At 65.6% G+C, this 47,352-nt stretch carries 58 protein-coding genes; 37 read left to right on the forward strand and 21 right to left on the reverse strand.

The annotated features are described in order from the left end of the window. The first annotated feature begins 234 nt into the window (after nucleotides 1-234). From M6G65_RS33850 to M6G65_RS33105, 3 genes are all read left to right on the forward strand, one after another. The gene (locus M6G65_RS33850) at nucleotides 235-729 is read left to right on the forward strand and encodes a hypothetical protein (RefSeq protein ID WP_347710514.1); all 495 of its coding nucleotides are present in this window, start codon (nucleotides 235-237) and stop codon (nucleotides 727-729) included. A gap of 318 nt (nucleotides 730-1,047) precedes the next feature. Then, a complete protein-coding gene (locus M6G65_RS34180) occupies nucleotides 1,048-1,326 on the forward strand; it encodes a PilZ domain-containing protein (protein WP_373323950.1) in 279 nt (92 codons plus the stop codon). 831 nt (nucleotides 1,327-2,157) lie between these two features. Further along, the gene (locus M6G65_RS33105) at nucleotides 2,158-2,361 is read left to right on the forward strand and encodes a hypothetical protein (protein WP_238200106.1); all 204 of its coding nucleotides are present in this window, start codon (nucleotides 2,158-2,160) and stop codon (nucleotides 2,359-2,361) included. Between the two features lie 13 nt (nucleotides 2,362-2,374). On the opposite strand, the gene M6G65_RS33110 is transcribed toward M6G65_RS33105, so the two are convergent. The 3 genes from M6G65_RS33110 to M6G65_RS33120 form a co-directional block, all read right to left on the reverse strand. Continuing rightward, the gene (locus M6G65_RS33110; protein ID WP_238200104.1) at nucleotides 2,375-2,539 is read right to left on the reverse strand and encodes a hypothetical protein; all 165 of its coding nucleotides are present in this window, start codon (nucleotides 2,537-2,539) and stop codon (nucleotides 2,375-2,377) included. 353 nt (nucleotides 2,540-2,892) lie between these two features. Next, nucleotides 2,893-3,120 carry a hypothetical protein gene (locus M6G65_RS33115; protein ID WP_238200103.1) on the reverse strand — a complete coding sequence of 76 codons (228 nt, stop codon included), beginning with the start codon at nucleotides 3,118-3,120 and terminating at the stop codon, nucleotides 2,893-2,895. A gap of 352 nt (nucleotides 3,121-3,472) precedes the next feature. Continuing rightward, a complete protein-coding gene (locus M6G65_RS33120; RefSeq protein ID WP_238200101.1) occupies nucleotides 3,473-3,898 on the reverse strand; it encodes a hypothetical protein in 426 nt (141 codons plus the stop codon). 294 nt (nucleotides 3,899-4,192) lie between these two features. On the opposite strand from M6G65_RS33120, the gene M6G65_RS33125 reads away from it, so the two are divergent. Next, a complete protein-coding gene (locus tag M6G65_RS33125) occupies nucleotides 4,193-5,026 on the forward strand; it encodes an outer membrane protein (protein WP_250104345.1) in 834 nt (277 codons plus the stop codon). Between the two features lie 195 nt (nucleotides 5,027-5,221). Here M6G65_RS33125 and M6G65_RS33130 read toward each other — a convergent pair whose 3' ends face one another. Beyond that, on the reverse strand, nucleotides 5,222-5,878 hold the full coding sequence (locus tag M6G65_RS33130; RefSeq protein ID WP_250104353.1) for a LuxR C-terminal-related transcriptional regulator: 657 nt from the start codon (nucleotides 5,876-5,878) through the stop codon (nucleotides 5,222-5,224). Nucleotides 5,879-6,182: 304 nt separating this feature from the next. Here M6G65_RS33130 and M6G65_RS33135 point away from each other — a divergent pair, with 304 nt between their 5' ends. Beyond that, entirely contained in the window at nucleotides 6,183-6,734 is a 552-nt protein-coding gene (locus M6G65_RS33135; RefSeq protein WP_250104346.1) for a hypothetical protein, read from the forward strand. 128 nt (nucleotides 6,735-6,862) lie between these two features. On the opposite strand, the gene M6G65_RS33140 is transcribed toward M6G65_RS33135, so the two are convergent. Then, nucleotides 6,863-7,783, reverse strand: a complete 921-nt coding sequence (locus M6G65_RS33140) for a nucleotidyltransferase family protein (RefSeq protein WP_250104347.1) — start codon at nucleotides 7,781-7,783, stop codon at nucleotides 6,863-6,865. A 116-nt stretch (nucleotides 7,784-7,899) separates the two neighbouring features. After that, a complete protein-coding gene (locus M6G65_RS34185) occupies nucleotides 7,900-8,253 on the reverse strand; it encodes a PqqD family protein (RefSeq protein WP_373323935.1) in 354 nt (117 codons plus the stop codon). A 481-nt stretch (nucleotides 8,254-8,734) separates the two neighbouring features. Between M6G65_RS34185 and M6G65_RS33145 the strand changes: the two genes are divergently transcribed. Beyond that, nucleotides 8,735-9,886 (forward strand): PqqD family peptide modification chaperone, encoded by a 1,152-nt coding sequence (locus tag M6G65_RS33145; protein ID WP_238199978.1) that lies wholly within the window; start codon nucleotides 8,735-8,737, stop codon nucleotides 9,884-9,886. A 119-nt stretch (nucleotides 9,887-10,005) separates the two neighbouring features. Here M6G65_RS33145 and M6G65_RS33150 read toward each other — a convergent pair whose 3' ends face one another. From M6G65_RS33150 to M6G65_RS33170, 5 genes are all read right to left on the reverse strand, one after another. Then, nucleotides 10,006-13,539 carry a hypothetical protein gene (locus M6G65_RS33150; RefSeq protein ID WP_250104348.1) on the reverse strand — a complete coding sequence of 1,178 codons (3,534 nt, stop codon included), beginning with the start codon at nucleotides 13,537-13,539 and terminating at the stop codon, nucleotides 10,006-10,008. Nucleotides 13,540-13,542: 3 nt separating this feature from the next. Then, on the reverse strand, nucleotides 13,543-15,351 hold the full coding sequence (locus M6G65_RS33155; protein ID WP_250104349.1) for a hypothetical protein: 1,809 nt from the start codon (nucleotides 15,349-15,351) through the stop codon (nucleotides 13,543-13,545). A 47-nt stretch (nucleotides 15,352-15,398) separates the two neighbouring features. Beyond that, nucleotides 15,399-15,677 carry a hypothetical protein gene (locus M6G65_RS33160; RefSeq protein ID WP_238199975.1) on the reverse strand — a complete coding sequence of 93 codons (279 nt, stop codon included), beginning with the start codon at nucleotides 15,675-15,677 and terminating at the stop codon, nucleotides 15,399-15,401. After that, nucleotides 15,674-15,820, reverse strand: a complete 147-nt coding sequence (locus tag M6G65_RS33165) for a hypothetical protein (RefSeq protein ID WP_238199974.1) — start codon at nucleotides 15,818-15,820, stop codon at nucleotides 15,674-15,676. The genes M6G65_RS33160 and M6G65_RS33165 overlap by 4 nt, the downstream gene beginning before the upstream one ends. Nucleotides 15,821-16,014: 194 nt before the next feature. Next, a complete protein-coding gene (locus M6G65_RS33170) occupies nucleotides 16,015-16,626 on the reverse strand; it encodes a TraY domain-containing protein (RefSeq protein WP_238199973.1) in 612 nt (203 codons plus the stop codon). A gap of 156 nt (nucleotides 16,627-16,782) precedes the next feature. On the opposite strand from M6G65_RS33170, the gene M6G65_RS33175 reads away from it, so the two are divergent. The 9 genes from M6G65_RS33175 (at nucleotide 16,783) to M6G65_RS33215 (ending at nucleotide 24,143) form a co-directional block, all read left to right on the forward strand. Further along, the gene (locus M6G65_RS33175) at nucleotides 16,783-16,986 is read left to right on the forward strand and encodes a helix-turn-helix domain-containing protein (RefSeq protein ID WP_238199972.1); all 204 of its coding nucleotides are present in this window, start codon (nucleotides 16,783-16,785) and stop codon (nucleotides 16,984-16,986) included. A 286-nt stretch (nucleotides 16,987-17,272) separates the two neighbouring features. Continuing rightward, complete coding sequence (locus M6G65_RS33180; protein ID WP_238199971.1) at nucleotides 17,273-17,755, forward strand: hypothetical protein; 483 nt, start codon at nucleotides 17,273-17,275, stop codon at nucleotides 17,753-17,755. A 40-nt stretch (nucleotides 17,756-17,795) separates the two neighbouring features. Next, nucleotides 17,796-20,450 carry a PriCT-2 domain-containing protein gene (locus M6G65_RS33185; RefSeq protein ID WP_250104350.1) on the forward strand — a complete coding sequence of 885 codons (2,655 nt, stop codon included), beginning with the start codon at nucleotides 17,796-17,798 and terminating at the stop codon, nucleotides 20,448-20,450. Between the two features lie 202 nt (nucleotides 20,451-20,652). After that, complete coding sequence (locus M6G65_RS33190; protein ID WP_238199968.1) at nucleotides 20,653-20,934, forward strand: hypothetical protein; 282 nt, start codon at nucleotides 20,653-20,655, stop codon at nucleotides 20,932-20,934. Then, nucleotides 20,931-21,800: a phosphoadenosine phosphosulfate reductase domain-containing protein gene (locus M6G65_RS33195; RefSeq protein WP_238199966.1), complete on the forward strand. Its 870-nt coding sequence runs from the start codon at nucleotides 20,931-20,933 to the stop codon at nucleotides 21,798-21,800. Before M6G65_RS33190 ends, M6G65_RS33195 begins: the two co-directional genes overlap by 4 nt. After that, the gene (locus tag M6G65_RS33200; protein ID WP_250104351.1) at nucleotides 21,797-22,045 is read left to right on the forward strand and encodes a hypothetical protein; all 249 of its coding nucleotides are present in this window, start codon (nucleotides 21,797-21,799) and stop codon (nucleotides 22,043-22,045) included. Before M6G65_RS33195 ends, M6G65_RS33200 begins: the two co-directional genes overlap by 4 nt. Next, a complete protein-coding gene (locus tag M6G65_RS33205) occupies nucleotides 22,033-22,362 on the forward strand; it encodes a helix-turn-helix domain-containing protein (RefSeq protein ID WP_250104352.1) in 330 nt (109 codons plus the stop codon). Before M6G65_RS33200 ends, M6G65_RS33205 begins: the two co-directional genes overlap by 13 nt. 490 nt (nucleotides 22,363-22,852) lie before the next feature. After that, complete coding sequence (gene ctrA / locus M6G65_RS33210; protein WP_238199962.1) at nucleotides 22,853-23,554, forward strand: response regulator transcription factor CtrA; 702 nt, start codon at nucleotides 22,853-22,855, stop codon at nucleotides 23,552-23,554. 112 nt (nucleotides 23,555-23,666) lie between these two features. Beyond that, complete coding sequence (locus M6G65_RS33215; protein WP_238199983.1) at nucleotides 23,667-24,143, forward strand: Ros/MucR family transcriptional regulator; 477 nt, start codon at nucleotides 23,667-23,669, stop codon at nucleotides 24,141-24,143. Nucleotides 24,144-24,548: 405 nt separating this feature from the next. Here the strand turns inward: M6G65_RS33215 and M6G65_RS33220 are convergent, their stop codons facing one another. Further along, nucleotides 24,549-24,836, reverse strand: a complete 288-nt coding sequence (locus tag M6G65_RS33220) for a hypothetical protein (protein ID WP_238199961.1) — start codon at nucleotides 24,834-24,836, stop codon at nucleotides 24,549-24,551. A 443-nt stretch (nucleotides 24,837-25,279) separates the two neighbouring features. Here M6G65_RS33220 and M6G65_RS33225 point away from each other — a divergent pair, with 443 nt between their 5' ends. From M6G65_RS33225 to M6G65_RS33625, 4 genes are all read left to right on the forward strand, one after another. Continuing rightward, nucleotides 25,280-26,221, forward strand: a complete 942-nt coding sequence (locus tag M6G65_RS33225) for an IS630 family transposase (protein WP_250102897.1) — start codon at nucleotides 25,280-25,282, stop codon at nucleotides 26,219-26,221. Nucleotides 26,222-26,484: 263 nt separating this feature from the next. Further along, complete coding sequence (locus M6G65_RS33230; protein WP_238200165.1) at nucleotides 26,485-27,144, forward strand: ParA family protein; 660 nt, start codon at nucleotides 26,485-26,487, stop codon at nucleotides 27,142-27,144. A gap of 2 nt (nucleotides 27,145-27,146) precedes the next feature. Next, nucleotides 27,147-27,533, forward strand: coding sequence for a hypothetical protein (locus M6G65_RS33235; RefSeq protein ID WP_238200164.1), 387 nt, complete (start codon nucleotides 27,147-27,149; stop codon nucleotides 27,531-27,533). A gap of 263 nt (nucleotides 27,534-27,796) precedes the next feature. Further along, nucleotides 27,797-27,919 carry a hypothetical protein gene (locus tag M6G65_RS33625; RefSeq protein ID WP_283214921.1) on the forward strand — a complete coding sequence of 41 codons (123 nt, stop codon included), beginning with the start codon at nucleotides 27,797-27,799 and terminating at the stop codon, nucleotides 27,917-27,919. A 30-nt stretch (nucleotides 27,920-27,949) separates the two neighbouring features. On the opposite strand, the gene M6G65_RS33240 is transcribed toward M6G65_RS33625, so the two are convergent. Continuing rightward, nucleotides 27,950-28,138 (reverse strand): hypothetical protein, encoded by a 189-nt coding sequence (locus tag M6G65_RS33240; protein ID WP_238200163.1) that lies wholly within the window; start codon nucleotides 28,136-28,138, stop codon nucleotides 27,950-27,952. Nucleotides 28,139-28,227: 89 nt separating this feature from the next. Here M6G65_RS33240 and M6G65_RS33245 point away from each other — a divergent pair, with 89 nt between their 5' ends. Continuing rightward, nucleotides 28,228-28,596, forward strand: a complete 369-nt coding sequence (locus M6G65_RS33245) for a hypothetical protein (RefSeq protein WP_238200161.1) — start codon at nucleotides 28,228-28,230, stop codon at nucleotides 28,594-28,596. A 292-nt stretch (nucleotides 28,597-28,888) separates the two neighbouring features. Here the strand turns inward: M6G65_RS33245 and M6G65_RS33250 are convergent, their stop codons facing one another. Both M6G65_RS33250 and M6G65_RS33255 read right to left on the reverse strand, forming a co-directional pair. Next, complete coding sequence (locus M6G65_RS33250; protein ID WP_238200159.1) at nucleotides 28,889-29,560, reverse strand: recombinase family protein; 672 nt, start codon at nucleotides 29,558-29,560, stop codon at nucleotides 28,889-28,891. Next, nucleotides 29,557-29,769, reverse strand: coding sequence for a hypothetical protein (locus M6G65_RS33255; protein WP_238200157.1), 213 nt, complete (start codon nucleotides 29,767-29,769; stop codon nucleotides 29,557-29,559). The genes M6G65_RS33250 and M6G65_RS33255 overlap by 4 nt, the downstream gene beginning before the upstream one ends. A gap of 707 nt (nucleotides 29,770-30,476) precedes the next feature. Here M6G65_RS33255 and M6G65_RS33260 point away from each other — a divergent pair. Continuing rightward, the gene (locus M6G65_RS33260; RefSeq protein ID WP_238200155.1) at nucleotides 30,477-30,647 is read left to right on the forward strand and encodes a hypothetical protein; all 171 of its coding nucleotides are present in this window, start codon (nucleotides 30,477-30,479) and stop codon (nucleotides 30,645-30,647) included. A 414-nt stretch (nucleotides 30,648-31,061) separates the two neighbouring features. On the opposite strand, the gene M6G65_RS33265 is transcribed toward M6G65_RS33260, so the two are convergent. Together M6G65_RS33265 and M6G65_RS33270 are read right to left on the reverse strand one after the other, a co-directional pair. Next, nucleotides 31,062-31,241, reverse strand: coding sequence for a hypothetical protein (locus M6G65_RS33265; RefSeq protein ID WP_238200153.1), 180 nt, complete (start codon nucleotides 31,239-31,241; stop codon nucleotides 31,062-31,064). Between the two features lie 918 nt (nucleotides 31,242-32,159). Beyond that, the gene (locus M6G65_RS33270; protein ID WP_238200151.1) at nucleotides 32,160-32,408 is read right to left on the reverse strand and encodes a hypothetical protein; all 249 of its coding nucleotides are present in this window, start codon (nucleotides 32,406-32,408) and stop codon (nucleotides 32,160-32,162) included. A 92-nt stretch (nucleotides 32,409-32,500) separates the two neighbouring features. Here M6G65_RS33270 and M6G65_RS33275 point away from each other — a divergent pair, with 92 nt between their 5' ends. The 11 genes from M6G65_RS33275 to M6G65_RS33325 all read left to right on the forward strand — a co-directional run bounded on the left by M6G65_RS33275 (nucleotide 32,501) and on the right by M6G65_RS33325 (nucleotide 40,339). Beyond that, entirely contained in the window at nucleotides 32,501-32,671 is a 171-nt protein-coding gene (locus tag M6G65_RS33275; RefSeq protein ID WP_238200150.1) for a hypothetical protein, read from the forward strand. 494 nt (nucleotides 32,672-33,165) lie between these two features. Then, complete coding sequence (locus M6G65_RS33280; protein WP_238200149.1) at nucleotides 33,166-34,818, forward strand: porin; 1,653 nt, start codon at nucleotides 33,166-33,168, stop codon at nucleotides 34,816-34,818. 403 nt (nucleotides 34,819-35,221) lie between these two features. Next, nucleotides 35,222-35,383: a hypothetical protein gene (locus M6G65_RS33285; protein ID WP_250104337.1), complete on the forward strand. Its 162-nt coding sequence runs from the start codon at nucleotides 35,222-35,224 to the stop codon at nucleotides 35,381-35,383. A gap of 129 nt (nucleotides 35,384-35,512) precedes the next feature. Then, nucleotides 35,513-35,890, forward strand: a complete 378-nt coding sequence (locus M6G65_RS33290; protein ID WP_238200147.1) for a hypothetical protein — start codon at nucleotides 35,513-35,515, stop codon at nucleotides 35,888-35,890. A gap of 123 nt (nucleotides 35,891-36,013) precedes the next feature. Beyond that, a complete protein-coding gene (locus M6G65_RS34215; RefSeq protein ID WP_488600470.1) occupies nucleotides 36,014-36,148 on the forward strand; it encodes a hypothetical protein in 135 nt (44 codons plus the stop codon). A 1,242-nt stretch (nucleotides 36,149-37,390) separates the two neighbouring features. Continuing rightward, on the forward strand, nucleotides 37,391-37,594 hold the full coding sequence (locus tag M6G65_RS33300; protein ID WP_250104338.1) for a hypothetical protein: 204 nt from the start codon (nucleotides 37,391-37,393) through the stop codon (nucleotides 37,592-37,594). 4 nt (nucleotides 37,595-37,598) lie between these two features. After that, nucleotides 37,599-37,799, forward strand: coding sequence for a hypothetical protein (locus M6G65_RS33305; RefSeq protein WP_238200335.1), 201 nt, complete (start codon nucleotides 37,599-37,601; stop codon nucleotides 37,797-37,799). Nucleotides 37,800-38,093: 294 nt separating this feature from the next. Continuing rightward, nucleotides 38,094-38,279 carry a hypothetical protein gene (locus M6G65_RS33310; protein ID WP_250104339.1) on the forward strand — a complete coding sequence of 62 codons (186 nt, stop codon included), beginning with the start codon at nucleotides 38,094-38,096 and terminating at the stop codon, nucleotides 38,277-38,279. A gap of 9 nt (nucleotides 38,280-38,288) precedes the next feature. Continuing rightward, entirely contained in the window at nucleotides 38,289-38,492 is a 204-nt protein-coding gene (locus M6G65_RS33315; RefSeq protein ID WP_238200331.1) for a hypothetical protein, read from the forward strand. A gap of 324 nt (nucleotides 38,493-38,816) precedes the next feature. Then, on the forward strand, nucleotides 38,817-39,695 hold the full coding sequence (locus M6G65_RS33320) for an ATP-grasp fold amidoligase family protein (protein ID WP_238200329.1): 879 nt from the start codon (nucleotides 38,817-38,819) through the stop codon (nucleotides 39,693-39,695). Nucleotides 39,696-40,138: 443 nt separating this feature from the next. Further along, entirely contained in the window at nucleotides 40,139-40,339 is a 201-nt protein-coding gene (locus tag M6G65_RS33325) for a hypothetical protein (protein ID WP_250104340.1), read from the forward strand. Nucleotides 40,340-40,475: 136 nt separating this feature from the next. On the opposite strand, the gene M6G65_RS33330 is transcribed toward M6G65_RS33325, so the two are convergent. The 4 genes from M6G65_RS33330 to M6G65_RS33345 form a co-directional block, all read right to left on the reverse strand. Beyond that, a complete protein-coding gene (locus tag M6G65_RS33330) occupies nucleotides 40,476-41,183 on the reverse strand; it encodes a hypothetical protein (protein ID WP_250104341.1) in 708 nt (235 codons plus the stop codon). A gap of 178 nt (nucleotides 41,184-41,361) precedes the next feature. Continuing rightward, the gene (locus M6G65_RS33335) at nucleotides 41,362-42,048 is read right to left on the reverse strand and encodes a hypothetical protein (RefSeq protein ID WP_238200120.1); all 687 of its coding nucleotides are present in this window, start codon (nucleotides 42,046-42,048) and stop codon (nucleotides 41,362-41,364) included. 468 nt (nucleotides 42,049-42,516) lie between these two features. Beyond that, complete coding sequence (locus tag M6G65_RS33340) at nucleotides 42,517-43,605, reverse strand: helix-turn-helix transcriptional regulator (protein WP_238200119.1); 1,089 nt, start codon at nucleotides 43,603-43,605, stop codon at nucleotides 42,517-42,519. Between the two features lie 21 nt (nucleotides 43,606-43,626). Beyond that, nucleotides 43,627-43,860: a helix-turn-helix domain-containing protein gene (locus tag M6G65_RS33345; RefSeq protein WP_238200118.1), complete on the reverse strand. Its 234-nt coding sequence runs from the start codon at nucleotides 43,858-43,860 to the stop codon at nucleotides 43,627-43,629. A 117-nt stretch (nucleotides 43,861-43,977) separates the two neighbouring features. Between M6G65_RS33345 and M6G65_RS33350 the strand changes: the two genes are divergently transcribed. The 5 genes from M6G65_RS33350 (at nucleotide 43,978) to M6G65_RS33370 (ending at nucleotide 46,675) form a co-directional block, all read left to right on the forward strand. Next, the gene (locus tag M6G65_RS33350) at nucleotides 43,978-44,268 is read left to right on the forward strand and encodes a hypothetical protein (RefSeq protein ID WP_238200117.1); all 291 of its coding nucleotides are present in this window, start codon (nucleotides 43,978-43,980) and stop codon (nucleotides 44,266-44,268) included. 85 nt (nucleotides 44,269-44,353) lie between these two features. After that, nucleotides 44,354-44,638 (forward strand): hypothetical protein, encoded by a 285-nt coding sequence (locus M6G65_RS33355; protein WP_250104342.1) that lies wholly within the window; start codon nucleotides 44,354-44,356, stop codon nucleotides 44,636-44,638. A 58-nt stretch (nucleotides 44,639-44,696) separates the two neighbouring features. After that, nucleotides 44,697-45,731, forward strand: coding sequence for a hypothetical protein (locus tag M6G65_RS33360; RefSeq protein WP_250104343.1), 1,035 nt, complete (start codon nucleotides 44,697-44,699; stop codon nucleotides 45,729-45,731). A 90-nt stretch (nucleotides 45,732-45,821) separates the two neighbouring features. Continuing rightward, nucleotides 45,822-46,367: a hypothetical protein gene (locus M6G65_RS33365; protein WP_250104344.1), complete on the forward strand. Its 546-nt coding sequence runs from the start codon at nucleotides 45,822-45,824 to the stop codon at nucleotides 46,365-46,367. Continuing rightward, on the forward strand, nucleotides 46,367-46,675 hold the full coding sequence (locus tag M6G65_RS33370; protein ID WP_238200110.1) for a hypothetical protein: 309 nt from the start codon (nucleotides 46,367-46,369) through the stop codon (nucleotides 46,673-46,675). Before M6G65_RS33365 ends, M6G65_RS33370 begins: the two co-directional genes overlap by 1 nt. Nucleotides 46,676-47,352 lie beyond the last annotated feature (677 nt).

The raw sequence follows: 47,352 nt of genomic DNA on the forward strand, positions 1-47,352 counted from the left end.
CCATCCGTGACGGCGCTGCTCTGGCGCGCCTATGGGGAAGGGAAGGTGACGGAGGCCGAGGCCGAGGCCCTGTCCGGCCTGATCGAGGGCCGAACCCTGTCTGGAAGCAGACCCAGGGCCGGACAAAGCCCTAACCCAACAGGAACCAGCGACGGGGAGGGGACAGCCGAACCCCGGACATTGGTACAGGTCGCCAGGAGGACCGTCGGCTCGCGCCCGCGCACGGATGCCTCGATGGAGCGCCGTCGCCGCTGGGCCGCCTCGGGGCGGCTCCCACCGGGGCTCGCGGCCCGGTTTACGCTGGCCGAGCAGGCGGTCCTCAGCCTCGTGGCCGCCGAGACCGTGCGCCGGAAGGACTGCCGCCTGTCCGTGCCGAACCTCGCCGCGGTCGCGGGTGTGGCCGAGACCACGGTGCGCAACGCCATCCGTGAGGCCCGGAAGCTGGGGCTGGTGACGGTGGAGGAGCGCCAGATCACCGGCTTCCGCAACGACACCAACATCGTGCGCATCATCTCGCCCGAGTGGACGGCCTGGCTGCGGCTGGTGCGGACCCGGGACCCACTATCCAAACTTGGATCGCCCGCGCCTGCCGCCGCGGCTCAGGGGGAGGGTGCAAATCCGCGAACCGCACGCCTACTGAAGTTCTCATCCTGTCAGAATCGGGGGAAACGACACCGAAGAAAGGCTGCCGAGGGGCAGCGGGCGACCTCGACGAATCAGGTCTGGTGAGAATCCGCGCGGGTGGTAGAGGCGGCCGAGCTATGCGGTGACGGTCTGTGGGCGTTCGGCACGGCGAACGACGGTCCTACTTCCCTGTCTGCCTAGCGGAGCGCTTGCTCCGTCGCGCGATGCCAGACGTGGTGGCGGTGCCGCATTGCGGACCGGCTCGCGCCGTGCGTCCGGGCGATGCGGCCTGGGACTTAGCCAAAAGGCGGGGTGAGGCGCGTCGCTAAACCTATTAAGGCTGTAAGCATCTATTTTATTGGCCAAGAATTAAGCCTTCCTGGCCAATAGAAATTATTAAAAGGCCTGTACTAGGAAGTTACCGTGCTTGAACGCCGCGCCAAATACCGTGCGAAAACAGCCCTACCCGGAAGCGCTGCCTTCACCAGGGCGACCGGTGAGACGCCGTGCGTCGTGTTAAATTTGTCGAGCCGCGGTGCCTGCGTGGCATTCGCGCCTGATGCAGATGTTCCGCGGGTGTTTGAGCTGCGGATTGGCCCCGCTCCAGAGATGCAGACGGTCAGGGTGATTTGGCGGCGGACCAACACAGTGGGCGTGGCCTTCCTGGCGCCCAGGGCGGCGCCTGACGTGATCGCCGGGTAGCCGGGCATTCAAGGCCAAGTTCGAACTGAGCACCTCCGGCGGCGTTCGTTGTAATTGTCGGAGCGCCCATGCCCGAACCTGATCAGGACAGTCTGCGCCGTGACGCACGCTGGGCTGGTGTGGGCTTACTTCGCCTGCTCGTGCCCCTGAGCCTGAGCTCTGCGGTCTCGGCGTCTATGGTGATGCCGGTGGCGCTGAACAGGTCGGGGTGGTCGAGATCTGGCATAGCGGCGGGTGCTCCTATGCGATCCCGCCGATGTAGCTGAAATGGTTAACGCTGGCCAGCGATGTTAACGCAGCGTTAAGTACAGTCTGTGGACAGTGCGGTAAAACCCTAACGATGTATGAATGGCTCTGGTTTCCCGGATGGAGTTAGCCGATCATTAATCATCCAACACGGGGATCGACGATGAGCCAACGGCTTGAAGATATTAAGTTTATGGCCACGCTCTCCCTCGTGGTCTTCGTCGGGCAGGGCTTGATGCTGTTGCTGCACTAATCGCACTCAGCTTGGTTACAAAGTGATGGCCGTAGCCCTCGGAGGGCGCGACGTGATCGACACCTTTTTGGCTCTCCTGGTTGTCGCTGTCGTTCTCGCCGTTCACGGCGTGATCAAGCTGCTTCTGATGCCTTTTCGGCTCCTGCGTGGTCTGTTCCGATACAGGTCCAAGCCGGTCCCGCTGACGGCCCGCTAACCCGCCTCTAGCATGATGCTGCCGGGCCGCGTTGCGTATCGGCTCGGCTCACACGCTGGTGAGATCGGACCCTCCCCCGCCCTGTGATCAGATCGGGGCGGGGCCGAGGGACCGGTCTCCAGCAAGGAATACGGGCATGCTGGCCAGTCGGGAGCGTGTGCTGTCAGACGACGCGCTGGACCGGCTCGCGCGCGAACTGTTCGCCGAGGTACGGGCGCAGCCGTTCCAGAAGCCGTTGAGCAAGCCCTGCGGGGACGCGACCGGCGACCTTGGCGCCGACCTTCTGGATTGGCTCCTCGACGCCAGTGACGACGCTGGCGACGGCGACAGCGGGGATTGAGCCGAACGACGTTCTACGCCCGGCCGAAGTACCGCGTGGGAACGGGCTCTTCCCAGGTCAGCTGGATCCCGGTGGGTTGAGATTTAAGCGAGCGTCCCGCGAGCAGCGCGAGGCCGATCAATGCAGCCGATCCGGCGAAGGCCACGACCGCGCACCACCAGAACACGACATCGAGCATAGCTGGACCGGGGCTCCGATTGCCTGCCGATGCTTCGCGGTGCGTGGTAAATGGCCTGTTAATGCTGCGCTTCTGCGTGAGCCGGCTCTTCGCCTGCGCCTCGACCCCTAAGGCAACGGCCTGGGCCCGGTGGGCGACGGCATCACTCATACCTGTTAAAGCAGCGCTTCCCCCTGCTGATGTGCCCGAGGCGTTCGCGACACCACACGGCGCTGTTGCAGGTGGGCACGTGACGACAGGCGGTGTGCGGGCCAGTTCCCCATGCACCGTCCGTGAAGCCTAGGCCGGGCAGTTGCGTGAGGGTCGGCGCATGCGGGGGAGCTGGACACCGCGAGGCGCCGGCCCACGGCCTGTTATTGCACGCGGTGCGCAGCGCTATTGGCGCGGATCCAGCCAGGAGCCAGGATGTCGCCGTTCTCGGTGATGATCCAAGGCTTGGCATTTTCGACGTCGATCGCCTCAGCCGCAGCGGCCAGGGCAGCGCGAAGGGTGGGGAAGGCGCGACCCTGCGCAACATGCGCCGGGGCGTGGCCGGGCCAGACGGTCAGTTCAGCCGGCTTGTCGAGATCGCTGAGCGTCATGAAAGCGCTTCTGTTGGTGGGTGGGGGCGGCGCTATGCCGAAGGCCTGCTTTGGCCGGTAGGTAGCGGCACGCCCGGTTCGTGGTCGGGTCATGCATGGCCGCGTCTTGCTGGACGAGGGATGCGGCCTAGCCGGGTTCAGGCGGTCTTTGGGCCCGGCCGGGGCACGCGCACCTCAACCATCTGTCCGGTCAGGGGATTGAGGATCAGCATGGCTGCGTGTCTCCGGTGGATGTGCCGGTAGAACGTCCCGACATGGCGGCGGGATCGGGGCGTTCCGAGCAATTGCGTGGAAGTGGTGAACCATCCGTTCACCTTAGCGCCGCGCCGGTTAAACGGTCGGCAGCGCCGCCCTATGCGTAGGGCCCGCCGAATAGGTCACCTAGGGCCTTCCGCCGGAACAGCGTGCGCCACCGCCGCCGCTGATGCTCCGGCCGGTCGTGGATCATGTGGCATCGTTGGCAGAAGGCCGCGAGGTTGGCATCCGCGTTGTTCGAGGTGTCGTGGTCCCGATGGGCTGCGGCTAGAACGACTCGGGTCCGGCGTGCCCGCCTGAGAATATCGGCATCTGCCGCCAGCCGGATCCGGCGGCCCCAGCCATCGCGCCACCGGCCGGCGTCCGCGTCCCACCAGCGGCCGTCGCCGAGGTGGTAGACCATCCGCCCGTGCGGCCGTCCGCAGCCCTCACAGCAGCCCTTGGCCCGACCGAACCGGATCACGGCTGAGAGCTGCGCCCAATCGATCGGGTAGAAGAAGCGGTGCTCGGGCCGGATCGGCATGGTGGAACTGAGAACTCGGGACGACCCAGTCTGCAGCGGGCCAGCCAATCCGTTCTGTAGCATCCTGGCCACACCCGGGAGCCAACGTGGCGGCACGCTGAAACCAAACTGCGTCTGAAATGTTGTGCCGCTCGGTCGTGTACATCGCAATGTATTTCGACAATCTAACGCGTGTTCATAGACCGTTTACTATCCTCTACCACGTCAATAGGCGGCAGTGTGTCCGTAAAACTACAGCCATTTCGTCCACGGACCGGTAGCCTTAGCGACAGATCGAAATTTGGACCTTACGTGATGACCAAGCTCCTGGCCTCGCTGGCCGCCTTCACCGCGCTGACCGCTGCCGCCTCGGCCGCCGACCTGCCGCGCCGCGCTGCTCCGCCGCCGGTGTTCACCCCCGTCCCGGTCTTCACCTGGACCGGCGCGTACTTCGGTATCAACGCCGGCTACGCCTTCGACGCCAGCAGCCGCTCCAACGGCTCGGTGTTCGGCGTTCCCGCCCCCTACGCCGCCCTCGGCACCACCGCCACCTTCCGCGATCGCAGCCAGGACGGCTTCTCGGGCGGCGCCCAGATCGGCTACAACTGGCAGCTGACCCCGGGCTCGGGCGTGGTGTTCGGCATCGAGGCCGACGCCCAGTACCTCGACTTCGGTCGCAACCGGAACAACGCCTTCATCTCCGGCGCCGTCGCCCCGGGCTACTACGTGACCGACCCGCGCGGCCTGTCGAGCCTCGACTACTTCGGCACCGTGCGCGGCCGCCTCGGCTACGCCTTCGACCGCACCCTCGTGTACGCCACCGGCGGCTTCGCCTACGGCTCGGGCAGCGCTGACCGTTCGTTCGGCGGCTATGCCGGCAACGACAGCTTCCGCACCGGCTACGCGGTCGGCGGCGGCGTCGAGTTCGCCCTGCCCACCGAGTCGTTCCTGAACTTCTTCCGCTCCTCGGCGGTGACATTCAAGATCGAAGGTCTGTACGTGAACCTGGAGCGCGGCAACCGCAACCAGGGCGCCCTGGTCGTCAACGCCGCCAACCTGGTCCCGGCCTACTACAGCCCGATCGGTCGCCGCGACGACGAGTTCGCCGTCGTCCGCGCCGGCCTGAACTACAAGTTCGGCTCGTACTAAGATCCGGTCGAGCTGCTCCCGGGTGTCTGTCCCGGGAGTTGCGGCGGCGGGCGAGGGGTAGTTGGTCCTCCTCATCGCCTTCCGCCGCCGGAGAGCAGCCGCCCGGCTGACCTTCGCATCCCCAGCCCGATCAAACTGGCCGCGAGGTCGGCGACACCCTGGGAGCACCCGCTCCTGGGGTGTTTCTTGTTTGGGTTACTGCCTGCACCAATAGTCGCCACCCCGGCGTAGCGGCTCGCTCTCAAGGACGGGTGCTAAGCCGAGCTGCCGTGAGAGGGACACGAGATCCTTTAGCCGCCCGGTCTGGGTCTTGCGGCGCAGGTTGAGCCGGTGTGTCTCAACCGTCCGGACGCTGAGGGCGAGGCGCCGCGCGACCTCCTTGTTGCTGAAGCCCGAGCTGAGGAAGCGCAGCACCTCCGCCTCGCGTGGCGTGATACCCAGGCTGTCCGCCCCGTTGCTCACCACGGACGCGAGCCGCTCCGGCGGCACCAGACACTTGGAGCCCTCCGCGAGCGCGAGCAGCGCGGCACCGAGTTCCCGCGGCGACTTCGAGCGAGCGACAAACGCGTCGGCGCCCGCAGCCAAGAGGGCGCGCAGATCATCGGCGGTGAGTGCGTCGAAGGCCACCAGCGTGCGCAGGTTGGGCTGGCGCTCCTTCAGGCCGACGATGCGGGCGATCCCGTCCGCGAGCCGGATCTCGCCGAGGAAGATCAGGGCTACCGCAGTGCCAGTATCGGCCTCAGCCAGGTCCGTTTCGCCGATCGTGTGGAACTCTGGCATGTGCTCCAGGCTGGCGCGAACAGTCGCGCTGCGGCCCTGCGTTTCATCCAGGATCAAGACGCTCACAGCCATGCCCGTGACCTCGTACCTTTCAATTCCCAGCCTGATACAAATCGACTGGGATCTGGTGCGTACTTTCAATATTCGTTCCGCACGAATTAAATAGATATTAACTATACGTAATGCGATTTTGACGTCCGTGGCCCTGATATTTGCAGTCGATGTGTCGAATTCGGACGCACCGCGCGATCGCAATTACTAGGATCGTGTCAATATGAGCAAGTTGCCTGTCACAGCCTGGTGTTCAGATTGGCGTTGGCTATCATTGCGCGCTGGTGATCTCGACACACTGCCCGCCGCTCGCCATCTTGAGCGCATGCCTGGGCAGCACGGCCAGACCTACGACCCGCAGGAGGAGCCGGCGCCCCAGGGCGGCTGGTTCCGGCTGGAGGAAAGGCCCTATCCCGAGCGGCTGGACCGGGCGTTCCGGGTGCTAGCGGCCTGCATCGGCATAGCTGCGGCCGCGGCGGCGGTCTGGATGATCGCCTTCTATGCTCAACGGCCGCCGACAGACTTGGCTGGCTACGGCTGGGCGGCGGTCCTCGTGCTGATGCTCGCCGGCCTCGCCTACGGCTTCGCCCGCGCCGTCGGCATGATCCTGGTCGGCATCTACGGCACGATGCGCGACGGATCCGAATTCGTCGCCGACTGGCGAGCGCTCCGGCACGACCTGCCCTTGCGCCGGACCCGTGTCGTGCTGCTAGAGGCCGGCCTGCTGCTCGCCTCGCAGGCCGGCGCCCTCTGGGGCCTCGCCCTCTTCGTCCGGGAGGGGCTGGCCTACGGTCTCGCGATGTTCGTGCTGATCAACGCGATGACCTATTGGCCCTTCCTGCGCCGCTGGATCCAGGGCCGGCCGTCTCGCCCCTAGAAGTGGAAATCTGATGCTTGGTACCCGTCCCTGAACGTCCGAGAAGGGTGGTTTTGCGACGGTCTGCTTTTAGCCAAGGGAACGGAAATGCAGACGGATCGCCGCCGTGCAAATGCGGTGACGTGGGCTCAGAACAGCCTCGCGTGGGCGGCCTTCTGCGCCAACTTCCGTCCGATCTCCCAGCTGATGGCGCGGAGGCTGCCGGATAAGCGGTCGCAGGAAGCTGCAACGCACCGAGCCCGCCGGAGCGGACCGGCCTCGGACGGGGCGAGCAGACGGGTCCAGAGGTCATCGCCGCCCAAGGCACACCGGAGTGGTCCGGCATCCGACGATACGGTCTCGATTTCAGGAGCCAGCAACGCCATCACAGCGTCGCGCGCGAAGGCTGTTGTGCGGTTGAGCCCACGCGCCGAAGCCAGGACGGTGATCCCTCGTGCGTCCTCCACGTCGAGCCGCTGGTGCATCACGGTAAGATCAAGCAGATGGCTGCCAGCCGGCTCGTACTTCAGCAGAGCCTTAAGCAGGTAGACCGCCGCCAGCAGGAAGGCGTCCGATGGGTTCGGCACGGGCACATGTCCGTCACCGAGCGCAGTCATCGTCCGACCTGCGAGGATGCCGCGCGTCAGATCGGGCGCGTAGCCTGCCGGATGGCGGATCGTTGTGTGAAGATCGACGGTGAGAAAGTCCGGCCTCAGCGGCTCCAGATGCTGCTCACCCATGAAGGTCCGCCAGTACAGTGTCCGACACTCCTCGTTCAGTCTGAAGTCCAGCTCGTCCAGCACGCGCAATGCCCTGGTCCGATCGGCAGCCGTGACGAGGACATCGACGTCCGTAGACATCCGGAAGAAGTAGTCGCCGTACAAGTCGTGCGTCAGAAGCGGGCTCTTAATGAAGACGTGCGGGATTCCCCCTGCCGCAAGCGCCCGAGAGAGCTGCATAATTGTATACAGCGCTGGCGCGTTCATCGACCAGATCGCTTCTCGGTAGGCGTCGATATCGGTTCGATCGGCTGGATCGCAGAGATTGAGAAGCCGGTTGTCTTCCAGCAAGCGCCACGCCGTAGGTGCCAACGCATCGCCCCGGTGAGACTGGACGCCGCAGCCTGCATAGGCACGCATTAGCAACACGGAACGCGCAACCGCCTCCTGCACGCTGTCCGCAGCCATCATGTGGCGACTACGAGGCCGGCCTCGGTCAAGCTGTTGAGGAAGGCGACGATCGTTGTGTCAGCCACATTAGGCTCCATCGCACAATCTGCGATCACACCCACCCTGATCTCCTTGATTGTCAGGGGCCGAGCCAGGATCTTCCAGATGCAAAACCCTATCTCTTCCAACCGGTAATACCTGCCGGTGCTCAGATTGACGATCGATACACCGCCGCGGAAGCATGAATATACGGCTGTGGGCGAACGGATAAACCTAACACATGCATGCTGTCGAGAACCGCAGCGCTCATCGTTTTTGCTGCCATGTGAATGGCTCCACTCATCTTGCGAATTCGACTGCGATGACGGCATGATATGATCAATAGGTCTGCCCTAAAAAACAAAATTCTCTCTAGATATTTATGTTAACTGCGTTAGCTTCGACTGAATAAAGCAGTCCAAGGTAGCAAGCGCACATCCAGGGGGAGTTGACGCTCTGCTAATTGATGAATTAGTTCCCTATCAACGCAAATCAATGAGGGGCTGAACGTGTCTGATCCCACAAGCATCGATCTGAAGACTGATGAGCAGCGCAAGCTAGAGGGGCGTCGTTCGGCGCTGAAGGCGATGGGCGCCGTTGCGGCCTATACAGCGCCTGTGCTCTTGGCGACGTCGATCCCGACCCGAGCCGCTCGTGCATCTGGCAGCACGTCCAGCAGCGCCGGGGGCGGAGGCGGCCTACCATTCGAATTCTCTGGTCCGGCGGGCACTCCGACCCCAGTAGTAATAACTGGTCCGGTCCCTTCGCCGACCCCCATAAAAATAACTCCTTGATTAGTTGCTTCAGATCAGCGTGACCGCCGAGGACCAATCAACCAATCTCCAGGCCATTGGTTTTGACCTGGACGACGGTGTCGTGGTCCTCAACCGCACGACGGGCCGGCTTCAGGCCCTGAATGGGACGGCCGGCGCAATCTGGAAAGCTCTATACGCTGGGCTCGACGTATCCGAGGCGGCGGACTTCATAGCCGAGACTTACGCGATCGGGCATGATCGGGCACGGACCGACGTCGATCAGGTGGTCCGCTGGATCGCTGAGGTTCATCGGGCCGGCAGTCCGGACGTTGCACTGGTAGACGCGATCCCGGCAAACGACGCGCTCGAAGCGGCGGCCATCTACGATCTCGGTGACACCCGCGTCGCCGTGATCGGACCACCCTCCGAGGTAACCCGCCACATCGCGATCGTCCTATCGCCACACCGGGCGAGCGGCAGCACGGACGCGATCCCCATCGTTATCAGCGGCGGTCACGATCGCCATCCGTTCATTCTTCGTGTCGCAGACCGACTGCCACTCACCTTTGACTTGGCAGAGGAAGCGATCGGTGCAGTTTTCCAGGCCATCCTGGAACTCAGGAACCCGAACATCCGCTGGCTCGCGATCCTGCACGGCGCGAGCCTGTCGTTGCACGGCCACGGCATCGTGCTGTCGGCGACCAGCGGGAGCGGCAAGAGCACGCTGACTGCGGCGCTGGCGCGGCGCGGCTTCGCGTACCATGCCGATGATATGGTCGCCCTGGCGACGCCGGACGGGGCGATCGTACCTTGGCCTGCGCCGCATAGTCTCAAGCGAGGCTGCTGGTCGGTCCTGGCCGGGGCTTTCCCAGAGCTGTCGTGTCAGCCCATCCACACACATGCCGGACGCGACCTTCGCCTGATCGCGGCCGACCGCGCAGCGTGGGACCACCCTCTGGTCTCATCGAGCCTGATGGTGTTTCCCCGCTACGATGCGGCCGCGACTGCGGCGATCAATTCCATCACACCGATGAATGCCCTCGTCAGACTACTGGAGGATCGCTTGTTTCTCGGCCATCCGGTCACGGCCGAGGCTGTCGAGAGCTTCTTGAACTGGTTGGTTCGCATCCCGGCCTACGACATCGTCTATCCCGATACCGACGCGGCAGAACGCATCCTGCGCGATCTCCTGGCTGGCCTCGATCCGTAAGCGATCAATCCGCCGCGAACCGGAGCGGCATCGATGTCCGCTTATGGGGATCAATGAATCCGCCTTCTATGTCCAAGTCGAGTCGGAAGCGGGCGGCACTAAGCGCCAGATTTCGGCCCCTAGCGACCCCGCGGGACCAGCGCTGATCCGAGCAGGCCGCCGGCGAGCCCCGCAGCCTGTCCGGCCGGGAAGGCATAGGCCGGAAGCGTCGTCGCCGCTCGCGGAGCGCCGCCCTCGAACGAGCGGGCCGCCCGTGCCCCCGCCAGATTGGTCCGCGCCGCCTGCTGACCCGCACGCGCTCCGTAGGCCGCCAGCGCGCCGACCGGGCCGCCGATCTTCGCACCCGCGGCCGCCAGGACCACGTTCAGCACGTTGTTGGCGATCTTCGCGGCCCGCCCGCCATCCGGCATCCGCTTCCCGCGCGGGGACTCCGTCAGTGCCAGCACGTCGGCATAGCGGCGCATCATGCCCCGCTCGCCCTGGGAGAACAGGGTTTCGGCCAAGCCCTTCCCCTCCCCATTGATGAAGGACCGGATCCGGTCCGCCTCACGCCGCGGCGACAGGGCTGGCGTGGCCTCCCCGTGCTGGACGAGGCGCAGCCACGCTGCCTGGCGCAGGTTCGCCCATTCCGGGCTGTCCGCCCCGAGGTACTGCTTCAGCCCGCGCCCGTAGGCTGCCTGACCCGGCCGAGCGCCCGGGATGCCGGAGCCGAACAGGTCGCCGAGCACCCGGTTCGGGTCGTACCCGCTGCGCGCCACATCCTGGACCCAGCCCGGCACCGAGGCGCGGGCGTCCTCGGCCTGCCGGATGCCGGTGCGGAAGGTCTCCAGGCCCCGGCGCTGCTCGGCCGTCAGCACGCGGCTCGCGAGGTCTCGCCCCTCACCCCGCAGCAGGTAATCGAGCGAGCGCCCGACGTCCCGGCCTTCGAGGTATTTCCCCATGGTGGCCTGCTGCACGGCCTGCCACGCCGGGCTGTCCTCGCCCACGGTCGACTTGATCCGGTCGAGGGTTTCGAGCTGTCGCCCTGTGACGCGCCCCGAGGGTCCACCGAACAGCATCGAGGCCACCTCGTTCGGCGAAGCTTCCTGCTCGACGATGCGCTGGAGGTTGCGCCCGGCCACGTCACCCGGCCCGCGCGGGGCGAACGCCTGCCGGTAATCCCGGAACAGGCCACGCGCCCGACGCATCGCATCCGAGGGACCGGTATCCCCGAGCGGGAAGCCGCCGGATGCCGGAGCCGCGCCCGCCTCGAACGGGGCAGACTCCGGCACGGCCGACACGCGAGGGTTCGGCGCCTCGACCGGGGCGTGCCCCATCACAGCCGCTTCGTACGCGTCCGCGCCGGTATCGTGCTCGCCCCGGAACAGGCGCTGCGCCGCGTCGCCGAGGTGCGTCGGGTCGATGTCGCGCGGGTGGTAGCCCACCTCGACCAGATCGTCAGCCACCTGCTGCCGGAAGGGCGCCAGACGCTCGGCATAGGCCGCCGACTGGTCCGCAATCCGGCCGCCCACGTCGGCTGGAGCGCCACCGCGGGACAGGTCCGCGAGGCGGTAGACCGGCTGCCCGGACCGCTCCAGGCCGATCAGGTCGTGCACTTCGTCCCCGATCCGGCGGGAGATCATGCCGTCGGCACTGTCGGGGCGAAGGAACCCCTCGCTCGCGAGCTGATCGCGGAAATCCTCGATGGGCCGGCCGTTGCGCCGCCCGAGCGGCCCGAATGGGGTCATCACCCGGCCGAGATCCGCCGCCCGCGCATCGTCGCCGAGCGCAATCCCGCCGTTCCGGGCGAGGTAGTGGGTCAGCGGCTCGGATTTGCCCGTAGGAGCCCCGCCAGCGGCAGGGAGCGTGGCCGCGGCGTCAGGCGTAGCCGCCATGCCTCGGAAGCCGTCCGCCGCCTGCCCTGCGGCCTGCGCGGGCGCCTGCTGACCGAACAGCCCGGCGTCCATCGCGTCGTGCAGGTGATCGCCGAAGTGGCCGAGGATCTGGTCCATGGCCCGCCGGTCGGTGGCGTTCTGACCGGTCGAGCCGCGATAGGCCACGAGGCGCTTGCGCAGCTGGTCGACCTGCTGGAGGTTCGGCCCCTCGCCCGGCGCCAGGCCGAAGATCCCCGGCAACTGGTCGAGGTCTGAAATCGCCCGGGTGGCCGAAGGCGTCAGCACGTCGCCGATCGGCACCTCGGCGCCGAGCCGGTCGCGCACCCGCGTGCCCATGCGGTCGAGGGCACCCGGCGCGAACGTGCCCGGGATGGCTGCCACCTCGTCGTAGCCCTGCCGGTAGGCCGCCTTCGCCTGACCAGCCGCGTCACGGATCCCCTGCGAGGCCAGCCCCGCCGCATCGAGAGTGTCGGACGGCAGGCCGGACCCGCGCACGGCTTCAAGGGCCTGGTCGGCCCGCTGCTGTGCTGCGCCACCGCGGAGCATGGCGTCATCGCCGATCCGCCGCGCCGCGTCCGCGACAGCCTCGCCGGCCACCTGCGGGTTCTCGATGCGGGGGAACGAGCCTGCGATGGTCCCGGCTAGCCGGTCACGCGCCGCCGCGACAGCATCCGCCTGCCGCGCGTCGAAGGCCTGCGCCGCCGCCTGCGCCTTCTGGCCATTCGCGCCGGCTGCTGCGCCCTGTTCCACCGCCATCGCCGCGGCGTCGCCGGTCGCCTGACCACGAGACAGGGGGATGCCGAATTCGGCCGCCTGCGCCTCACGCACCGCACCGGGCGAGACACCCTTTGCCGTGAAGGTCGATTGGATGTGCCCGATGAGCTCGGGCGGCAGGGCGCTCGGGTCGAGCCCGGCATCCCGCAGAGCGGCTACCGCCTCGGGCGAGAACCCATCCGCGGTCTTGATGGCGCCGTACCCCAACCGAGACGCCAGAGGCTCCAGGGCGCGGCTCGCGGTGCTCACCACTACCGGCGCCAGCCGCTCGATGGCGGGCCCGAGCGTCCCGCCGGCCAGCGCGCCGACACCGCCAGCGATGCCAGCCTTGAGCGGATCCTTCGTGTCGATCGCCTCCGCGGCCGCGCCGTACAGACCGCCCGTGGCCGCATACTGCCCAGCCCGAGCGAGACCACTGGCGGCAGGAGCCCCGGCCAGTTCGGGAAGCAGCGGCGCCGAGGCGATCGCGCCCGCCACCGTGCCGGCGATGGTCGATTTCGGGCTTTGGCGCGCGTGGGCGTCCCGCAGGTCCGCGAACCGCTGATAGTTCTCGCCGAAGGTGCGCGAGCCGTCGCCGTAGCCGGAGACCCCCATCTTCCCGAGAACCGTCGCGGCCCCGGCCGCAGCATTGCCCGCGAGGTTCAGGCTGGCCGCCTGCCCCGCCCCAATCAGGCCGGCGATCGCGTCGTTCTCGGCCGACGGCTTGCCGATCACCTCTTCGTCCGCCTTGGCCCGCAGACCGCGACCGAGCGCCGTGTCCTCCCCGGTCTGGCTGGCGAACCGCTGCGGGGCCGAGTGGTCCCCTGCGATCCGGTCCGCGAGCGAGGCCGCCCCATCTCGCCGTCCCGCTGGAGCGGCCTGCACGACCGGCGCGCCGGCCTTGAACGCCTCGAATTCCGCTGGGTCGAACCAGCCGGTCGGCAGCTCCGATGTCGGCGGCATCGAGGCCGGTGCGGCCTGCGTCTTGAACGCCTCGAACTCAGCAGGGTCGAAGGTCTCGGCCATGGCTCAGTACCCCTCCTGCCGCATCCGCGCGAATGCGTCGGTCTTGGACATGCCGCCCCGGGTGAGGGCCTGAAACCGGGCTGCCGGAGCCACGCTCTGGGGAGAGGCGGTCGCCGGCTGCGGGGCTTGCTGCGGGGCCTGCTGCCCACCGCCGACGGTCGGGAGGCCCTGCGCACCCATCGCCCGGGTGAACTGGTCCCGCATCCCCTTCAGCGTGGTCAGGCCGGTCTCGGGCGAGGCCGCATCGAGGCGCGGCAACGTCATGCCGAGCAGGCGACGCTCGCCCTCCGTGATGGCGCCCTGCCCCTTCATGCTGATCTGCGCCTTCAGCAATTCGAGATCCTTCGCGGCCGCCTCGTAGTCCTGCCGGTCGATCTCGTTCTGGCGGCCGAACGCACCGGCGATCATGCGGCTCGGCCCGGAGGCTGAAATCGGCCCGATGCCGCCGTTCTGAGCCAGACGCTCGTAGGCACCCTGCGCCCGGTCGAGGACCGGCATGGCGTTGCTGGCCTGGAGGGCACGCTGGGAGGCACCCTTCTGCTCGGCCGCGGCGCCCTTGGCGAGCTCCTTCCGGAAGGTCTCGGCATCGACACCGGGTGGCACGTCGGAGTTATCCGTGACCGCGACCCGGGGCGGGTTGTCGCCGAAATTCGGATCCTTCCAGGACTTGGTCGCCGGGTCGAAGACGCGATCCACTTTCGAGCCGTCCGACAGGGTGAAGCTTTTCACGTCCGGGTTCTGGTTGCGGTTCATGAAGTCGGCGAGGCTGCCCACGAAGCCGCCCTTGAGCGCTTCCTGGTAGTTCTTCACCTCGGCGGTGCGGTCGTCCTTGCCCTCGTCGTCGGCGAACACCTTCGCGCCCGTGTCAGCGAAGCGCGGCACGCCGTTCGAGTCCGTGCGGATGTCCCGGCCGGCGTTCGGGTTCTGCATCTTGGCGATCGCCGCCGAGACCAAGGAGCTGTTGCTGGCGCCGCCCATAGCCTGCTCGTCCGACAGGTTGGGGAAGGCTTGCTTGATCAACGTGGCATTCGCGCCGAGCGCGCCCTGCTCCTGGCGGGCCTTCCCGGCCTTCAGGGCATATTCGGCATCCGCCAGCCGCGAGGCCTGCTGCTGCGTTCCGACCCGGCTGGCAGCCGAGAAGGCGTTGCCCAGGCCCTCACTCCAGTTCCGGCCCGAAGCGATGCCGCCGCCGAGCGCCATCAGGTAGTCGCCCAGCCCGGCATCGCCGGCCCGCTTGAGCAAGCCGCCCAGATCGAAGCCACGGTCATCGGCCGGCGAGGCCCCCACCTGCGGGCCGTTGGGCTTGCTGGCCGAGCTCGCCGGTCCTGTCAGCGCGGGCACGCCGGTCTCGACCGTACCCGCCGGCGGGGCGGCGGCGCTGGAGCCGAATTCCGGCGGCCGTGCGGGCGGCTTCGGCACGGCGCGCATTGTCGGCAGATTGGCGCTCAGCTCGTCCTCATCATCGGCCCCCGACGGCGCAGCGGGGCCGAGAGTGGTCACGGGCTTGGCGGTCGGCGGGATCCCGGCGGGCGATCGAGCGCCAACGAGCGAGGGCGGCTGTGCGGGCTGCTCGGGCTGCGGCGCCGGCATCTGCGGAGGCTGCATGCCGAGCATGCTCGGCGGCTGGCCCAGCACGGGCCCGAGGAGTGTCTGCGGCGCCTGCTGCGGCATGGGCTGCCCCGGCATACCCGCGGAGGCGGGACCGGCGCCCGGCTGCCCCTGGAGTGCCTGGAGGAGGGTGGCCAGCTGGTCCGGATCGAGACCGCCGGGGAACATCGGCGCGCCGGCGCCGAGAGGGATACCATCAGCCACGGTCGAGCCTTTCAGGATTGAGGAGCGGGAGAAAGCGGGCGGCCACGTCAGGCGCAGCCATCACAGGCGGCGACGCAGCCGAGGCCCATCAGGGCAGCGCCGACCGCTTTCACCTGCGCGTCGAACTGTTGGACCTGAGCGAGAAGAACCAGGGCGTCGCCGTTGGCTTCGAGGTGAGCCACCACGTGACTGCTGGTCTCGTAGATCGCCCGGAACGCGGCCAAGAGGTCGGCGGCGTAGCGCTCGCCAAGCTGATCACGCGGGCTGAGCTCGGGGACGGCAGGTAAGGGCAGGGCTTCCGGCAGGTCGGCCGCGCGCACGATCACCGGCCAGCGCCTTCCGAGACGGAGCGGCGGTCGCCGACGGCTCGCAGGGCGCGTTCGGCAAGGGTCCGCCGCGTCCATTCGGCCGGGTTCAGGCCCTCGCGGTCGGCCGCGGCGCGGATCTGCTCCCGGAGGCTTGATGGCATGCGGACGCGGATCGCATCGTGGAACCGCACGCCGTCGTCAAAAACAATTCCGCCGACCATAACCCGCGCTCCCGCTCGATTTCAGGAGCGAATGTAGCGCGTTTAACTGCTCGTTGCACCAGCATCTCGCCATGAATACTGGCGCATCATGTGCTTGTGGGCGCATAAAGTCTTTGCAGTGCGATCCTGTGCACTCAGTTGCGCGTTTTTTCCGTCTTCGTGCTGCGCTTTGGCTTCGCCGCTTCGGCAGCAGCGGTCAGTGAGCGCGCTGCCTCTTCGTGATCACTGGGGATCAATCCCAGCACCATCGCTGTCTGCAGCAGCGACAAGCCCGGGTTGGATGGAGCGTTGCCGTAGAGCGCGGCCCGCTGCCCCGCCACGATCCCTTCGGCAATTTTAGCCATCCGCTCCTCGACCTTCGCTTTTGCCGTCTTGTCCTCGGGATTGAGCAAGTCGGCCAACAAGCCCGCCGGTTGAGGAAAATGCTCTTCAAGGATGACCTTGAACGCGGACGCAAGACCAGCCCGAGACAGGTAGCTCGGCACTCCATCCTTATCGAAGTCGATTGTTGCGAACACAGAAACCAGAGCCCGGATGACGAGGCTCGACTTGGCCTGGTGTGTCGAGATGTTCAGAAGCCGCTCGTTCACCGGGTCGAAGAGGCTTTCCAGTCGGAACTCAGCCTCTTGAGCCAGCGACCTCCCGGAGGCTTCGGCGGCTGCTTCCAGCCTCGCCCGAAGGTCATTCGTCACGCGCATGTTCAGCGCGGCCTTCTTGCCCTCGTCGCCCTCGACCCTTCTGGACATGTGCGCCCCACTCATACGAACACATAGCGTGCATGCAGCCCTACACTGAACACCTTGACGGCGCAATCCGACTGTGAACACAATGCGTGCACATCCGGCATTGCTCTGTGCTTTGCCGTGGCTCTCACGCAGTGCGGAGGCTCAGCAATGCCTAAGGTGAACGAGATCCTGGAGCGAGCTCGTCAGGGCAAAAACGTGAAGGTGCCGCCGCTCGCGGAGGCTGTCGGCCTCTCGGTAAACGGCTTCTACGCCGCCTGTCGCCGCGGAGAGATCGAGACCATCCGCATTGGGCGCGCCGTCATGGTGCCCGGCCGGGAAGCTCTTCGGCTGTTGAGCGCGAACGAACCCGCCGCCGCCTGACCCCGCGCCCTCGGCGGGGCGATCCCCCGCTGGCCGGATCAACCCGCGCCGAGCCGGCCGGCGCTCAACACAGGATTACCGACACCATGAACGTGAAAACCCCCGCCGGTGGCACGGCGAGGGCTTTCGGAGATGTCGCTGTTGGCACGGCTGACACCTCTGATTTAGCACCTCGCACCTCTCAAATCCAGATTGAGATCTTACGGCACCGCTACAGGCTCAGCCCTGCGGTAGCCGCCGCGACTGCGGCGCTGATCTACCCGCCTCGCGAGCACTGGAGCGTCCAATGACGGCGCCCGGCAACCGCCCCCCGCCCGCCAGCTTCGACAACACCGGTCGCGCCACGAACACCATCGCCGCCGCCCTGCCCCGGCAGCGACGCCGGGTCATGCAACGCGTGGCCGCGGACGCAGAGCGCATCACGGATGCCGATCGGAAGTTCTTCGAGCGGTTCCCGCACCGGACCTATCGTTACCGCCGCGCGGGGCACCCGGAGATGGTGCAGTTGGAGGCCGTCTACGGCGCGTCGATCTTCACCGAAGTCGGCACGGTCCCCTTCATCTTGATCAAGAACCTCGCGCCGGGCGTCCGGATGCGGGCCTTCCTGCCGGGGCCAGCGGACGAGGATGGCAGCACCGCCACCGAGACGGAACTGGCCGCCCTCTGGCACGACCACTGTCGGCGCTGCCCAAGCGTAGCCGAGCGTGAAGCGCAGCTTCAGGTGGCGATACGGCTGCCCGGCGGCCCCCTGTTCGAAGGGGGTGTCTGATGGGTGTCGTGGTCCCCTTCCCGAACTTCGGAGGTGCAGCATGACGGCGCACGCTTATCCGTCAGAAACCGACCTGCGCCTCGCCCTGCGCGAGAACGGCTACGACCCCGTGCCCGTCTCCAGCCCGAGCATGAATATCGCGTCGGCCGGCAAGCGGCCGGTCATGCCGGCCTGGGAACGCAAATGCCTCAATGCGTCACCGGATGAGATCCGGCGATGGGCGGTCCGCTACCCCGACAGCACCAACACCGGCTTGCTCTGCAGCCGACTTGCGGGTGTCGATATCGATGTGCGGGAGCCGGAACTAGCAGCGGCGATCGCCGGGCGGGCGCGCGACATGCTCGGGCATACACCGCTAGTCAGGATTGGCCGCGAGCCAAAGCTGCTACTCGGCTACCGGCTCGCGGTTCCGCTCGACAAGATCCAAACCCCGGCCCTGCACTTCACCGACGATCCGAAGGAGAAGGATACGAAGGTGGAGGTGCTGTTGCGGGGTCAGCAGTTCGTCGCCTTTGGCAATCACCCCGAGACAGCCGCGCCCTACCGTTGGACCGACGAGTCGCCGCTGACCGTCGACTTTACCGACCTGCCAGAGACCACCGAGGATGCGCTGCATCAGTTCGTGGCCGAAGCCGAGCAGATCCTGCGAGAGGCCGGCGCGGCAACGAGGCGCGAGCGCAGGCAGGGTGAACGGGCCCGTGAGACCAAGGGCCGGAAAGTGGGCGGCTTCGGGTTGCACGAGAAGCCGGACCGCGAGACCGTCGCCGACGCCCTGCGGAGTATACCCAACGACTTCGACTATGACGGTTGGATCCGCATCGGATACGCCCTCTACCACGGGCTCGGCGAGAGCGGCCGCGACCTTTGGGAAAGCTGGTCGGCCACCTCGCCGAAGGACGATGCAGCCCACACCGCACAGAAATACTCGGCCTTCGCACAGGGGCGCAGCATCACGGTCGCCACCTTGTTCTGGCACGCCGCCGAGAATGGGTGGAAGCGATCCGGCTCCGGCCGGTCCGGCGCCCCGAAGAAGGATCGCGCCGAGCGCCGCGCCAGCGCCGACCCGGGCGCTGAGCCAAGCAACGAGGCCGACGGCCGGCCCATCGTGCGGTTCGTGGCAGGCAAGGTGCCCGAGGCGGTCGACCGCATGGAGGCGCTGCTGCTGGAGGCCGGCGTTCAGATTTACTCGCGCGCCGGCGCCCTGGTGCGGCCCGTCATCGACGAGGTACCGGCCGCCAAGGGCCGTATGACCATGGTTGCGCGCATGTCGCCGCTGGTGGCTGTCAGCCTCGCCGACATGGCCGCCCGCATCATGCGGATCCAGAGATACGATGGCCGCGCTGAGGACTGGCTGGACATCAATCCGCCGGCCGAGATGACCCTGACGCTGCTCGCCCGCGAGGGACAGTGGCGGGTGCCGCCAGTTGCCGGCATCATCACCACGCCGACGTTGCGTCCGGACGGATCCCTGCTCACCGCGGCCGGCTACGATCCCGCAACCCGGCTCTACCTCGCCCATGATCCCGGCTTCACCATGCCGGATCTGACGGAGCGGCCGGACAAGGGCGAAGCGGCCGCTGCCCTCGCATTCATCGAGGCGCTGCTGGTCGGCTTCCCGTTCGTCGGGCCGGTCGACCGCGCCGTGGCCCTGTCGGGGATCCTGACGGCCCTGGTGCGCGGCGTGCTGCCGACGGCGCCGCTCCATGCCATCCGGGCGCACAGCCCCGGCACCGGCAAGAGCTTCCTAGTCGACCTCGCCGCTGTGATCGCCACCGGCCGCCGCTGTCCGGTGATCGCCGCTGGCAAGACCGAGGAGGAGACCGAGAAGCGCCTGGGCGCCCTGCTGCGCGACGCCGTGCCCGTCGTGTCGATCGATAACGTGAACGGAGAACTTGGCGGCGACATGCTCTGCCAGCTCACGGAACGCCCGCTGGTCCGGGTCCGGATCCTCGGCAAATCGGAGGCGCCGGAGCTGGAGTGTCGGTCGACAACCTTCGCCACCGGCAACAACCTCGTGCTCACCGGCGACATGACCCGCCGCGCGGTGATCTGCTCCCTCGACGCCGAGATGGACCGTCCCGAGCTGCGGGATTTCAGCTTCAACCCGATCGAGCGCGTGATGGCCGATCGCGGAGCCTTCGTCGCCGCCGCGCTCACCGTGATCCGCGCGTACCAGGTGGCTGGCTCGCCGACAGTCTGCGGTTCGCTTGGGTCCTACGAGGACTGGTCCGCCATGGTGCGTTCGCCGCTCGTCTGGCTCGGCCACGCCGACCCGGTCGTGAGCATGGAGACCGCCCGAGAGGAAGACCCGGAGCTGTCCGCGATCCGAGAGCTGCACGAGCACTGGCGCGCGCACCTGAAGCTCTCCAGCGGCTACACCACAAACATCATCATCAGGACCGCTTGCGACCGAGAACTGGCCAACGCCTTTAGCGGACCCGGCGAGTTCAAACTGGCTGAGTTCCGCGACCTGCTGCTGCGGCAGGCCGGCGACGGCGGGGCGGTGAACAGCCGCCGCCTCGGCAAGTGGCTGTCCCGGATCAAGGGCCGCGTGGTCGACGGCCACCGGATCGAGATGAAAGCCGACGCCAGCAACGGCAACCGCTTCTCACTCTGTCGTGTCAGCGGAGCTGACGATTTTCCGGGCGGTCGGGCCGTTGACGGCTACCGGACCCACTCAGAACCGGAGTTCTGATGCGCGCGCCAGGTCAAATAGGGGTTTCAGGGCTTTTAGGGGTTTGTTTCATCCCAACGCGAGCAACTGTCAGTGAATTTTGGCCCGGGCGTAAACGCACACCCGCAAGCGCATGGGTGTGCGTACATGACAGTTTACGGGTAGCGGCTGAAACGGACCCCTCAAACCCCGCAAACCCCTATTACGCCTGCCGGGGGTGTCCATGAACCTCTTCGCGAAACTCGCCCTCGCCCGCGAGATCGCCCAGGCCGAGCAGGCGGTCCTGCGCCTCCTCGGCGGCATCGAAACCGGCGTGGCGACCGGCAGGACGGCTGAGGCCTATCGGAGCGCCATTCGCCGCCATGGGCGCACCATCCTGGACGCTGGCGGCCCTCAGGCGCTCGCGGCTGCCATGGACCGGATCAGCGACGTGCCCGGCCGCCGGGACGAGCGCAGAGCCGTGCTCACCAAGCTGTGGGCCGATCTTGAGGGGATCCGCGAATGACCGCCCCAGCACCCAACCCCCGCCTGGCCGACCTTACGGCCACCGCCCGCGCCACGCTGAGCGACATCTACAGCCGACACGAGCACGTGTTCCTGGGGTTCTCGGGCGGCAAGGACAGTCTCGCTCTCCTGCACGTGTGCGAGCCTTGGCGGGATCGCGTGACCCTGCTGTGGTCGAACACCGGCTACATGGCCGCCCACATGGCCGCGTTCGTCCGCGGGCACGGAGAGCGCTGGCGCCTCGTCGAGGTCTCGCCCGAGCGCGACATGCTCGACGATTGGTCTGAGCACGGTACGCCCGTCGACGTGGTGGCGATCGGGCATCTTGAGGGCCTGGACTGGAACTCGCCGCGCGTGAGGCCGTGGCCGTTGTGCTGTCGGCAAAACCGCATGGCGCCGCTCGTCGCCTATCTCGCGCGGTTCGAGCGGCCCTGCGTCCTCCTCAACGGCCAGAGGCAGTCCGACAAGGGCACCACCCCCGAGCGAATGGCCGAGATCATGTCGAGCAACGTCACGACCGCGATGCCGCTCTGGGCCTGGAGCACGTCAGACGTGCTGACCTACCTCGCGGCACACGCCATTCCGCTCCCGCCACACCATGGCGTGTTTCAGGGATCGATGGAGTGCGCTGTCTGTCCGGCTGACCTGAAGCCCGGCCGGTTGCGCGTCCTGGATCGGTTCGAGCCGCACGCCGCGGCCTTCGTGCGCTCTACCGCCCGCATCTCGCTCGGCTTCGTGGCCGCTAGGACGCGAGAGATCGAGGCCGTGCTGGCCGAGACTGCCCCGCCGCCCCCGGAGCTTCGCCCATGCAGGCCGATGTCGAGCGCATCACCGGCAGGCACTGACCACAGGAGGCACAGCACATGACCCGAGATGAATTCGACCTGCGTGAGGCCGCCGCCTTCGTGATCACGCCTGGCGGCATGGCGAACCGGCCGACGCTCATGGGCTGGACGGACGGTCCCGCCTCCTCCCTGCCGCTGGAGGTGCGCCGAGACATCGCCAGCGGCGTGCGCATGGCCGCGACCGCCAAGGGGGTTCAGGCCGAATTGGACACCGGCGCGCGCAGCGGGATCCGGCCGTCTGGGTCCGGGCCCGGATGGCGCTGTTGATCGAGCGGCTGGAGGCATTGGACACCCCTTCCGATGCCGTCGAGCCTTTGGGGGCCGTCGATCGCCTTCCCGAGCCCGAACAGCCGCAGCCTCGCGCGCCCGCGCATACGGGGCGCGAAATTCAGACTCCCGCGGCGGTCGATCAGCCTAAGCACCCCGGCAGCAAGCAGGAGCGGGCTCGCGAGGCCGTCCGCGCGCTACTCAGCACGGGAGTCAGCAACCGGGAGATCGCCCGCCGTGTCGGCGTCTCGCCCTCGACCGTGGCGGCCGTCCAGAAGGCGGTGGCCGAGAGCGCCCAAGTTGAACAGCTTGGTTGAAGCCGAGCCGGAGCGGGCTGGCCGCCTGGATGCGAGGGCCATTGCTCCTGTTGCTGTCAGTCGGCCGCTCGCCCCGCCCCGGTCCACGGATTTCCGGCCTGACTGTCTCGGAAAATTCCCCGCGTGACCGCCTGAGAAAATACCCGGCCGCCCTCGCGTACGCGCACGCGCGAAAGGACTGTCAAAACCCGTAGATCGCCGGTGCCCTGTCCAATCTGGACACCGGTGCGCCGACCGCCATCCTCTCGGATCGCCCCATCGGCGATCAGGCTGGCGACCTGGAGGCCGCCGACGCGCTCGCGAACTGGGAGCGCTGGGTCGCGGAGGGCAAGGCCAGCGTCCGCAACGGCGTGCTGTACCTGATCAGCCCAGAGATGACCGCCGACGAGTGGGCGGCCCGGTTCGTCACCGAGCACTGAACAGGAGGATCGCCTATTAACCATTTGGTATTGTTGAGGAAGTATGAGGCGCCATAGCTCGAGGTGGCGTCATGCGTGTTTTGCTGGTCGAAGACGATGCCACCGTCGCGCAGAGCATCGAGCTGATGCTCAAGTCCGAGAACTTCAACACCTACACCACCGACCTCGGGGAAGAAGGTGTCGATCTCGGTAAGCTCTACGATTACGACATCATCCTCCTCGATCTGAACCTGCCTGACATGTCGGGTTACGAAGTGCTGCGCTCGCTGCGCGTGGCCAAGGTGAAGACCCCGATCCTCGTGCTCTCCGGCATGAGCAGCATTGAGGACAAGGTGAAGGGCCTCGGCTTTGGGGCTGACGACTACCTGACCAAGCCGTTCCACAAGGACGAGCTGGTGGCGCGCATCTACGCCATCGTGCGGCGGTCACAGGGCCACGCTCAATCGATCATCACCATGGGCGATCTGGAGATCGACCTCGACGAGAAGATGGCTTCGGTGAGCGGCAAGCGCGTTCCGCTGACCGGCAAGGAGTACCAGATGCTGGAACTTCTCGCGCTGCGGAAGGGCACGACGCTCACCAAGGAGATGTTCCTCAACCATCTCTACGGCGGCATGGACGAGCCCGAGCTGAAGATCATCGACGTGTTCATCTGCAAGCTGCGCAAGAAGCTCGCGAATGCCAGCCAGGGCAAGAACTACATCGAGACCGTCTGGGGCCGTGGCTACGTGCTACGCGAGGACGCTCCTGAGATGCGAGCTATGGCGAGCTGAAGATCAGGTTGCACAATAAAAACCGTATAGTGCATTGATTTTCTGAGTTCGTAGCACACATTGACTGCTTCTCTAAAGCAGGTGCGCCGTGAGCGAGATCGCAGAAGTAAATATGGATCAAGCTGTTAACTTCACTCAGCTAGCAGCCGATATCGTCTCGGCGTACGTGTCGAACAATCCCGTCCGGCCTGCCGACCTCCCAGAGCTGCTAGGCAGCGTCCACGCCGCGCTCTCCGGGCTGAACCAGGGTGGCGAGAACGCCACTGCGCCTGTCGAGAAACTCACATCCGCTCAGATCCGGAAATCGATCACCCACGACGCGCTGATCAGCTTCGAGGACGGCAAGCCCTACAAGACGCTGCGCCGTCACCTGACGATCAGGGGCCTCACACCCGAAGCCTACCGTGAGAAGTGGGGCCTACCGCGCGACTACCCGATGACCGCGCAGGCCTATTCCGATCAGCGCTCCAAGCTTGCCCTGTCCCTTGGACTCGGACAGGGGCGTCGGAAGGCAGCTCCAAAGTCTGCTGCGGTTGCAGACAGCGTCTCCGAGAAGCCGAAGCGGGCCGGCCGGCCGCGGAAAGTCTGAAAGCCTCCTGGGTCGTAGCCGAAGCAGGGGCGCCCTCTGTGCTTCCCCGAACGACCGCTACGGCAGGCGGCGCCCCCGGACCATCCAGGCACCACGCGGGTCGGCGTGGGCGATCTGAGGGCGTCTCTCTACGGCAACAACACGGAGACCGCCTGCGCGATTGCCGCGACCGCGGCCGCGATAGCCGCACGGCTATTCCAGATCGATTGCAAGCGCAGCGTCGGGCTGAGGAGCAGGTGATGCCTTCCAGACCGGACAGTTATGGCGCCGTCCGCGGTTGGCCCTTCGACGGGCGGATCCCTGGGGTTCTCAACCCCGACCCGAGACGCGACCACCCAAAGGACACCGGAGGCCAGGCCGGCGGCAGCTGCTATGTAAGTGCAGGTATCCTTCAGCGTCATGCGTTTATTCCTGCCGCATCGTCACCGATCCATCGTCCGGATCGACGGCCCCGACGCGCGAGCCGAGCATGCCCGTGATCGCCAATTCGCCGATGCCGCGGTTACAGGCTTCCGCGAGCCGCTCACTGTCCTCTGTCGGCATGACGCGCAGCAGTTCGACCATAATGGCGGTCATGGCCGCATCGCGAGACATCACCGTATCCCGCAGCGGAGATCGTTGGTCACGCATAAGGGCAGAGACGACGTTCTCGGCGATGATCTTCGCTGCCTGTTCAAGATCCGGACCGGACATAGACGGCTCCTACAAAACCCGCTTCCCGAGTGCCCTTTGAAGGCATTCGCTCGTCGAATGTACCCGACCACCGTCCGCGGATCCCGGTGGCGGCTCTGGTCCATGATCCGGGTGAGATCAGCCCCACGCTCCGCGGCCGTCGTGATGTAGCCGGCCCGCAGGGGGTGCGGCCCGAACGTCGAGGCATCGAGCCCCGCGGCCGTGCGGGATGGCGATCTCGGCGCCCTGCCCTCCTAATCGGTCTTGCCCCTCCGGACCCGGACCCGCAGCCCGGCCGGATCCTCTCGCAGATCCTCGGCTGTGCTCAGCATTCAAAAGGAACCCACCCGCTCCCTTGAGGATCAAAGCCTTAGAGCGTTTTCGGAATGAGCTGAGTCGGACTGTTGGGGTTCACGCAGGGCATTTGGGCTGATTCATTGCGCGCTTCCTGTGAGGAGCACGTCATGGGCCGACCCTACAGCCAGGATCTGCGTGAGCGGGTGGTGGACGCCGCAGGCGCGACGTCGCGCCGGCAAGCGGCCAAGCGCTTCGGGGTGGGGGCTGCGACCGCGATCCGCTGGATGGCGGCGCTGGCCACGACCGGGACGGTGGCGGCCCGTCCGCAAGGTCGGGCACGCCGCTCCAAGCTCGATCCGCACGAGGCGTTCCTGCGCGCCCTGATCGCCGAGCGGGATGACGTCACCCTGGAGGAGATGCGGGTCCGCCTGCGGGAGGAGCGCGCTCTCCCAGTCGGGCTGGGCACGCTGTGGAGCTTCCTCGACGCGCGCGGCCTGACATACAAAAAGACAGCTCACGCCACGGAGCAGGACCGCCCGGACGTGAAGGCCGCCCGCGAGGCGTGGTTCCAGGACCAGCCCGACCTCGACCCCGCCCGCCTCGTGTTCCTTGACGAGACTTGGACCTCGACCAACATGGCCCGCACCCGCGGGCGTGCCCCGCGCGGCGAACGGCTTCGTTCGGGCGTGCCGCACGGTCATTGGAAGACCACAACCTTCGTGGCAGGCCTGCGCCTGTCGGGTCTCTCGGCGCCGTTCGTGCTGGACGGGCCGATCAACCGCGACGCCTTCCAGACTTACGTCGAGCGCGTGCTGGTGCCCGAACTCACTCCCGGCGACACCGTCGTGATGGACAACCTCGGCAGCCATAAAGGGCCGGCCGTGCGCGCGGCTATCGAGGCGGCCGGCGCGCGGCTGCTCTTCCTCCCGCCCTACTCGCCCGACTTCAACCCGATCGAAATGGCCTTCTCCAAGCTCAAGGCGCTGCTGCGCAAGGCCGCTGAGCGCACCGTCGAGGGATTATGGACAGCCATCGGCCAGCTCATCGACACCATCACACCTGACGAATGTGCCAACTTCTTCAGAGCCGCAGGATATGAGCCAGATTAAATCGAAAACGCTCTAGCACCCCTATCGGTGTCCATTCCGCACTCTGAACCACCCTTCAGCGCATCTGCCCCTTAGCTCGAACGCGCTATTGCCCAAGCACCCTTCCGTGCTCCTGGCCCATTGGGCGAATGTGCCGGCGACCAAGAACCCAAAGGGGAATTTGCCCTTCTGGGCATTCGGGCTGTCGGGTTAAGGGTTCGTTGACCTTTTGGGTTTCAGCTCGTTTGGGCGCTAGGGAAGGCGCGCAACAGGGAACTGGGGCAATGGCTGTCATCAGCGTGTGCAGCACCAAGGGCGGGGTCGGAAAGACCACACTGGTGATCTGCTTGGCCGATGCATACGCCCGGCAGGGCGGCAGCGTCGCAATCATCGACGCGGATCCGAACGGGCACGTGTCCTCCTGGCGCGAGCGGGCCGGTGAGGATTGCGGTGTGGACGTGATCGCGGACGTGACCGAGAAGACGGTCCTCGACCGGATCTCCGACGCCGCTTCGCGCTACAGCCTCGTGTTCGTAGATCTCGAGGGCGCTGCCTCGCAGGCGGTCACCTACGCGATCGCAGAGAGCGACCTCGTGCTGATCCCGAGCAAGGTGTCCGGCATGGACCTGCAGGAGGTCTTCCGCACGTACGAGGTCGTGCAGCGCGCGGAGAAGATGCTGCGCCGGCCGATCCCGGCCCGGGCAGTGTTTACTCAGATGTCGCCGCTCAGCAGCCGCGTCGCGCAGCACGCCCGCACGGAGGTCCAGGCCGCCAGCATCCCGGTGTTGCGGACCGAGATCATCCAGCGCGCGGCCTACCAGTCGATCCACTTCACTGGCGCCACGCCGGCCCACCCCGATGGTGACCCAAAGGCCCTGCATGAGGTCGCCGGCACGCTGGGCGAGCTCCTTGAGGTGCTGGCAATCCAGCAGCAGGCGGCCTGAGCATGATAAAGCCCGCCTTTCAGCCCGCACCGCGCCCGCGGCCCCGGATCTCGCCTGAGGATGCCCAGCAGCTCGCTGTCGCCACCAGCGACCTGGGCTTCACCCGGCCTTCGTCCGCGCCCGAGGTGCGGGCCGAGGAGCCGGTACCGCCGCCGGCGGAGACTATGCCTACTGCTGGCCCAGTTGCCCAAGAACCCAAAACCCCCATTGCCCCCGTGAAGGGGACAGCTCTCAAATTCGAGGTGCCGGATCCGGTGTGGACGGCGCTGCGGCAGGAAGCTCTAAACCGCCGGGTCACGGTAAAGTATCTGGTGCTCGAGGCCCTGGCTGCGAAGGGCTACAACGTCGATCTGGCCGCGGTACCCGAGGACGGGAGACGTCTGCGATGATCGAGATGGCCCTTGTTGCAGTCCTCGCGGCGGCCCTGAGTGCAGCTGCAGCCGGCGCGGTCAGCGGGCCGGGGTCGGAATGATCACGGCCGGCTTTCTCATCGGCCTGTCGAGCGTATCCGCCGGGATCGGGTTCGCCATCGCCACCATAGAGCGTGTGTCAACGCGGCCGGTGCGGCCGAGACGGCCAGTAACTGCCAGGGCACGGGGCCCTCACGTCGCCACTTGGGAGTAGAGCAGGGGCGGCATCTAGGGAGTGGTTCGTGCTGAAGGCGCTGCGATTTCTGCGGGCGTGGTTCCTGATGTCGATCCCGCTGGGCCTGTTCGTCGGCAGGTTCATCAAGGCGGGCAAAGGGCCGGCGTCGCGTGTTAGGGATCGGCGCTAAGCCTGCGCGAAGATCGGCTGAGCGCTCCGGCTAGCCGGGTGGCTGCAGCAGATGCCAGAGGTCCGCCCCGAACCTGATGACGAGATCGAGCGCGATCAGCGCGAACATGCCCGCCTGGAACACGCTGTCTTTTCGGTCGTCGGGGGTCAGGGGAGCCGGCTCGCCTAGCCAGCTCCTTCCCTTCTTCTTTGGCGGGGGAAACGGGCCAATCAGCCGCACGATCGTTCTCCAGCGGCGCAACACGGGTGCCGGGAAACGCCGATGGACGATTTCCGTTTCAGCAACCGTTCGGCCCTAGCTCGGCCGACATGTCCGACCTTCCGCCCGCCATCGCCTCCTGGCGCGACCAGATCGAGCGCCTGTCCGAGCACGCCTCGCCGTGCCGGTACCTCCTCCCGGCGAAGTGGAAAGCGATGCGCGAGAACGCGCTCGCCTTCCTCGACCAGCACGGTGCCGAAGCGTACCGGCTCGGCTGGACAGCGCCGCAGCTGTTCGGCGTTCACCCCCAGCACGGCTTCCTGCGCGTGGAATATGCCGGCGCCCTGATGGTCAACGACAGCCCCGCCGTTGCCGTTGAGCCCGACCGGATCGTGTTCGACCGCTTCTCGGGCTACCGGACCAAGCCCGGTCAGGTCTGGGGCGTGCCGGTCTGGGAATTTGTTGCCAGGGGCGGCTGATGCATCGGCGAGGGGAGCGGACGCCGTGTCCACGTGTTGGCCCCCTATGCGCACCGCCCTCATCATCCTGATCGTGCTGGTCCGGTTCGGCCCCGACCTCGTCTATGCGGCTAACGCATCACTCCCGCGGCCGGACCCCTCGCGCCGAACGGCCGCGCCGAAGTGGATCGGAAACCCGCCCGCGGTCGTGGTGATACGCCCGCCAGCGCCCTGAGGCGCAGGCTTCGTCAGTCGACGATGCGCCACTTCACTCTCGCACGCACCTGAAGCCTGCTGTTGGCGCCTATAGCGATTATTGTGCCCGGGCTTCCACCCGACGCACCTGTGTAGCTGTCCACGCCCCACCCCGCGCCGCGGGGATCCCGCGCGCGTTCAGCGCCGCCGCGATCTGCCGAAGTGACACTGCCCCTGCCGCTCGTACATCAGCCAGGATCGGCGCAAGGTCGGCGGCGCGGGCCGCGCTCCTGCGTGCCCGCGCGTCCGCCGCCCGGGCTGCGCCGAGGGCCCGGTTTCGCAGGTTGCCCGGGTTGCCGAGCTGCACGCCTCGAGCCTTGGCAGCTGCCAGCGCGGCCTTGGTGCGGGCGCTGATCATCTTACGCTCGGCCTGAGCGACCACTGCCATGATGCCGACCACCAGCTCGTTCGCCTCGGGCATGTCGGCCGCCACGAACCGCACGCCGGCCTTCTGCAGGTTGAGCAGGAAGGCAGCGTCACGTGACAGGCGATCGAGCTTGGCGATCACCAGCGTCGCCCCGTGGATCCGGCACAGTGCCAGGGCATCGGCGAGGCGAGGGCGCGTGTCGCGCGCCCCGCTCTCGACCTCTACGAGCTCGGCTACATGTCGCCATGCGCCGCCGGCGAGGAAGTCGGCCACGGCCTGGCGCTGCGCCTCAAGGCCGAGGCCTGAGCGCCCCTGCCGTGCCGTGGAGACGCGCAGATAGGAAACGAAGGCGCCGGCGCTCACTGGCGCCTCTCCTGAGCCTCGGCGGCGTCCTGCATAGCCTTGGCCCAATGCGGGCACGTGTGGGTCCGCAGATCCTTCAGGTGCCGGCGCTCGTGCACGTGCTCGCACATGCGCACGAACTCCTCGGCCCAGGCTCCGGTATCGGCGAGCCCCTGCTCGTCCGTCCCGAAATCCGTCAGGCCGCAGCGCGGGCAGACGGCCGTGCTCATGCGCTTCCCGCTCCCTGCGGCTCGTGTGACCGATGCACGAACGGTGGTTCGTGCTGACGTCACAGGCTTGGCTGGCGCAAGGTGGTTAACGGATCGTTAACCGGATCGTGGTGCTTTATGGCGTCGCTACGGCTTCATCGGGGGTGAAGCCGAACGGCAGGCGGGCCGAGCCTATACCCCCTGGCTCGGCCCGCGCCTTCAATCGCGAGGCTTCATCGACCCCTACGGCATCGAGCATATCCGCCGCGTGCGCGTCTGCGAGTAGGCGAACCCGCAGCTGCTCGGGCTATCACTCCGAGGCTTTCAGGTCGCTTACGGCGCAGCTATCACGTCTACTGCATGCTGCGCCCATGCATATGGCTCTAGATAGCCATGATAGACAGCTATCTCTAACTGTAAGATCCTGACGCACTCGTCAGATAGATCTGGAATAATGTCGAACCCTTCTTTATCGACCGCCGATTTTATCGCCACAAGCGGCCTATGATCCTCGTAAGTGACGAGAACCTCTTGCTCCGCATACGGATCAAGCGGGTCGATACAATAATGAGCCGGCATCATAAGGCCTCTACTCAGATTACGCAGTAGGTGATGCTCCTAAATGGCTGCTGTAACATCCCGATGAAGATTGCTGATCCGTGTGGCCGCGGCGCGGCAGCCGAGCATCCGTCCGCCTGCTAGGGCGGATGGGTCGCCGGATGCCGCCCATGCCTACTCGCCCGATCTTTGTTCGTGTTGCCCTCGCCGTGGTGCTGATGGCCGCCTTAGTGGTGCTGGCGGATGGCGTGGCTCGTCATGAGCTCCGGCAGGCCATCGGCAGCACGACCGTCGCCTCTGCCGCGATAGCGGAACAGCCGGCCGACGCCTCCGATGAATAGCCGGGCGTCGCTCGCCATTGGCGTGGCACTCCTCATGGCCGTCGCCAGGCCTGATCCGCAAGGCGATCCACGAGGCGCGACAGCTGCGCGACGCGGAGGCGTCTGGCCGCAGCATGAGCACTGCACGACACCAGCACTGCCATTCCTGCTTCAAGATCAGTATTGCTCCGCAGAGACAGGTGTGGCATCCCGGTATTAGTGTGCGGGCGGGCGTATCTCTGCCGCCCAGGATTGACCTCAATGCAGCCCGAAGTTTTGGCCGACCCGCATGGACGCGGGCCGGCTCTCGATCGTCGTGCCGTGGCCCTCGCCAACGTGCGATGGTTTCGTGCCATGGCGTGGCGCGCTCTGCGCGATGGCCGTGCGCAAGGAGAGCTGCGCGCGGCCAATGCCCGAGCCGCAGCCCGCATCGTACTACGACAGGCGAGGCGGGATGCTTTGGTCAACCGCCTTGTGGCCAACGCTTTGGTGGTTGGCGGGTAGCGCCGCCGCATCCGCGTCGCCAGCTTCAGCCGCCTTGTGGTCGCTGCGGATGCCGGCTTGGGCGCTGTTGCCCGCCGGGCGCTCTATCACCCGGTCAAAGGCCGCCAGCATGACGGGTCGCGCGCAGTTAACATCTCACGTCGGTAAGGCTACTTCCGGCGCCTCAAGAACTGCCAACCCTTTCGCCGGCCAAAAAACCGGTTTGCAGGCCGGTGATCGAAATCCAGCATCGGAGAATGACGCTGAGGCAGGGCAGCAACGACGGTAATCAGGGCGGCTGATCCAATCAGTGCCACGAAGGCTGAAAGCCAGAACAAATGCTCCAACACAGCCCCTCTCAGACATGCATTCTTTAATTGATATTACGTACAAAATCTCCACAAAGCGAATGTCATTGATGCCGTTTGTATAGTTACAACCGATATACACATGGGGAAATTCGCCTTGCCAGCGGCTGCGTAGCACATCGGCAAGCCACCTTGCTCGGCTCCTGGCCCTGCGCCAGCCGTGCATTAAGCGCCCGGCGGATCACGCCAGGGTCGGCGAGGAATGAGGCGCGTGGTCTGATAGCGAGCTCGGGTGCCGCCCTCGGATAGCACCGGCGTGCCGGATGCGGCCGAGCGCAGCCCAGCAAAGTCATCCTGCTGGGTGTCCGATCTCACCAGCGTGTGAGCCGAAAGGGTAGTGCAGGACCTCCGGACGAGGCCGGGCGAGCAGCGAAGATCTGGCTGCCTGACTCTGTGTATGGATCCGTTTGGCCAGCCTCGTGCTTCTCCAAAGCATGGCCGTGTTCCACCTTCAATGTGTGGTCCACCGAGGGTGCGTGAGCGGCATCGCTCTCGATACCCAGCAGATCGCTGCCCGTACAGAGGCGGAGGCGATCAGCGAGGCCGAGGCTCGGTTCGCGCGCCTCTTAGGTCCTCGATCAGGGCTGGCCGTTCTGAAGGACGATGCTGGCCACACCATCTGGACCTCACGATCTCCTGTGCAGTCGCCCGCCCCCGGCGAAGCATGATCGCACCTACCGGCCTACATCCGCTCCGGTTGCGCGAGCATGATGGCGGCGCGGACGGCGGCTCGCCGAAGCTCCACGCTGGCCCAGGGCTGCCCGATCAGTGTGTTTGCGAATGGGTGCGAGGCTACAGCCGCAGCTGGGTCGATCCGGTAGCCCTCGCCGAACGAAACCGGGCCAGAGGTCGGGTCGGCCATGTAGGCGTCCACCACGGCCGCCACGTCATCGTCGACGATGTCGAGGGTATCGAACAGGTCGAGGGTCATGGGCCGGTTTGCCATGCGAGGGCCATAGCCACTTCACGATGGCTGCGATCTGAACGAGGTTAACCGAACTGGTGCAGCCCGATCACGTCCCTGTGAGCCGCGACAAGCAACTGTATGTGCTCAGTGCCACCACGCCCTCACCTCGATGGGTGGACCAGAGCGCGCTACCGGGCGCCATGGACATAGAGATCCCCAGCTTCGGCGACCTGCGCCGGACTATGATCAAGACCGCCATCATCATGGGCTTCCCCGTTCAGGGATGAGCGGTAGTAGGCCAGTCTCAGCAATCAGGCGAATGCGCAGCTCCTGGTGAGACCGCTCGCTTGTTTCCGGCGACAGCCTAGGGATCGCATCCGTTGCAGCTGCCGGGTGGGCCCACGCTTTGTGCTCAAGCGATGCGCGACGAAGCAATATGCTGGATCGGAAAGCAAATTTCCGGATCAAACGAACAAAACGCAGGCGCACACGCTTCCGTGGGTCATTTTATAAGCTCTATTGCAGATTATATATGCAGAAACATACAGAAATATCTTGTCTAAATCCGTGTTTTTCTAGCAACGATACATATCAACGTGTGTCACGCGGAAATATTCCGGTTGCTTATTGTCTATCCTCAGATCCAATAGCCTTCAGCCGGCGCCGTAAGCCGTTGGCACGCAAGCCCGGCGATAGATGCGGGCAGAAACAAAGACAAAGCGGCGAGATCCGAACAATCGGGCGCTGCCGCACCGCTGGTCTCGAAGCTTTGGGGTTATCGATGAGGTTCTTGAAAAGCTCTCTGCTTGGATCCGCCGCTGCGTTTGCTGCAGTTGGAGGTGCCCACGCCGCCGATCTTCCGGTCAAGAAGGCGGTTCCGATCGAGTACGTCCGTGTCTGCGGCGCGTATGGCGCCGGCTTCTTCTACATTCCCGGTACCGACACCTGCCTGCGCGTCTCGGGCCGCGCTCGGTTCGAAGGCGGCTTCCAGCCCAGCTACACCCGCCAATCCGGTACGAATGCCGGCGATACGTCGGGCTACCAGGGCCGGATGCGCATCAACCTCGATGCCCGCACCCAGACCGCCTACGGCACCCTGCGCGCCTTCGTCCGCCTCGATGCCGGCGCCCGCACCGGCTACTCCGGCGTCGGCACCTCCGGCACGCAGCAGCGCATCGGCCAGGCCTTCCCGGGCATCGGCACCGATCAGTTCGGCCGTGATCAGCAGTTCGTGAACGTCGACAAGGCGTTCATACAGTTCGCCGGCCTGACCGCCGGTCGCGCCTCCTCGTTCTTCGACTTCTACGCCCACGACTTCGAGTTCGCTGGCGCCACTCTTGGCTCGGACGTGTTCTCGACCAACCTGCTCGCCTACACGGCGACGATCGGCAACGGCCTCTCGGCGACGCTCTCGATCGAGGATCCGGTCTTCCGCCGCACCCCGATCTTCTCGCCGCTCGCCGTGTCGCCGATGCTCAACACCGGCAGCACGCAGAACTTCGGCGTGACCAACCAGCCGACTCCGGTCTTCATCGGCTACACCGGCGGCGTCCCGACCCGCTACAGCTTCATCGACGTCATTGAGCGTTCGCGCATGCCCGACTTCGTCGGCGTCGCCCGCCTCGACCAAGCTTGGGGTTCGGCCCAGCTCTCCGCTGCCGTGCACGAGCTGAACGTCGGCAACGTTGCCAACGGCGCCGGCACCGGCACCGGCTCGAACGTCAGCATCCCGCACACCAACAACTCGTATGGCTGGGCGGTTCAGGGCGGCCTGAAGATCAACGCGCCGTTCATTGCCCCGGGCGATGCCCTCTACCTGCAGGGCGCCTACGGTTCTGGCGCTCAGATGTACACCGGCTATTGCGCGTACACCGGCTGCTACACGCAGGCTACGACGACGATCCAGGGCCAGAAGTTCACACAGTACTTCTCGGATGCGACGGTCAACCCGTTCACCGGCCAGCTTGAGCAGTCGACAAGCTTCACGGCGACGGCGTCGTACCTGCATTACTGGACGCCGGAATGGCGCTCGGCCTTCTTCGGCTCCTACGGCGAGCAGAGCTTCTCCCAGAGCGCGCGCCTCGCTCAGGGCGCAATCTTCAACCTTGTGAACCCGAATGGCACCAACACCTTCGGCGGCAATGCGGTTGGTACGCCGGGCACCCGGTTCTTCCAGCTGAGCCAAGCTCTCCGCGACACCTATCAGTTCGTGGCGGGCGGCAGCATCATCTGGTCGCCGGTCAAGGATCTCGATATCGGCGTCGAGGCCTTCTACACGCAGATCGGCCTGAAGAGCGGCCGGGCGATTGATCAGGACAAGAGCCCGACCGCCTACGCCAACGTTGCTGGCATCAACAACGGCACCTTCAACCCTGCCACTGCAACCAAGGACTCAATCTCGCAGGTGCGCTTCCGCGTCCAGCGCGACTTCTAGTTTCCCAGATCGGGATCGGGTGTTCTCCAAAGCTCCGATCTTGATGTCCCCGTGCAACGGGACCCCACTCGCCCGGCCGAAAGGCCGGGCTTTTTTGTACTCTCCAGCGCGCCTGGACCTGCGCCGCAGATCGAAAATCACGGACGACGGGATTGAGGCGGTCACCGCTGCCTTACCCGAGGGGTGAGGACGTCGAGGCATTCACCTTGCAGGTCCGGCCACCGAGCGGACGTAGCAAGGCGATCAAGATGCACCTGCAGGTCAAGAAGCTGCTGGCCGACAAGGCAACCATGCTTGGCTCGCGCCTCACGATGGTGAGGACCGCCGACATCATGGGCTTTCCGGTCCAGGGATGAGCGCAGAAACGCCTGAAGCCCAGCGGGAGTGGGCGACGATCCCATACATGATGAGGCGGCTCGACGGGTTCGCTCGCGGGCTCGGCCTCGGCGAGGCGACTGCGCGCCGGATCGTGGAACAGGTCGTCGCCGATATGCCGCTGCACACAGACGACGAGCGTGTAGAGTGGGCCCGAAATTGGCTGCTCGCGGCGGCTTCGGCGGAGTAGACGCCGCGCGTCGCTAAGTGGTCCATGACCTAGGCGGGCTGATCCTCAGGAGGCCGGCGGCCGGATCACCACCACCGCAGGCGGGCTGACAATCCACTTCGGCACGGTCGTCTGGCGTGATGGGTCCAGGTGCGTGAGCGTGTCGCTTGCCGCGTACACGAGGTCGGGGCCGAAGCGAACGCCCGGCAAACCTATGAAATAGACCATGCCGGTACGCTGCAGTACCTCACCGTCATGGCCACCAAACGCCTGACGCTCGCGGATCTACGCAAGGCTGGCACGATCACCAGCTCCGAGATCGTCGCAGCGGTCGATGCATACGTCCACAATCCTGCCGCAGGACCGTATCGCTTTGCCAGCGGTCACAGCCTCGACATAGCGGCAGCTGTCGCCATGTCGGAGGAATTCGCCAGGATGGTGGCGCGGCCAGGGCCGAAGGAGAAGGTGTTCCGAACCGCGGTAACTACTGCCGCCATGTCCGCTCGCCTGAGCCCACCCCATTTATGACAGTCCTGGATCCGGGAACGTGCGAAGTGCAGGTCGAGGGCACATGGCGTCTCGTCAGCCTCGGACGAGGCCGTGAGCTGCTATGCGGAGGCCGTAAAGCGCTGCCCAGCTTGCCGCGGACGGGTGTCGATCAACGGTGCCTACAGCGGTCCCAGCTTCGGCAAGACGATGAGGCACTGGAGGGCACACAGCGGCTGCCCGCTCAAGCCGGAGACGTTCTCAGGCACGATGTCGCTGCATCCCCAGGCGCTCACCTGAAATCCGGCTCTGCCCCGCCGCCCGATCCAACCTCCGGCCAATAGGGTTCGGTGCTGTTCTTCGCCGCGGTAGACGGAGCAGGGGTACCGCCATAGCTCCCGGGCATGGCCAAAAAGATCCCCCGCGTCGGCGACCTGCACCGCAAGTCCGAGGTGTCGGACGATGAGATCGCGGCGGCCGCTGCCGCCTACATGGAGGGGCAGGACTAGCCCGTCCCACGATGGGGCATTTTCATCATCTCAATTCTGATGCAGAAGCGGCGAACGCGAGAGCATCTTTGGAACGAAATGCACCCGACGCGCACTGGGTGTACCGGCAGCGGCCGACGCTTCGGGCGCAGCTGCAAAACGGTGTCCCGGGGGCGCCATAGCTCCAGGGACGGAATTTGATGCGTTGGCAAGTGATCAAGCGCTTCAGCGCAGGTCTGATCGCAGTAGGTATGACACCAGCCTATGCCGACGTGAAAGTCGAGGATGCTAAGATCACGGGCGGTTACCTGTGGGTTCTCGGGTACGCCGACGAGCCAAACAGTGAAATCACTCTCGACGGCAAATTTCCTCAGCGTACTGACGCCCGAGGCTATTTCGAATTTCGAGTGGTCTATCACCCAGCCACATGCATCGCGACGCTTCGGACACCCAAACAGTCGCACGACCTAGTGGTGAGCGGCTGCGGCCAGCTAGGGCCACAGGCTCCGGGGCTTGCAGGTCCGGCAGGGCCGCCCGGACCACGCGGCGAAGCAGGAGCGAGGGGTGAAGCAGGCCCAAAAGGTGAGGTTGGTGCGATGGGCCCGCCCGGTCCTTATGGAATGACCGGTCCCGTCGGTGCACAGGGCGAGCCTGGACCAGCAGGTCCCCAGGGGCCAGCCGGTATGGCCGGAGCAGTTGGCCCAGCCGGGCCGCCCGGACCACGAGGGCCCCAAGGGCCTCCTGGTCCGATAGGAAAGGTGGGGCCGCCCAGCACCTCACCCGCGGCGAAATCTCCGTCAGCGACAAGTTCGGTGAACAAGCGAGCAACGTCGCGTTCGCGCTCCGAGCCGGAGGCTCCCCTCGCGGTTCCCGATGAGCCTGAGCCTGGGGCAGGAGCCGCGGTTGAGGATCGCTACTGAACAAACGGCGCAAGGCTGGCGCACACCCTGGCTCTCAGAGATTTCGAAGCCGCCTACTCTGACCGTGACGCCATGTACGCAATGGTCGCCGCCGGCGCCGCTCTGCTGCTGCCGAGCGCTCAACAGATGATGAGATGAGCGACAATCCCGAGACCCTACACGAGCGCGCCGCGATCCAGCACATGATGCGGCGGTTGGACGGCTTCGCGCGCGGGCTAGGCCTGGACGAGGCGGCCACGCGGCAGGTTGTCGAGAGCGTTGTCTTCGACATGCCGGATCAGAACACCGGCGAGCGCTTGGTCGAGGCGCGGGCCCGCATGATCCTCGCGACGGTGTAGCGCCATGAGTGATACGGCGGATCCCGACCACGAAATCGTCGTCGCCCGACTGATGCGGCAGCTCTATGGGTTCGCGCAGTGCCTCGGCGTCGACGAGTTCGACGTCCGCCTGATCGCGGAGCGAGTGATCGCCGATATGCCACTGATGCCGGATCACGACCGCTTGGCCCGTGCCCGCAATTGGCTGCTGGTCGCGTCGGCATAGGCGCCCTGAGAGCTTCAAGATTGATGGGACCTCACACGATCACCGGTTGGATCTCGTTTGCGGCCGTTATGACGGGCGGCTTCGTGACTGGTGCGACTGGGATGAAGTTGGGCTCCGACCTTCATAAAGGCCGACGCGGTGATCGGCGGGACATCCTTGCGGCGTACACCTTCGGAACGCTCACCATGCTCGCTGCTATGCTGTTCGTGTTCGCTGAGGGGCAGCCCTGAGGCTGAGATCCCCTGAGCGCCTTGCCGCAGCGCACCAGCGCATGATCATTGCATCGGCGTAGCCATGCTCGCCGATTTCGATCCGATGATTGAGGCGGTCGAGGCGTTGATCGCGCTGGGCTACACAGTCATGCCCGATGAAGATTTCGAACGGTGGCGGGTGGACGGCGGCGAGTGGATCACGCTCGGCGATCTGCTGACACTCGCCCGGCGCCGCGGCTTGATGGACGGGCCGGGGCGGCTGCAGTAGGGCGCGACCATGGCAGATGAAGAACGCGACCCTCCCGGCGAAGCCACCGTCGCCGGTCTGACGCGCCGCCTGCACGGCTATGCGCAGGGGCTGGGCCTTGATGACCGCGCGGTCCGCCGGATCGTGGAGGCTGTCATCGCCGCCATGCCGGATGCCGAAGACGTCGACCAGTTGGCGGTTGCCCGGAACTGGATGCTTCAAGCGGCGCGCTGACGATGTCTTCCGAACTGAATGCGCCGTCTCGGCCAGCCCGGGCGGTTTGCGGCACGACGCCCATCAAATGCGCTGCCGGTGCTGCGGGAACTCGGCTACGTCGAGGGGCGGGCCACCCAGGGTCGGACTAGACGGTACGCGCGGCACTTGAACCTGGCCGGCCGCGAGTTGCTGGCAGCGGACAGTGTCTGACCGAGGGCAGTTGATCGCAGATCAACAAGTTGAACAACTTAAGTACATTACCCGTTGTTTACTTTGCAACTGGAGTTAGTGTTGGTGTTTTTAATCGGATTATAAAAGAAATGATTACCTGCTGGGGATACGATGACACCGCATCAGATCAGGCTTTTCATCCAGCGCTTTGTGCCGAGAAAAATTATGATTTATGGCCTACATCGTAGATCCCACGGTGTTTGGCCAAATTTTCTAGAGCAGCGGACCTTTAGCGAGAAGATTGCAAGCCGCATTTTGCATCCGCAGAAGATCTACGGCCCTCTAACTGACAAGTTTTTTGTCCGTGAGTATGTGAGACAAAGGATAGGTAGTGAATACCTCACAAGATTATACGATGTAGTTTCCCGCGAGGATGACATTGATTTTGACAATCTTCCCAGTAGTTTTGCAATGAAAGCTACTCACGGGTCAGGTTGGGTAAAATTGATCACCGACAAGACGTTGACAGACTCCTCGGAGATTGTCGACGCTGCTGCCTCATGGCTGAAAATGAAATACTCTAAAATAAACCTAGAGAGACATTATGATTACATTCCGCCAATGATTGTATTTGAAGAGCTTCTCACCCTACGAGGTGAATTAGCCGACGATTTTAAAATTCATTGCTTTGAGAAAGGCGGTAATCGGCGCCAGATCGTACAGGTGCACACAGGCCGATTTACAGACCATCGCGTTAACCTATTCGACCGCGACTGGAGTCCTATCGATGTCAATCATTGGCACAGTAGAAAAGATCCAAGCAGTATACATAAGCCGGATAACTTGGATGAATTGCTCCGAGTCGCCGCAGAGCTATCGCGCGGCTTCAATTATGTAAGGGTAGATCTATACAATATCGATGGCCGAATTGTCTTTGGGGAGCTGACATTCACCCCAGGTGCAGCCAAGGACAAATTTAATCCGCCGGAAATGGATAGCGTCTGGGGAACGTACTTTGACTCAGATGAAATTTACTATCGGAAGAAATGAAAAATAGAGTGGATGCGCAGGTAGCTCGCAGCGGAGGGCATTCAGTCGGTAATGGCAGTCCGTCTAGGCCGTGATTGGACGGACCGCCACTCCCCATCGTTCCAGTTCCGTTCTAGTTGCTCGCAGAGGCGGTGCGGAGCGGCAGAATGGCAAGGCGAGAAGTCTTCGTGCAGGCCGAGGAGGTCGCCGCCGGCGTGCGGGAACGATCGGGTGACGAGCCGCTAGAGAGTGCTCGCCATCGCCCGATGGCCGCAGCGTCGGCTTAGCCGTGCCCTCCGAACCGAAGACGCCGGTCCGTGGCCGTCACCTCGAAGCCCTGCGCGCCTGCGCCGCTAACCCGGCGGGCTGCGCCAGGATGGCTATCCCGCCTGTGAGCAAGCTTAACCGTTCGTTAACCATGCTCGTTAATTGACTGTAAAGGATTTCACGTCGGCCGAACGGATATGCTGGATACGGTGGTTTGGGCCGCGATCTTTGTGGCGATCTCCTGCGGCATCCTGCTGATCTGCATCGATCTGCTGGAGGAGTGGGAGCATCCGGTTGTGGGCACCAGAGATGCGCCACATGAGAGCCCGACCGTTCAGCTGAAGCGATTGGCTCAGCAACTTGAACGGACGCAGCCGAGGCGCAGTCACGTAGGCTGACGTGGGATGGCGAGGATCTGCTGCCACGCAAGCTAAGCCCCCGTCGCCCGATCTGATCACGGGCTGACGGGGTTCGGTGCCGTTCCTCACGGCCCGGCGGATGAGGGTGGATCCGCTCGCGCCCTGATCAACTACATCACTGCTGCGGCATGCGCCTGATCGCGTCGACGTTCTCAGGCGAGAGGTCCGCTTCGAGGCTCCCGTGATGGTGGACCTCGGCTCGCTTGGCTTCGCTGTGGTGCGCTTTCACGGAAGGGGCTTTCTGATCCACCGAACCGGTCGTCATCGGCACGTTGCGGTTCGGCCAGTCCTCCACCTTCAGCGCCTTGGCAGGCTTCTGGTCGCCACAGCCATCGCAGACCGAGACCAACCACGACTGCCAGAGACCGTTGGTCTTCTCCTCAGCCGACTTCGCTTGCTCACGGTGAGCGGACGCCAACGCGACTGTGTCGAGGTCCGACTGCTTTTTAGGTTCGGTCGCAGTGCGGAGCTCATCCAGTTGCACGTCGCGCCTCTCCGGCGAGCTGACGGGCGTGGACGGTGTCGGGAGAGAACCTGTAGTGCTGGGCTCACCTCTGCATCCGGTACACACCCGAGTGGTGATCGCGTCGTCTGCGGCCTGACGAGGTGTCAGGCGCTCAATAGGCTTGACCGAGGTTGGGCTGGCATTGCGGCTCGGTGGCTTCGTCTGCCCGACCACGGTGGTGTTGGGCGCCTTCTCGGCTGAAAGCGGTCCGCCTCCGGTCCCCGTCTGGTCTGCCTGGGCGAACACAGCACCCAGTGGCAACGAACTCAGGATTGAGGCGGCGACCAGAGTGCGCAATGTTGTCATGGTTTCCTCCATGGCAACACAATCGGCTAAATCGAGCCGAGTTCACCCCGTGTCGGCTACAGTAGCACGACGTAGTGGAGCGCAAGCTGGCCGGCCCCTACCGCCGTCCGGGTCACGGCCTCAGCTTCCGGCAACCTCTTCCGCGCCAGATGGCGAAAGCTGATTAAGCCTCTGCTGCCCGGCAAGCTGTTCAGTGCCGTCGCAATCTTTGCTTGATCCAGCTATCTGCATGTGGGTCGGCGTAGTGCAAAAGCGCAGTCGCTCGGATTGCATCAGCGTCGCACGGTTCATTGGTGTGCAGAGAGCGATAGCCCCAGAAAAGGTATAGGCTCCCGGGCTTGAGGGAGAGGCGGACCACGCGCTTACTGCCTCGGTGGTAGGCCCAGTTGAACAGCGCCTGGGACAGACGATTGTCGACCAGCACCTTGTCGATAAGATTGCCGAGGTAGGTTCTGCGAATATCACGCGTATTGGGATGGATGGCCAGTCGACCAGGATTGCCGTGATCCGGTACCGTAATAGGGATGAGCGCCGTCAGGATGTAGGAGTCGAAGTGGAAGCGCATCGAGTGTTTCTTGGCGCTCCCTCCTGAAAGGCACCGCAGGATCTGATAGAAACCCACGTCCGGCGCAGGCTGACCGATGGCACTCTCGTAGATATTCCGGCACAGCGCGACGAAGTCCGGATCGGCCGGCAGACTGGCTAAGAACGTATCGCCCAGATCCTGAGTGCCGGCAAAGCCGATGTACTCGCCTCCATTCGCAGTAACGGCATCGAAAACGAACGCCTGCGCCATGCGCAGATCGTCGGGTCCAACATAATCTTCAACGACTGCGTAGCCTTTCGAGGTGATCTCAAGCGCAAGCGCTTTGGACATGGTTCCAGTCAGGTTTCTAAATCTGTAACCCACGGAAGCCACCTTCAGTACGAGACAGATGCCCGGAATTTAGAATTATTACGAACTCCAACAAGATTTCAATTTGAGATGATGCTGGGATTAAAGTCAATGTCGAAACGTGAGGCAAAAACTTATCCAGATTATGCAAGAAGTGCTCAAATTATGCTCTCGGCAGAGCGTAGCTATTGGAGCTGCGAAGGGCGATCTACAGCGGTAGGGCTTGTGTGATGCTTCCGCTTTCGCCCGATCAAGGGTGTTGATCCGAGAGCGCTGCGCCATTCTAGCGCACTCTTCACTCAGATAGCCCTTCGCCTTCAGGTGCTCAGTGGTACGAGCGGACCGCTCCGATGCCTACCCCTTCCGCTCTCGGAACCGGATCCCGGCCCCGCCGCCGTTCTCGGGGTTGAGCTCCATGCCGGCGGCGCGTCTGCTCTTCGTCAACCCTGATCAAGGCACAGGCAATGAGGCGCCGGCTAGGAGCTGGACCAGTTCCGCTTGCCGCGCAGTGCCCGTTTTCGACATCACAGCCTTAAGCTGCGATCGCACGGTCGCTGGCGATGTACCAAACTCGACCGACAGGCCAGCGATTGTGCTACCGCCTGCAATCCCACGAGCCACACGCGCCTCAGCGGCCGTCAGATCAAACAGCCCCTCAAGAACCGATAGGCCTGGCACGTGCTTAGCCGTCAAAGGCGTGAACACAGCGATAGCCTCGGCCGCCGCAAACAAGTCAGCGGCCGCACGCCGGATTGGCAGCAGATGAAGAACGGTCGCCGGCTGATCACCACGAGATGGCAGAGGGATGGATCGACTTGAGGCGTTTGCCTCGGTCGACAATTCGATAAGGGCGCGAACCAGTAGCCGATCTGCCGCCGGATCCGCCAAAACGAGGCGAGGCCCGTCATGGATCATCTCGCGCAGGAGGCGTTCGCAACTCTGGTTCATGGCCAGGGCGCGCCCTTTGCGCCCTAGAACCGCGACTGGGAGGCCAACAGTCTCCAGCGCCTGCGCTGCTGCTCGTACCGTCTGCATACGCAGACGGGCTGACATCGTGGCCGCACGAGCGAGATGCGGTCTCACGCTGTCAAGCCGGGCTACGGCATCCGGCGGAATAGGTCCTCGCTCGATGACCCGTTCGATATCAAAAATCAGCTGATCACCCGTAGGAACGTTGATGACGCTGGCGGCCCCCATTCCGAACCCACGAGGGATCAGGAATTCGCGGAAGACCGGCTCGCGGGCGAATTCCTCTGGTGTGAAAACGTCGAGATCCGTGACGAACCCGGCGTGCCGTTTTGCGAGCAAGCGCCTCGTGCGATCAGTTCGGGCAAACCAGCCCTCCTCGATGTAGGCGAGGATGCTGTCTGCGAAGTTCGGTGTGGTGACGAACCGAGAGCTATCCAAATCAGCGGTGAACAGCACCGCCGCATCTGCGCCGCCGTAGCTCGCGAGGTCGGTTAAAACTGCCGACCAAAGCTCCGGCAGGACGGCGGCTTCGTAGATCCGGTCTACGAGATCGTCCCGCGGATCAGACATGACTGCCGGCGTCACGCTGCGTCACGACTGATCCCTCCGGCGCAGCTTCACGCCTGGCTCGCCGCCGTTGGTGAACTCGACGCCTGCGGCTTCGAGTACCTGCTGCACGGCCGTCAGCGTGGACGCCTTGGGGTCGGAGGACCCACGCTCAATGTTGTTGAGGCCCGTGGTCGAGATGCCAGCGCGCTTGGCCACCTCCGCTTGCGTCAAGCCGAGCATCGCTCTGGCGCCACGGATTTGCTCAGGCTTCAACATGGCACAATCATAGCTGGAGGCGAGAAAATATCAACTGCGGTGTTGACATCCTCAACTTGTGTGGCAATCTCAAGCCTAGTTGATGCAATATCAACTCAGGTTGAGGCCTCCCCGCAAATGCCCCACCGCACTGTCTCCTGGAACCGCATCTCCCGCTCCCTGCACGACAGCCGCCCGGCCATCCCCGCCGGCATGCTCGGCGCCCGCGCCCTGGTGCAGCTCGGCGCTCGCACGCGCCCCCTCGTCGTCGCCGGCCGCTACGACCGCGCCGCCATCATGGCCGCCGCCTGCAAGGCCGCCTCTGGCATTCAGGAGCGGTGCGGCGTCTCCCGCGCCGAGGCGATGTCCTCCGCCCTCAAGGCCACGTGGCAGGTCGCCAAGGCCGCCCACCGCGCCGCTGCGCACTGAACCCCTAGCGGTCTGACCCGCCCCACCACGGGGCGCCCCTTCCACCTCCGACCCACCGCCACGAGCCCTCACCGGAGCCCGAACGATGACGCACGCCCGCATTCCCGATTTCTCGCAGCCCGCGCCAGTCCGCGCCCCGCACCTGACCTCGACGGCGCGCCGCCGCCTCCCGGTCGACGGCCGGTTCCTCAATCTCCCGAACGAGCCGCTGCCCGGCGAGCTCGCCGCCTGGGAGATCGCCGAGCCGGTCCGCCCCAAGACCCCGCACGCCCGCGCCTTCCGCTTCCTCGATGTCGCCGGCGAGCTGCTAGCGGCCGTGGCCATCATCGGCGGCGGCATCGTTCTGACCGGCTTCGCCTCCCTGCTCTGACCTGCCCCGCAACCTGCCGCGGGCCCGGGCTCGCGGACCTCATCCGGAGATCCACGACATGACCCTGCGCACCTCCCTGCGGCGCCTCATCGGCCGCGACCCCGTCCGGCCCACCCTGCGCGAGCGCGCCACGGAGACCGCCGCTCGCCTCGCTGCATCCAAGGCGCCGGCCGCCAAACCTGCATCGCCCAGCGCCACAGCGCAGGTGCTGCATCCGGCTGGCGAGCCGGATCCTGCCCTCGCGGTTGCGACCGTGTTCCGGGCGAGCTGGGATGCCCTCAGCAAGGTGCTGGACGCCGAGGCGCCGGACGACCTGGTGGGCGAACTCGAGGACGCGCAGGGCGCCGCCTACGATCGCCTGCGGGCCGTGCGGCCGAGCACACCCGAGGGTTACCGCGCCCTCGCCGAGTGCTGGGGCACGGTGCTGAAAGGGCACCGCGGCGCAGAGCCGGGCATGACGGCCGCCGATCACGCCGCGGACGCCCTGATCGCCGCGGCCGGCGCATGCGCGCCCGTCCAGCCGGTCGACTGGTACGACCCGCCGCCCGGCTTCATGGCCTCGCCGGCTCTGGAGCCGTCCAACTTCGTCCCGGTCTCGGACGGCATCGCGCGCGAGCTCGCCCGCCTCCGCGGGGCCGCTTGGGCCGAGTTTCATCGTCGCGTCAGCCCGGGGACCGAGGCCGAGGACATCAGGCGCATTCGCCGGGAACTGCACCTCGACAAACTGTCCCCCGAGCTGCCTCACTCAAACATCGTTGATCAGGTCGACTTCGCTTCCGCAGACATCCGCGAGCTGCAAGCCCTCCATGGGCGGATGCGCGAGCTGTCGAGCGTCGCCTACGCAATGAGCGTCATGGAGTGCTGTGCGGACAACGCGGCCGGCCGGCTGCTGCACTGGCTTGCGGACGAGCTGACCACCGTCGAGAGCAAGGCCGCCGACGAGTTGCAGAGCCGTCAGCCGACGGACTTCTGGGACCGGAGGACCCGCCTCGCGGCCGTGGCCGAGCGCATCATCGACAACGGCGACAACGCCGAGACCGCTGGCTTCATTCAAGAACTCACGGCCTGGGCCGCCGAGCAGGCGCGGCGCTGAACTGATCCCGCCTGCCTTCGCAGCCGTGCGTCCCGCCCCGGCCGAGCCCTGCCGGGCCTTTCCCTTCATCGCGACCCGAGACCTGACACCATGGGCGACGTGCTCACCTTCACCCCGCGTCCGAAACCGATCGCCCCCGAGGCCCTGGAGCCATTGGCTGGCTCTGCGCTCCGCGCCAGCCTGGAGGAGGCGGCCCAGATCGCCCTCGACGCCGCAGACCGCATCATTGCCGTCTTGGATCGCATGGACGGCGATGCCGGAGCTGGGGAGCGCAAATGCGAAACGATTTCGCTTCTCGAAAACGGTTTCCGTTTTGCCGAGCCGGATCTCAGCATCCACGCCCGCCCGGTTAGCACGTGGGGCGAGCAATCAGGACGGGCGTGGAGGTCGGCGGAACGCCGACGCGGTAGAGCTAGGCCGACTTGCCATTCCGTCCAGCAGTCGCTCCCCACGAACGCCGCTCGCGCATTCCGGTGCGGGGACGCTCAAGACCCCGAGGAGGAACTGCCCGAGACCGTGCTGCCGGAGGTGCCGGCCATCCTGACCACCGAGGCCGAGATCCTGCCCTGGCGCGGCCGCGGCAACGTCATCGCGGCGGCCGGGGCTTTCCTCGCCGACTTGCTGGAGCGCGCCTGATGCCGACCACGCTCCCGACCCTGGCGCAGCAGATCCGGCGCCTGTCTCGGCCCGACTTCGCCCGGCTGCTGATCCTGCTGGCGCGGGTGCGCCTCCTCGACCTTCGGCTGCACGTCGTCGTGTCGCTGGGCTACGGTCTCGCTGACGCCGGCCCGCTGCGCCTGATGCGAAGGTGGCTGACACTGCACGAGGCGATCAGCGCCTTGCTCGGCATCCCCGAGCCGCCCCACGTCGCTATCGTGCGCGTGACGCTGAAGGCGCCTCAGAGCCCTACCCACCAAGCAGCGCCTGAAACCCACGGGCTGTAGGGTTTGCCCGCCTGCCATGTGCGCTTGAGTTCATCGGAGAACTGCCGCGACGCTCGTGCGCGCTCAGCATCATAATCGCGATGCGGGTCAAAACCCGATCGCAGCATGGCATCGGATCGCGGCGGGAAGGACGCATTCATTTCGGCCGAGATATCGGCGCCAGCATCCTCGTGATCGCTGCCCCAATCGATCAGCCGCCTCCCAGGCTGCCCGTAGGCCCTGTTCTTCTGGAGCAGCGGCTGACTAAGCCGCTCGCGCAACACATCTCGCAAGCGATCCAGTAGCCCCATGGCGGACCTCAACGTTGACTTAACCGTGCCGCCCGGCCGACATGCCATGTCCGGCTGGCGCGCGCTCTGTGCGAGTCGCCGGGAGCATCAGGAGACCACGCCGCCGCAAGTCGACCCCTGAAAAGCCAACGGCCCCCCAGTCGCCAAACTGGAGGGCCGTCGAAATCGAAAAGGCCTGTGAGGCCCCAATGCACCCCTCACAAGCCATGAGACGCCCCCGGGCGTCAAGCGGGAACGCCAATTCCCGCGACGATGAGGCTTTGCCTTGTGGACCGGACGCCCCTGCGGCGGCCCGGAACGACCTGTTGCGGCCCTTTCACGGGGCCGAGAACCATGTTTGCCGACGAGTTGAGGTGCGCCATCGAGGCGGCCGACCGAATCACCCTG

The organism is Methylobacterium tardum (assembly GCF_023546765.1).
GTDB classification, from domain to species: Bacteria; Pseudomonadota; Alphaproteobacteria; order Rhizobiales; family Beijerinckiaceae; genus Methylobacterium; species Methylobacterium tardum.

Excerpts from the sequence above, each read along its gene's own strand:
- M6G65_RS33105 (WP_238200106.1), top strand. The coding sequence starts at position 2,158 with ATGCTGGCCAGTCGGGAGCGTGTGCTGTCAGACGACGCGCTGGACCGG.
- M6G65_RS34185 (WP_373323935.1), bottom strand. The coding sequence starts at position 8,253 with ATGCCGTCATCGCAGTCGAATTCGCAAGATGAGTGGAGCCATTCACAT.
- M6G65_RS33280 (WP_238200149.1), top strand. The coding sequence starts at position 33,166 with ATGAGGTTCTTGAAAAGCTCTCTGCTTGGATCCGCCGCTGCGTTTGCT.
- M6G65_RS33190 (WP_238199968.1), top strand. The coding sequence starts at position 20,653 with ATGAACCTCTTCGCGAAACTCGCCCTCGCCCGCGAGATCGCCCAGGCC.
- M6G65_RS33230 (WP_238200165.1), top strand. The coding sequence starts at position 26,485 with ATGGCTGTCATCAGCGTGTGCAGCACCAAGGGCGGGGTCGGAAAGACC.
- M6G65_RS33335 (WP_238200120.1), bottom strand. The coding sequence starts at position 42,048 with ATGTCCAAAGCGCTTGCGCTTGAGATCACCTCGAAAGGCTACGCAGTC.
- M6G65_RS33330 (WP_250104341.1), bottom strand. The coding sequence starts at position 41,183 with ATGGAGGAAACCATGACAACATTGCGCACTCTGGTCGCCGCCTCAATC.
- M6G65_RS33200 (WP_250104351.1), top strand. The coding sequence starts at position 21,797 with ATGACCCGAGATGAATTCGACCTGCGTGAGGCCGCCGCCTTCGTGATC.
- M6G65_RS33185 (WP_250104350.1), top strand. The coding sequence starts at position 17,796 with ATGACGGCGCACGCTTATCCGTCAGAAACCGACCTGCGCCTCGCCCTG.
- M6G65_RS33135 (WP_250104346.1), top strand. The coding sequence starts at position 6,183 with ATGCCTGGGCAGCACGGCCAGACCTACGACCCGCAGGAGGAGCCGGCG.
- M6G65_RS33315 (WP_238200331.1), top strand. The coding sequence starts at position 38,289 with ATGGCAGATGAAGAACGCGACCCTCCCGGCGAAGCCACCGTCGCCGGT.
- M6G65_RS33285 (WP_250104337.1), top strand. The coding sequence starts at position 35,222 with ATGATGAGGCGGCTCGACGGGTTCGCTCGCGGGCTCGGCCTCGGCGAG.
- M6G65_RS33355 (WP_250104342.1), top strand. The coding sequence starts at position 44,354 with ATGACGCACGCCCGCATTCCCGATTTCTCGCAGCCCGCGCCAGTCCGC.
- M6G65_RS33325 (WP_250104340.1), top strand. The coding sequence starts at position 40,139 with ATGCTGGATACGGTGGTTTGGGCCGCGATCTTTGTGGCGATCTCCTGC.
- M6G65_RS33340 (WP_238200119.1), bottom strand. The coding sequence starts at position 43,605 with ATGTCTGATCCGCGGGACGATCTCGTAGACCGGATCTACGAAGCCGCC.
- ctrA (WP_238199962.1), top strand. The coding sequence starts at position 22,853 with ATGCGTGTTTTGCTGGTCGAAGACGATGCCACCGTCGCGCAGAGCATC.
- M6G65_RS33110 (WP_238200104.1), bottom strand. The coding sequence starts at position 2,539 with ATGCTCGATGTCGTGTTCTGGTGGTGCGCGGTCGTGGCCTTCGCCGGA.
- M6G65_RS33365 (WP_250104344.1), top strand. The coding sequence starts at position 45,822 with ATGGGCGACGTGCTCACCTTCACCCCGCGTCCGAAACCGATCGCCCCC.
- M6G65_RS33265 (WP_238200153.1), bottom strand. The coding sequence starts at position 31,241 with ATGCTGGCGGCCTTTGACCGGGTGATAGAGCGCCCGGCGGGCAACAGC.
- M6G65_RS33120 (WP_238200101.1), bottom strand. The coding sequence starts at position 3,898 with ATGCCGATCCGGCCCGAGCACCGCTTCTTCTACCCGATCGATTGGGCG.
- M6G65_RS33245 (WP_238200161.1), top strand. The coding sequence starts at position 28,228 with ATGTCCGACCTTCCGCCCGCCATCGCCTCCTGGCGCGACCAGATCGAG.
- M6G65_RS33115 (WP_238200103.1), bottom strand. The coding sequence starts at position 3,120 with ATGACGCTCAGCGATCTCGACAAGCCGGCTGAACTGACCGTCTGGCCC.
- M6G65_RS33150 (WP_250104348.1), bottom strand. The coding sequence starts at position 13,539 with ATGGCCGAGACCTTCGACCCTGCTGAGTTCGAGGCGTTCAAGACGCAG.
- M6G65_RS33130 (WP_250104353.1), bottom strand. The coding sequence starts at position 5,878 with ATGGCTGTGAGCGTCTTGATCCTGGATGAAACGCAGGGCCGCAGCGCG.
- M6G65_RS33320 (WP_238200329.1), top strand. The coding sequence starts at position 38,817 with ATGACACCGCATCAGATCAGGCTTTTCATCCAGCGCTTTGTGCCGAGA.
- M6G65_RS33170 (WP_238199973.1), bottom strand. The coding sequence starts at position 16,626 with ATGTCCAGAAGGGTCGAGGGCGACGAGGGCAAGAAGGCCGCGCTGAAC.
- M6G65_RS33165 (WP_238199974.1), bottom strand. The coding sequence starts at position 15,820 with ATGCCATCAAGCCTCCGGGAGCAGATCCGCGCCGCGGCCGACCGCGAG.
- M6G65_RS33370 (WP_238200110.1), top strand. The coding sequence starts at position 46,367 with ATGCCGACCACGCTCCCGACCCTGGCGCAGCAGATCCGGCGCCTGTCT.
- M6G65_RS33305 (WP_238200335.1), top strand. The coding sequence starts at position 37,599 with ATGAGTGATACGGCGGATCCCGACCACGAAATCGTCGTCGCCCGACTG.
- M6G65_RS33345 (WP_238200118.1), bottom strand. The coding sequence starts at position 43,860 with ATGTTGAAGCCTGAGCAAATCCGTGGCGCCAGAGCGATGCTCGGCTTG.
- M6G65_RS33310 (WP_250104339.1), top strand. The coding sequence starts at position 38,094 with ATGCTCGCCGATTTCGATCCGATGATTGAGGCGGTCGAGGCGTTGATC.
- M6G65_RS33300 (WP_250104338.1), top strand. The coding sequence starts at position 37,391 with ATGAGCGACAATCCCGAGACCCTACACGAGCGCGCCGCGATCCAGCAC.
- M6G65_RS33125 (WP_250104345.1), top strand. The coding sequence starts at position 4,193 with ATGACCAAGCTCCTGGCCTCGCTGGCCGCCTTCACCGCGCTGACCGCT.
- M6G65_RS33215 (WP_238199983.1), top strand. The coding sequence starts at position 23,667 with ATGGATCAAGCTGTTAACTTCACTCAGCTAGCAGCCGATATCGTCTCG.
- M6G65_RS33350 (WP_238200117.1), top strand. The coding sequence starts at position 43,978 with ATGCCCCACCGCACTGTCTCCTGGAACCGCATCTCCCGCTCCCTGCAC.
- M6G65_RS33255 (WP_238200157.1), bottom strand. The coding sequence starts at position 29,769 with ATGAGCACGGCCGTCTGCCCGCGCTGCGGCCTGACGGATTTCGGGACG.
- M6G65_RS33225 (WP_250102897.1), top strand. The coding sequence starts at position 25,280 with ATGGGCCGACCCTACAGCCAGGATCTGCGTGAGCGGGTGGTGGACGCC.
- M6G65_RS33270 (WP_238200151.1), bottom strand. The coding sequence starts at position 32,408 with ATGACCCTCGACCTGTTCGATACCCTCGACATCGTCGACGATGACGTG.
- M6G65_RS33360 (WP_250104343.1), top strand. The coding sequence starts at position 44,697 with ATGACCCTGCGCACCTCCCTGCGGCGCCTCATCGGCCGCGACCCCGTC.
- M6G65_RS33220 (WP_238199961.1), bottom strand. The coding sequence starts at position 24,836 with ATGTCCGGTCCGGATCTTGAACAGGCAGCGAAGATCATCGCCGAGAAC.
- M6G65_RS33205 (WP_250104352.1), top strand. The coding sequence starts at position 22,033 with ATGGCGCTGTTGATCGAGCGGCTGGAGGCATTGGACACCCCTTCCGAT.
- M6G65_RS33235 (WP_238200164.1), top strand. The coding sequence starts at position 27,147 with ATGATAAAGCCCGCCTTTCAGCCCGCACCGCGCCCGCGGCCCCGGATC.
- M6G65_RS33850 (WP_347710514.1), top strand. The coding sequence starts at position 235 with ATGGAGCGCCGTCGCCGCTGGGCCGCCTCGGGGCGGCTCCCACCGGGG.
- M6G65_RS33195 (WP_238199966.1), top strand. The coding sequence starts at position 20,931 with ATGACCGCCCCAGCACCCAACCCCCGCCTGGCCGACCTTACGGCCACC.
- M6G65_RS33260 (WP_238200155.1), top strand. The coding sequence starts at position 30,477 with ATGCCTACTCGCCCGATCTTTGTTCGTGTTGCCCTCGCCGTGGTGCTG.
- M6G65_RS33180 (WP_238199971.1), top strand. The coding sequence starts at position 17,273 with ATGACGGCGCCCGGCAACCGCCCCCCGCCCGCCAGCTTCGACAACACC.